The sequence below is a fragment of the Kitasatospora sp. NPDC059462 genome, from assembly GCF_042749955.1.
GTDB lineage: Bacteria > Actinomycetota > Actinomycetes > Streptomycetales > Streptomycetaceae > Kitasatospora.
In genome coordinates this window covers 1-57,671 of sequence record NZ_JBHYUU010000005.1, presented here as the reverse complement: position 1 = coordinate 57,671, position 57,671 = coordinate 1, and the positions used below count along the sequence as shown (strand labels likewise).

Here is a 57,671-nt window from a genome sequence, read left to right as displayed (position 1 = left end):
GGTCGAGGACGTCGGGGACCGGCCGACCGGTACCGACGCCGAGCTGGCCTGCGACGTGCACGACGTGCTGGGCCGGCTGTCACCGGAGCATCGGGCGATCCTGGTGCTCCGGGAGCTGGAGGGTCTGGACGAGCACACCGTCGGCGGGACCCTCGGGCTGGCCCGCGGAACGGTCAAATCCCGCCTGCACCGCGCGAGAAGAAGCTTCCGGGCGGCCTGGCTGGCGTGAGCCGGGGGCGGCGGCCGGTTCCGCCGCCCCCGGTCCTCACCCCTGCCGCCCCTCGAACAGGCTCACCGCCGCCCGGGCCACCAACTCCGGCCGCTCCTCGTGCAGGTAGTGTCCGCACCCCGGGACGCCCTCGGCCCGCAGCGCGGACGCGTTGCGCTCCCCTCCCGCGAGCACGCTCGGCGGCAGGACGACGTCCCGCTCCCCGGTGAGCAGACGGGTCGGGGTGCTGAGCCGCAGCCCGCGGTAGCGGCCGAGGGCCAGTCCGGCGACGTCCCGCACCGCGAAGGCCCTGTGCAGCGCCTCGCCCGCCCGTGCCGCGCCCGGTTCGGCGCTGGCCGCCACGAACTCCTCCAGTGCGCCGTCCTCCCAGGCCGCCTGGTCCACCACGCCCCGACGCAGCAGGTACCTGGTGAAGCCGGGCCGGCGGCGCAGCACCCAGCGGCCGAGCAGCGGCGACTCCAGGAAGGCGGTGTACCAGAAGCGCCAGGCCTGCGGCGCCAGCCTGCGGTGGAGCGGCCAGGGGTGAACGATGTTCAGGGCGAGGAACGCCCTGAACCGCTCGGGCGCGCGCGCACAGAGCATGAACCCGGCCCAGGCCCCCCACTCGTGGCCGATCAGCCGGACCGACGGCAGGCCGAGCGCGTCCATCAGCGCGAGCACGTCCGCCACCCGGGTGTCCGTGTCGTATCCGCCGGCCGGGGCCTGCGACCAGCCGAAGCCGCGCAGGTCGGGGCAGATCAGGCGGTACTCCCCGGCCAGCAGCGGGATCACCTTCCGCCAGGCGTACCAGTGCTGGGGGAAGCCGTGCAGCAGCAGCACGGGTTCGCCCTGTCCGGCCTCGGCGACGTGCAGCCGCACGCCGCCGATGTCGACGTACCGGTGTCGGACACCGGCCAGTGGGGGGAAGGGCCGGGGCTCCTCCGGGATGGTGGTGACGGTCCTCTGCACGGTTCCTGCCTGTCTGTCGGGGGGAGCCGGAAGCTCCCGGTCGTCCGGGCTGCCTGCCAGGAGGGCCGCACCGGGCCGGAGGTTCCGGCCGGCACGCGCGGAATCGGCACGGAACTCCTGCCGGGGCCGGCTCCTCCTGACCCCCTGACGGCTCGGGTGAGCCGGTTCCGACGGACCTGGGAGACGAACGTGCGAAGCAGGCGAGGATTGGCAGAGGCGGCGGGGCGCTGGAGCGCGACCCACCGGTGGACCGCCGTGCTGCTCTGGTTGGCCTTCGTGGTGGTGGCCACCGTGCTGGGCGGCGCGGTGGAGACGCAGAGCCCGACGGCCGCCCAGCTGACCAACGGTGAGTCACACCGGGCGGAGCAGATCCTGGGACGGGCCGGGCTCTCGCTGCCCGCCCACGAGGTGGTCCTCGTCCAGGACACCGGCGGCACGGTCGACTCGGACCGCTTCCGGGCCGCCGTCGGCGACACCGTCAAGGCACTGAACGACAGCGGCAGGACCGCCGACGTGGTCTCTCCGTTCGATTCGGCGGGGCAGGCCGCGATCTCGGCGGACCGCCACTCGGCCCTGGTGCAGTTCGACATGGCGGGCGACGCGCTCAAGGCCGAGGAGAACGTGCAACCGGTGCTCGACGCGGTCGCCCGGGTCGCCAAGGCCCACCAGGGCCTGCGCATCGAGCAGTTCGGCGAGGCCTCGTTCCGGCACGGCTACGACGCCAAGCTGCACACCGACTACTCCGACGCCGAGACCCTGTCCTTCCCGGTGACGCTCGGCATCCTGCTGATCGCCTTCGGCGCGGCCGTCGCCGCCGTGCTGCCCGTCCTGCTGGCCGCGACCGTGGTGACCGCGGCCGGCGGGCTGATGGCGCTGGCCAGCCATCTGGTGCCGATCGACCAGAACGGCAGCTCGGTGATGTCGCTGATCGGCATCGCGGTCGGCGTCGACTACTCGCTCTTCTACCTCAAGCGGGTGCGCGAGGAGCGGGCGGCCGGACGCGGCACCGAGGCCGCGGTGACCGCCGCCGCCGCCACCTCCGGACGCTCGGTCGTCGTCTCCGGCCTGACCGTGATCGTCTCGCTGGCCGGGCTGTACCTCTCCGGCAACGGCGTCTTCCTCGGCATGGCCACCGCGACCATCATCGTCGTCGCCGTCGCGGTGGCGGGTTCGGTGACCGTCCTGCCGGCCCTGCTGTCGCTGCTCGGCCACCGGATCGACAAGGGCCGCATCCCGCTGCGCCGGCGCGCCCGGGCCGCCCGCGGCCGTACCGGCGTGATCGACCTGGTGCTGCGCCGCCCCGCCCTGTCCCTGGCGCTCTGCACGGGCTTCCTGGGGGCGCTGCTCGTCCCGGCGTTCGCCCTGAACACCTCGGGCGCCGGCGTCGGCGACCTGCCGGCGGACAGCCTGCCGGCCCTGCAGACCTACCAGCGGATCCAGCAGGCCTTCCCCGGCGCGGGTTCCCCCGCGAAGATCGTCATCAAGGCCGACGGCCTCGGCGGTCCGGACGGGCAGGCCGCGCTGGACCGCCTTCGCGCCGCGGCCGACTCGACGCCGGGCCTGCGCGGGCCGGTGACCTTCCACGTGAACGCCGGCGGCACGGTCGGCGTGGCCACCGTCGCCCTGGACGGCGACGGCACCGACAGGACCTCGGTCGCGGCCCTGCGCACGCTGCGCGAAACGGTGCTCCCGCGCGCCTTCGCCGGGCTCGCGGGCGCCGAGACCGCGGTCGGCGGTACCACGGCCGTCTCGGAGGACGGCAACCGGAACCTCTCCGACAGCACTCCCTGGGTCGCGGGCTTCGTCCTGCTCTTCACCTTCGGCGTGATGCTCTTCTCGTTCCGCTCACTGGCCCTCGCCGCTCTCACCCTGGTGCTCAACCTGCTCTCGGTCGGGGCCGCGTTCGGCTTGATCGTGGTGGTCTTCCAGCACGGCTGGGGCGAGGGCCTGCTCGGATTCACGGCCACCGGGGGCATCGCCTCCTGGGTGCCGCTCTTCCTCTTCGTCTTCCTGTTCGGACTCTCGATGGACTACCACGTGTTCGTGGTGAGCCGGATCCGCGAGGGCCGGGACCGCGGACTGCCCACGGCCCGGGCCGTCGCCGAGGGCATCAAGGGCACGGCCGGCGTGGTCACCAGCGCCGCGATCGTGATGGTGGCCGTCGCGGCGGTGTTCGGAGCGCTCCCGCAACTGTCCATGAAGGAGTCCGGCGTCGGCATGTCGGCGGCCGTCCTGATCGACGCCACCCTGGTCCGGGCGGTGCTGCTGCCCGCCGCGCTGACGCTGCTGGGCGACCGCAGCTGGTACCTGCCGCGGCTGCTGCGGTGGCTCCCCGGCGGCGGGCACACCGAGGCCGCGCCGGAGCCCGGGCCCGTGCCGGAGCGCGACTCCGCCGAGGCACTCGCCTGAGGCGCCGGACACCCTCCGTGCGCAGTGGCGGGGGGGGCCGGCCCCCCCCCGGGGGGGGGCCGCCCCCCCCCGGCCCCCCCGCGGCGGGCTTCGCCCTTCCCCCCTCGCCCTGATTCCCCCGCTCCGATTCCCCCGCTCCGACCGCTCTGAGGACCGATTCACCCATGGCACTGCGTCACCCCGCCCTCGCCCGCCTCGCCCTCGGCGAGGGCCGGCTCACCCTCGGCCTGGAACTCCCGCTCGACAACGACTGGGGCCCCTCCCGGCAGGCCGCCGACCGTGCGGCCGGCCGCCCCCACGGCGTCCCGGACCTCGCCGGCCACGCGCGCCTCGCCCGGCTCGCCGACCGGCTCGGCTTCGCCGGCCTCTGGGTGCGCGACGTCCCGCTCTTCGACCCCGTCCGCTTCGGGGACGCCGGGACGGTCTTCGAGACCTTCACCCACCTCGGCCACCTCGCCGCCGTCACCGAGCGCGCCGTCCTCGGCACCGCGGCCGTCGTCCTGCCGCTGCGCGAACCACTGCTCGTCGCCAAGGCCGCCGCCACCGTCGACGCGCTCTCCGGCGGCCGGATGCTGCTCGGCCTCGCCAGCGGCGACCGTCCCGTCGAGTACCCGCTCTTCGGGCGGGACTTCGGGGCCCGCGGCGCCGCCTTCCGGGAGGGGCTGCAGACCCTGCGCGCCGCCTGGCGGCCGGGTCCGCTGGAGCTGCCCGGGGCCGGGCTCGGCGCGGACTTCCAGCTGGAGGTCCTGCCGAAGCCGGAGCAGCCGGCGGGCGTCCCGATCGCCGTCGCCGGCGGCGCCCAGCAGACGCCCGAGTGGATCGCCGAGCACGCCGACGCCTCGCTCAACTACCCCCGCGACCTGGGCGCGCTGCGTCTGCGGACCCGGCAGTGGCGCGAACTCGCGGGGGAGAAGCCCTACATCACCCCGATGGTGCTCAGCCTCCAGGAGGACCCGGACGCCCAGGCCCGTCCGATCCGGCTCGGCCTCAGCACCGGCCGCAACGCCCTGGTCGAGCACCTGGAGGCGATGGCGCTGCTGGGGGTCTCGCACGTCTCGTTCAACCTGCGGCCCAACGACCGGCCGGTGGAGGAGGTGCTGCACGAGCTCGCGGAGCACGTCCTGCCGCGCTTCTCCGCGTCCGGGGCGTCCGTCGCATCCGACGCGCCCGTCGCGTCCGACGCCTAGAGCCCTTGCATTAGCCAGCGCCTGCAATTATTGTTAAAGCAAGCAAGGGGCGCTCGCATCTATCGAGCGGGCCTTGCGCCCCGCACCCCCCGTTCGGAAAAGGCACCACCATGTCCCTCAAGGAACTCCTCCCCGGCAAGCTCGGCTTCGGCACCGCCCCGCTCGGCAACATGTACCGCGCGATCCCCGAGGCCGAGGCGCTCGCCACCGTCGAGGCCGCCTGGCAGCAGGGCGTCCGCTACTACGACACCGCCCCCTTCTACGGCGCCGGCCTCTCCGAGGAGCGCCTCGGCGAGGTCCTCTCCACCAAGCCGCGCGACGAGTACGTCCTGTCCACCAAGGTCGGCCGCGTCGTCCTTGACGAGCTGGAGCAGGGCAACCGCGAACTCGGCGAGAAGGGCGGCCTGTTCGAGCACGGCAACCCCAACCGGATGCTGCACGTCTGGACCGCGGAGGCCACCGAGCGCTCCATCGAGGACAGCCTCAAGCGCCTGGGCACCGACCGCCTGGACGTCGTCTGGGTGCACGACATCGCCCAGGACTTCCACGGCGACCAGTGGCTGGCCAAGTTCGAGGAGGCCCGCACCGGTGCCTTCCGCGTCCTGTCCCGCCTGCGCGACGAGGGCGTCATCAAGGCCTGGGGCCTCGGTGTCAACAAGGCCGAGCCGATCGAGCTCACCCTCGCCCTCGACGAGCCGCAGCCCGACGGCTTCCTGCTCGCCGGCCGTTACACCCTCCTCGACCACGAGCACGCCCTCCAGCGCCTGCTGCCGATGGCCCAGGAGCAGGGCGTCGGCATGGTCGTCGGCGGCCCCTACAGCTCCGGCATCCTCGCCGGTGGCGCCCACTTCGAGTACCAGGAAGCCCCCGCGCACATCATCGAGCGCGTCACCCGGCTCAAGGACCTGGCCGCGAAGCACGGCGTGAGCATCAAGGCCGCCGCCCTGCAGTTCTCCCTCGCCCACCCGGTCACCGCCGCGGTCGTCGCCGGTGCCACCAAGCCCAGCCGCATCGCCGAGGACCGGGCGGCGCTCGCCGAGACCGTCCCCGCCGCGTTCTGGCAGGAACTGCGCGCCGCCGGCCTCGTCAGCCCCGCCGCCCCGCTGCCCCACGGCGCCTGAGCCCCGCCTCCCTGCAAGCCCGGGTGCGCCCCTCGTGCACCCGGGCTGCCGGCTCCTGGCTCCGGCTCCTGGGCCCTCTGGTGCTCCGGTGTGACGCCGCTAACATGACAGTCCCTCACGTTCATGCCAGGAGGCCGTCATGCCCGACCGCTTCGACCTGCCGGCGGACTTCCGCTGGGGTGCCGCCACCGCCGCCTACCAGATCGAGGGCGCCGTCGACGAGGACGGCCGCGGGCCGTCCGTCTGGGACACCTTCGCCGCCCGCCCCGGCGCCGTCCGCGACGGCCACACCGGCGCCGTGGCCTGCGACCACTACCACCGCTGGCCCGAGGACATCGCCCTGATGCAGGGCCTCGGCCTCGACGGCTACCGCTTCTCGATCGCCTGGCCCCGCGTCCAGCCCACCGGCGCGGGCCCCGTCAACCCCGCCGGCCTCGCCTTCTACGACCGCCTGGTGGACGCGTTGTTGGAGGCGGGCATCACCCCGCTCCCCACCCTCTTCCACTGGGACCTCCCGCAGGCCCTCGAAGACCACGGCGGCTGGCTCAACCGCGACACCGCCCACCGCTTCGCCGACTACACCGCCCTCGCCGCCGACCGCCTCGGCGACCGCGTCCCCACCTGGATCACCCTCAACGAGCCCTTCGTCCACACCGTCTTCGGCTACGCCCTGGGCACCCACGCCCCCGGCCGCACCCTGATGTTCGAGGCCCTCCCCGCCGCCCACCACCAGCTCCTCGCCCACGGCCTGGCCGCCACCGCCCTCCACGACCGCGGCCTCGACGTCATGCTCTCCAACAACCTCACCCCGGTCGAACCGGCCTCCCCGAACCCCGCCGATCTCGCCGCCGCCGCGGCCTACGACACCCTCCACAACCGCCTGTTCACCGACCCCGTCCTCCTCGGCCGCTACCCCGACCTCTCCGCCCTCGGCGTCCCGGACGACATCTTCGGCACCGTCCACCCCGGCGACCTCGACCTCATCCACACCCCCGGCCTGGACGGCCTCGGCCTCAACTTCTACAACCCCACCCGCGTCGCCGCCCCCACCGCCCCCGGCCTGCCCTTCGACCTCGTCGACATCCCCGAAGCCCCCCACACCGCCTTCGGCTGGCCCGTCGTCCCCGCCGCCCTCACCACCCTCCTCCTCCACCTCCGCGACACCTACGGCAAAGCCCTCCCACCCCTCACCATCACCGAGAACGGCTGCTCCGTCACCGAATCCACCACCCCCGACCAGCCCCGCATCGACTTCATGTCCACCCACCTCGACGCCCTCGCCCACGCCACCACCGAGGGCATCGACGTCCGCGGCTACTACACCTGGTCCCTCCTCGACAACTTCGAATGGGCCGAGGGGCTGTTCAGCCAGCGCTTCGGTCTGGTCCATGTCGACTTCGCGACGCAGGTGCGCACACCGAAGGCCTCCTACACCTGGTACCGCGACCTGATCGCCGCTCACCGGGCGAAGTCAGCGGCTCGGTAGCGGGGCCGTGGCTGGTGGCTCTGCGTGCCGGGGCGTTTGTGTCGCAATGGCAATTCGCCGAAGAAGGTGTCGAGTTTCGTGGTGATGTCGGGTCGGGTGAGAGGCCCTGGAATCCGAACTCCGTCGCATTGTGAAGGAAGCCCACGCCGTAGAACGGCCAGCGCCGTGTCGGCGAGTTCGTGGAGGGCGCGGCCGGTCTGGTGGGCGGATTCGAGCAGGCGGCTGTAGGAGATGATCACGGAGCCGCCGCGGGGCAGGTTCGGCTTGGCGATCGCGTCCGTGACCTCGCTGAAGTGTCCCCGTTCCTGCTCGTGGCGCCAGCCCTCGGAGTTGGGTTTCAGGGAGCCGGCGGCGCTGGCGGGGTGGGTGTAGGTGCGCCAGGCGGCCTCCGACAGGTCGCTGAGCGCGCGGGCCAGGCCCAGGAGGTCGGGGTGCCGGCCTCGGCGGGGAGGGGGCCACCCGGGTGGCGGGGTCGCCTTCGCCGGTTCCCCAGGTGGCGATCAGCTCACGGCGGTCGGGGTCGATGCTGCAGCGGGTCATGCCGTCCTGTCTTCGGGCCTGTCGGCATATCGATGGGCCGCACGGCATTTTGACGCCCTGCCGGGTGCCGGTGCTCCCGGAAAGGTCCGGAAGGCCAACCGGCGCATCGCGGGTGCCTTGAGTCGTGGACAGCGCGGAAGGGCGTCGGCCACCTGGAGGACGACCCGGCCGCGTCGGGCACGGCATCCGACGGACCGCTGTCGACTGACTGCGGGCCGTTCACCTGGCTGTGTCCCCTGACGTCCGTTTCGTAGCGGCCGGGTCGTCGGCTCCTTCACCCGTCGGTGGGTTCGCCGCTCCCCTGGTGCAGGGCCACCGTCTGGGCGAGCACGGCCACGGCCTGCTGGTGTGCGCCGTTCAGGTAGAGCTTGGCGGCGGCGCTCTCCTCGCCGTAGTCGGCGGCGTCGCGGGCGTGGGCGAGAAGTTCACGGAAGCGCAGCAGGTCGAGGGTGGTGGCATCGGCGTCGATGCCGTACCCCGCCACACCTTGACCGGCCCAGGACTGCGAACCGCACGTGATGGTCCTGGTCTTCTCTCGCCTTCACCGGTCCCGGCAGGAGGATCCTGAATGCCCGGCCTCATGAGTCCAGGAACAGCTCCCCCACGTACTCGCCGGGCGCCGGGGGACGTACGCGAATTACCGCGCCTACCTCCACAAGGACCTGCTGCCCGTCTTCGGGCGGATCCGGCTGGTGGACCTGAAAGCCTGGCACATCGAGAAATGGCACCGACCAGCGCGCCGCCGGTCACCGGCCGCGGGCCGGTCGCCGTCTACCGGGCCGGTGCTGTCCCGCGCAGCGCGCTCGGCCAGGCCGTGCGCGGCAAGCGCGTGACCTACGACCCGGCCCGGCGGGCGATCACGGCGCGGCCGGCCTCGCCCGAGCGATTGTGCTGGACCCTGCTGCAGGCCGCCGGAGACCAAGGTGAACCTGAACTGGGTCAGCCTCAACACCCGGGCCATGGACGCTTTACGGCGACAGGCCGACCACCAGCACTCGCTGCTCCCGCCGGGCGCGCCGCTGGAGGGACTCGTCTTCGCCGGAGTGGACGACGCGCCGCTGCGGCCCCAGCACGTCCTGAAGGAGCTGCGGCGGCGCTCGGCCGAGATCGGGCTGCCGCGGCTCGGGGTGGTGAGCCGGCCCGGGGTGGGGGCGGTGCCGGGATTGCTCCCAACCCGTTTCCCCGGACCGCTCTCCGAACCCGGCGTGCGATTCTCACCGCACCGGGCTCTCCGCGGATCCTGCCGTCAGACGGGGTTCGCAGGTAGCCATGGGATCGGGATCTTGTGGCCCCGGTAGGTGTAGCGGGAGACCGTCACACCCTCGATCCGGAAGTACTCAACCCCGTCCGCCGCGATCTTCCACCGCCCGGAGGCGGCAAGGTATCGGCGGACCTGTCCCCAGTTCCAGCCGTGCCGCGCGCACGAACTCGACGACCCCCACACGGTCGGACTGCTGGCCGCGCTGCACGACGTGCTCGCGCCGGGAAGCGTCCTGCTGATCTCCCACCGCGCGCCCGACCCGGACAGGGCCAGCCGCGCCGCGGTCGCCGCCGCTCACACCGGGGCGGGCCTGCCGTGGCGCCCCCGCACCGTCCGGGCGGTCACCGCCCTGGCCGGCCCCTGGCTCCCGGCACCGGCACCCGACCTCGGCCTGCCGGGATTCACCCTGGCCCTCCTGACGAACGAACAGCACCCGTGACCCCGGCGCCCGCACCCACCGACCGCGGGCCGGTCCAGTACGTCGTCCCGTACGTCACCGGCCCCCTTCCCTGGTCACACCTGGGCTGGTGTGCTCTACGTCGCGGACGAGCGGTACTGCTTCAGCGGCGACAGCCTGTACTGGTCCCGCACCACCGGGGACGTCTAGGTGTTGGAGTCGGTGACCTGGTACTCGATCGAGGAGCTCGCCGCCTCGCTGCGGCGCGGCCCGGGCGTGCTGCGCTTCAAGTGGCTGCTGCCCGGCCACGGCGACCGGCGCCGGATGCCCGCCAAGGAGGCGGGCCGTCGGCTGCGCGCGCTCGCCGGGCGGTGCCGGACGCTGCGGCCCGGGCCCGTGGACTCCGGCGCGGTCCGTTGGTGACGGCGGACCGCGCCTACGGGTGGTACTGGAGGAACCAAGGGTCCAGGGCCCACACGGTCACGTTCAGGGTGATCGGGCCGTCGCCTCCGGCGCTGAGCACCGTGAAGTAGCCGACCCGCATCTGCGCCGTCCCGAAGCAGGCCATGGATCCGGCCCGCACGGTCACGCTCTGCCCCCCGGGGACGGTGTTGAGTTGCTCCACGCAGTCCTCACGGCTCGGTTCCTCCGACCCGGTCCAGGGGATGACCGTCTTGCCCGCGACCTTGTCCGGGTCGCACTTCTCGGCGCAGTGGATCGAGAGGTCTCCGACGTCCGCGCTCCGCGGTGGTATCGGGTCCAGCTCGTACCCGGAGTTCGTCGTCCTGCTCTTGGCCCCGGTGCCGAGGGTCAGCATCCCGCGCCACTGGACCGATGCGAACAGCGCTTCGGATGTCGGCGTCGGTGTCGGCGTCGGTTTCGGCGTCGGGAACGAGGGAGCCAGGGGCGCGGGAGAGGCGGGCGGCGCCGACGATCGGTCGTCCTGCCCCAGGTTCGCGTCCTGTTGCCGCCCTCGGACGAGCAGCAGGCCCGATCCGAGGCCCACCAGCACGGCGAGGACCAGCAGGCCGATCCAGAGGGCCCGTCGATCGGGCGGCGGCTGAGGAGGATGGAAGTTGGCGATACCGGCCTGGACGACGCCGCCGTGGACGGTGCTCTCGTGGATCCGGCTGGTGGCGTCCACGTCCCCGTCGTCGCTGCCCAATCCCACTCACCGCCCGCCGGTCCGTTGCCCGTTCGGTGGCAGCCTACCCCTAGTCGTCCGGACGGGAACCCGGGCCGGCTTTGGAGACCCGGCTCACCGGGTGCGCCGGTGCCTGCGCCGGGTGCGCGGGGGTGTGCGAATGCCGGGAGCGCCCACCCGGGTGTGCAAACGGTTCCGTCGGGGACGAGGATGGCGTGGCCGCAGATGCTGTCCGAACTCGGCGTCACCCTGCGTCAGGTTGCCCTCCAGGACGGCGGCGGCATCGAAGGATTCACCGACTTCAACGCCCTGGTCGGGTGCAGCTTCGCCGGACCGTCGAGGGCTGGCCATGGCTACCGCTATGCCGCGAGTGGCATGTCGTCGCTGCGGGAGAGGGCTCGGAGTTGGCCTGTTTGGCCTTGGTCGCGTGCTCGGGTGAGGGTGTTGGCGGCCCGGTCGGCGGAGTCCTTGAAGAGGTGGCCGTAGAGGTTGATGGTGGTGACCAGGGTGGCGTGGCGCAGGGTCTTGGACATCATGGCGATGGGGATGCCTTCGGCGGTCACGATGCTGGCGGCGGTGTGGCGCTGGTCGTGCAGGCCGATCCGGGGGAGTGCGAGTTCGGCGGTGCGTTTGCGGAGCTGGTCGAGGACCCACGAGGGCCGCAGGGGCGATCCGTCCGCGTGGGCGAAGATGAGGACCTCCAGCCGGCCGTTGGGTTGGGTGGTCATCTGGAGGGCGGTCATGGTTTTGGGGGAGAGGGCTGGTCCAGGCGCGGCCGGCCTCGGTCTTGGGCTGGTTGAAGTGGAGGTCGCCGTTGTCCACGGCGGACAGGGGCCAGCGGACGAAGAGCTTGCGGATGTCGTACCCGCTCAGGCGGAGTTCGCGGTCCTCGGCCACCATCTCCACGTAGAGGCGCGGCGATGTATGGCGCTGCGAGTCGGCGTAGTGGTGGATCCCGTCCACCTCGATGACGATGCGGGAGCGGTCGGGGGTCAGAAGTTGCCACTCACCGGGCGCGGTTGCCAATGTAGTTGGCTTCAATCGCTGCGGGATGTATGGCCTTTCGGTAGCGGCCGAGAGGTCATCCGGATGGTGCGGCCTGCGGCGGCTGGGGCCGAGAAACTGCGCAAATGACAGGGCGTTCTATGAATCCGCAGCCCATCGCCAGTGGTTTCAGCCGCGGGTCGGTTGTACGGGGACCCGAAGCGCGCCGCCTCCGGAGAGTTCGTGCAAGGTCATTGCCGGTTCGCGAGGCGGCAGGTTAGCTTCACTCCTGCACCACCCGTCCCGTACCAGCCCGGCCGGCTCTCCGTTCCCCGGCCGGGTCCCGCACCCGGATGATGTGGAGAGCACATGGCTCGAATAGGTTCCTTACTCCGGCTCGGCCTGGCCGCACCGGTCGTGCTGTCGCTGACCTCCTCGCTCGGGGCCCTCCCCGCGACCGCCTCGGCGGCTCCCCGGGCGCAGGCCGCCGAGCGGGCCGAGGACGCGAACACCCTGGCGTACGTGGTCAACACCAAGACCGACCGTCGCACGATCGCGGCGGTGCAGCGGGCCGTCACCGCGGCCGGCGGCAGCATCGTCGTCACCTACGACGGGATCGGCGTCATCGTCGTCCACTCGGCGAATCCCGACTTCGCCCGGCGCATGCGCGCGGTGCCCGGCGTGCAGTCGGCGGGGGCCACGCGGACCTCGCCGCTGAACCCGGCGGGGGCGGGCGACGCGGGCCCGGTGCGGCCACTGTCCGCAGACGAGGTCGCGAGCACAGGGAAGGCGTCCGGCAGTGGCGCCGAACCCCTCGAAGCCGAGCAGTGGGCGCTTCGGGCGATCGGCGCGGACCAGGCCGCGAAGATCGACCCGGGCAGCGGGAACGTCACGGTCGCCGTGATCGACACCGGCGTCGACGACACCCACCCGGACCTCGCCCCCAACTTCTCCCCTTCGCAGTCCGCGAGCTGTGCCGGCGGCAAGGCCGACACCACGTACGGCGCCTGGCGGCCGGTCGACCCGGACTACTTCCACGGCACCCACGTGGCGGGCACGATCGCCGCGGCCCGCAACGGCGTCGGCGTCGCGGGCGTGGCGCCCGGGGTGAAGGTCTCCGGGATCACGGTCTCCCAGCCCACTCCGCGCCAGCTGATCTACGCCGAGAGCGTCGTCTGCGCCTTCGTGTTCGCCGCCGACCACGGCGTGCAGATCACCAACAACAGCTACTACGTGGACCCTTGGCAGTACAACTGCCTGGACGACCCCGACCAGAAGGCCATCATCGACGCGGTCGGCCGCGCCCAGCTCTACGCGCAGCGCAAGGGCACCCTCAATGTCGCCGGGGCCGGCAACGCCAACCACGACCTGGCCTCCGACGGTTTCACCGACGGCGGCAGCCCCAACGACTCCACCCCGTCGAGCCGGACGGTCGACCCGCACACCTGCTGGGGCCTGCCCGCGCAACTGCCGGGCGTCGTCACGGTCAGCGCGACCGGCCCCACGAACACGCGGGCGTACTACTCCAACCACGGCCTCGGCGTGATCGACGTCGCGGCGCCGGGCGGCGACCAGTACGTCGCCTCGGACACGCCGTCCAAGAGCGGCGGCATCCTGTCGACGCTGCCGAACAACCAGTACGGCTACGAGCAGGGCACGTCCATGGCCACGCCCCACGTCGCCGGTGTGGCCGCGTTGCTGAAGTCCGCCCACCCGCACGCGACCCCGGAGCAGTTGCAGGCGATGCTCAAGGCCCAGGCGGACAACCCGGGTTGCCCGACGGCCCCGGCCGCCGGTACCGCCGGGGCCGGTGAGGCCACCGCGGACGCCGTCTGCGCGGGCGGCAAGCGGGTCAACGGGTTCTACGGCTTCGGCATCGTCAACGCCCTGCGCGCGGTCAACTGATCGTTTCAAAATGAGTTGAGCTGCACCCTTGCGCTCGGTGATCTTGGTCGGCAGGCCGTCCGGGTGCGTGTTGCTCTTGTGCCGGATGACCTGTGGGAGCGGGTGGCTCCGCTGCTGCCGCCCGCTCCCGAACGACGCCACCGCCACCCCGGGCGACTACGGGTCCCGGCCCGGGTGGCCCTGGCGGGTACCTCTACGTGCTGCGGACCGGTGTCGCATGGTGCGATGTCCCCGCGCAGGCCGTGGGCTGCTCCGGAATCACGGCCTGGCGCCGCCTGCGGGACTGGACCGAGGCCGGCACCTTCACCGTGCTCGAAGGCCATGGCCTCGGCAAGGCCCTGCTCGGCCCGGCCGCGCATGCCGCCCGCAAGGACGCCCCCGACTTCGGACGCCGGATCAAAGCCGCCGTCGAGCGGTCCTGACCTCACGTACTCGGCAGCCGCGGGCGCTTGCTGCCGAAGGCGCGAACGTGGTCGCGGTAGCGCGCGGTATCACCGGTCCGCTGACCGAGCTCGCCCCGCAGGTGCACCCGGTGTCCGTCGACCTCACCGCGGCGGACGGCCCCGCAGTCGCGGTCGAGGAGGCAGTGTCGCGGTTCGGCGGGCCGGACGTCCTGGTCAACGTCGGCGCGGTACGCCTTCGGCCGACCGGTCTCCTGTCGGTCACCGACGACGACTGGATCCAGGGACTGACGATCAACTTTCTCGCCGCAGTCCGAACCACCCGAGCGGCCCTGCCCCGTCTGATCGAGCGCGGTAACGCCTCAATCGTGACCGTGAGCTCGGTCAACGCGTTCCTGCCCGACCCGACGATCATCGACTACTGCGCGGCCAAGGCGGCGCTCTCCAACTTCTGCAAGGCCCTCTCCAAGGAGGTCGGTCCGCGCGGAGTGCGGGTGAACACAGTCAGCCCCGGTCCGGTGTCCACAGCGCTGTGGCTCGGTGACGACAGCGTCGCCGCGACGTTCGCGAAAGCGGCAGGCGGGGATCCGGAGGACATCGCTCCACCGCCGTCGCGCAGTCGGCGATCGGCTTCCTCAGCCTCCCCAGGAGGTCGCCGACCTGGTCGTGCTGCTGGCCGGCGACCGGGTGGGTAACGTCACCGGCAGCGACTTCTTCATCGATGGCGGCCTCGTACCGCGACCTGATCGCCGCTCACCGGGCTTGACGCGCACGGGGGTTGGGGTGTCCCGATCGGGCCCGGAGTCGGCGTCACGGGTGTGACGTCGGTCATACCGCTGCCGTCGGGTGGCGGACAGCCGGCGCGCGCAGTCGCAGAACCTGCAGGTCACGGGCGGAGCCGGTGGTCCGTGGACGAAACCGCGGCGGTCGAACGATCTGGCCATCCGGGGAGGATCGGGCCTAGCCTGCCCGCCATGTCCCAGAACACGAACACTCCCGGCTTCCCCGGGCAGCCGGTCGCTCCGGTCGGCGACTCCGCCAAGGTGCAGCGCCAGGTACAGCAGCAGGCGGGTGTCGGCCCGGTCTCCGGTGGCGGCGGCACCCTCTTCTCCGAACCGGTCCTGGTGGTGAACCAGAAGGCCAAGCTGATCGAGCTGACCAACGAGTACGCCGTCTTCGACCAGCAGGGCGCGACGCTGGGCTCGGTGGTCCAGGTCGGCCAGAGCGGTTTGCGCAAGGCGATACGACTGCTCACTTCCCTCGACCAGTATCTGACCCACAAGCTGGAGATCCGTGACGCGCACGGCGTCCCGGTGCTGCTGCTGACCCGCCCGGCGAAGTTCATCAAGTCGCGGGTGATCGTGCAGCTTCCGAACGGCCAGGAAGTCGGCCAGATCGTTCAGCAGAACGCCATCGGGAAGATCAACTTTGCGCTGGAGGCCGGTGGGCGGAAGGTCGGCGCCATCAAGGCCGAGAACTGGCGGGCCTGGAACTTCTCCATCGTTGACGAGACGGACACCGAGATCGCCCGGATCACCAAGACCTGGGAGGGCCTGGCGAAGACGATGTTCACCACGGCCGACAACTACGTGCTCCAGATCCACCGTCCGCTCGCCGACCCGCTGCTCGGCCTCGTCGTGGCGACCGCGCTGACCGTGGACACCGCGCTGAAGCAGGACGCCCGCGGCCTCGGATAGCCGCGACCGCACCCCGCTCGCTGTTCGTGCCCCACCCGGCCGGGGGTGGGGCACGAAACCGGCAAGTGTCCGGGGCGGGCTGGGGTGGAGAGCGGGGTCGTGGCGGCAGCCGGAATCCGTGGCGCCCGCCGGCGGGCCGCCGGCGGTGCGGCTCAGCCGTCCCGGAGGGTGGCCGCCGCTCCTGCCGCGAGGCGGACGGCGCGCTGTGCCACCTCCTCGTAGGGGTCGCCCGACTCGATCAGTTCGGTTGCGGCGTTCACCAGTCCCTGCAGCAGTCGGGCCGTGCGCACCGGGTCGGTGTCGCCGAGGGCGGCGAGCGCCTCGGTCAGTGGCCGCAGGATCTCGGCGTGTGCCTCGGCGGCCCCGCGCCGCAGGACCGCCGCGTCGCGGTCGTGGGCCAGGGCGCGGGCGATGCGGTGCTCGCCGTCGCGCACCAGCGCCAGCTGGGCCCGGACGTACGCGGCGACCTGATCGGTGGGGGCCGGTGGGGCGGCGGCCATCTCGGCGTGGATGCGCCTGGTCCAGCGCGGGGTGACCTCGCGCACGACCGCCTCCAGCAGCTCGGCGCGGTCGGCGAAGTACTTGTAGACGCTGTTGCGGGCCAGGCCGAGCCGGGCGGCCACCGCGGCGAAGGTCACTGCGGCGGCGTCACCCTCCTCCAGCAGCTCGCGCGCGGCGACCACCAGCGCGGCGCGCTGCTGCGCGCGGTGGTCGGCGACGGTGGCGGCACTGATCCTGGGCACGTACGCCAGTCTAGGGACGCCCGTCGCCGACGCTCCGACCAGGTCTGAGGTGCCTGGCCACCCCCACATGGGGACGCCGTGTCGCCATCTTCTATCTTGGGGACGCCTTGTCCCCAAGATTCCGAAAGGGCACCCCGTGCTCCTCGCCCTGCTCGAACTGAAAGCGGCCCGTGGCCGCTTCCTCCTGATGGGCAGCGTCGTCGTCCTGGTCGCCGCCCTCGTCGGCGTGGTCTCCGGCTTCACCACCGGACTCGGCGACGACACCGTCTCCGCACTGCGCCGCCTGCCCGCCACCCACCTCGCCTTCGCTCCCGACGTCGCCACCGACCAGTTCGCCCGCAGCCTCGTCGACGACACCACCCTCGACGGCTGGCGCGCCCGGCCCGGCGTCCGGGCCACCCCCCTGGGCGCCACCATCACCCGCGGCACCACCAGCCGCGGCACCGAGGTCGACTTCGCCGCCTTCGGCATCGAACCCGGCTCCTTCCTCGACCCCGCTCCCGGCCGCCTCGACCGGCCGGACACCGTCGTCATCTCCCGGCAGCTCGCCGACCAGGGAATGCGCCCGGGCGACACCCTCACCGTCGACCGCCTCGGCATCACCCTCACCGTCACCGCGACCACGGCCCGCTCCTCCTACGGACACGTCGCCGCCGTCTACCTGCCCATCGCCACCTGGCGGCGCATCCGGTTCACCACTCCCGGTGCACCCGCCGCCGAACTCCCTCACCAGTACACAGCCGTGGCCCTGCAAGCCGACCCCGGAACCGATCCCGCCGTCGCCGACGAGGCCCTGCACACCCGCACCCTGGCTGTCGAGGAGGCGTACTCCGCAGCGCCCGGCTACACCGGCGAACGCGTCACCATGACCTCCATCCAGGCCTTCCTCTACGTCATCGCCCCACTCGTCGTCGGCGCCTTCTTCGCCGTCTGGACCGTCCAGCGACAACCCGAGCTCGCCCTGCTGCGCGCCATGGGCGCCTCCCGGCGGCGCCTGCTCGCCCACACCCTCGGCCAAGCCGCCGTCGTCGTCACCGCCGGCGCCCTCGTCGGCGCCGCCCTGGCCGGCGCGGTCGGCCTGCTCGTCGGCGCCAAGGTGCCCTTCAGCCTGCCCGGCACCGCCCTCGCCGCCACCATGGCCACCGTCGTCCTCACCGCCCTGGCCGGTGCCGCCGTCAGCCTGCGCCGCGTCGCCACCGTCGACCCCATGACCATGCTCGGAGCCGGACGATGAGCCTCACCCTCCACGACATCACCGTCACCCTCGGCCGCGGTGACTCCCGCACCACCCCGCTGCGCGCCCTGAACGCCGAGTTCCCCGCCGGCCGCCTGACCGCCCTCGTCGGCCCCTCCGGCTCCGGCAAGTCCACCCTCCTCGCCGTCGCCGGCGCCCTCCTGCGGCCCGACAGCGGGCAGGTCCTGCTCGACGGGACCGACCTCGCGGCCCTCACCCCCTCCGCCCGCGCCCGGCTGCGCCGCGAGCGCATCGGCTACGTCTTCCAGAGCGGCAACCTGCTCGCCGGACTCACCGCACACGAGCAGCTCCTCGCCGCGGCCTCGATCGCGGGCCGCCGGACCCGCACCGTGCGTGAGCGCGCCCGCCGACTGCTCACCGACGTCGGCCTCGACCACCGCCTGCACCACCGCGTGGACACCCTCTCCGGCGGCGAGCGCCAGCGCATCGCCATCGCCCGTGCGCTGCTGCTGGAACCCGCCCTGCTGCTCGTCGACGAACCCACCGCCGCCGTCGACCGCACCCGCGCGGCCGCGCTGGCCGACCTCCTCGCCGACACCACCCACCGGCACGGGTGCGTCACCGTCGTCGCCACCCACGACCCGGTCGCGGAAGCGGTCGCCGACCGGGTCCTCGACCTGGCCGCCCTCCAGGCGAAGGCGCCGGCCGCGCCCTGATCGCGCGGTGGTCGGGCGTACGTGCCCCGCCGGAGCGGACGCCGATCCATGGGCCGGGTGAACGCCCGCTCATGGATCGACGGGCGGACCGGCGGGCCCGGCCGTCGGCGTTCCTCCGCACCGGCCCCCGCGCCCGCCACAGCGACGACGAGCCCGGCCGTCGACACCCCCCGGCGTCGTCGCGCGCAGCCCGGCGCGCATCCGGTACGACCGCCCGTTCGTCGGCGGGCCCGCCGTCACGCGCCCTGACCGGATCGTTCCGTATCCGGGCCCGATGGGGTCTTCGCCCGGGCACCCCGCGGCGGTGAGGATCGAGGCATGACCACCGCACTCCTCGTCATCGACGTCCAGGAATCCTTCCGCCGCCGCGAGAACTGGGCGGCCGTCTCCAACCCCGGGATCGTCGGGCAGGTCGCCCGGCTCGTCGAGCACGCCCGGGCCAGGGGCGACCTCGTCGTCTGGGTCCTGCACGCCGAACCCGGCACCGGTACGGTGTTCGACCCCGCCCTCGGCCATGTCCGCCTGATGGAGGGACTGGTGCCGGTGGACGGCGAACCCGTCGTCACCAAGACCTCGCACAACGCGTTCACGACCACCAACCTGCAGCAGCTGCTCACCCGGCAGGGGGTCCGTGACCTGGTGGTCAGCGGCATTCGCACCGAACAGTGCTGCGAGACCACCACCCGGGTCGCCGCCGACCTCGGCTACGAGGTCACGTTCGTGGTCGACGCGACCGCCACCCATCCGGTCGAGCACCGGGACGCGCCGGCCGGGCGCAGCCTCGACGAGATCCTTGCCGATCCGCGCACGCTCTCCACGGAGGTCATCGCCCGGACCGAGTACGCTCTGGCGGGCCGTTTCGCCACCGTCACCACCGTGAAGGAGCTGACCGGATCGTGACCCGCGTCGTCTTCCTGCTCGTCCCGCGGTTGCATCTGCTGGACCTCTCCGGGCCCGCCCAGGTGTTCTCGACGGCGGCCGACCACGGGCTCGGCTACACGGTCGGCTACGTGGCCGAGCAGGAGGACGTCGCCACGGCGCAGGGGCTCGCGCTGCGGGCTTCCGTGGATTGGCCGCGGCTCACGCCGGACGACCTGGTCGTGGTCCCCGGCTGGCGGGCGTCGACGCTGCGGGCTCATGGGGAGCTCGCCCCGGAGACGCTGGAGCGGCTGGCCGGCCACCACGCGGCCGGCGGTACGGTGGCCAGCGTCTGCGCGGGCGCGGACGCGCTCGGCCGGGCGGGCCTGCTGGACGGGCGCCGCTGCACCACGCACCACGACCTGCAGGACGAACTGGTTCGCCGCTACCCGAGGGCGGTCGTCGTGCGCGACGTGCTGTACGTGGTGGACGACCGGGTGGTGACCTCGGCCGGCATCGCGAGCGGCATCGACCTGGCCCTGCATCTGGTCGCCGTCCGGCACGGGCCGGCAGCGGCCGCGCGGATCGCGCGGGAGATGGTCGTCTACGCGCGGCGCAACGGCGACGAGCGGCAGGTCAGCGTCATGCTCCGGCACCGCGCCCACCTGGTGGACGCCGTCCACCGGGTGCAGGACCTGATCGACGCCGGCTTCACCGCCCGGCTCAGGCTCGCCGACCTCGCCGGCGCGTCGGGCGTCAGCGAGCGCACCCTCACCCGCCACTTCACCGCGGCCACCGGACTCACCCCGCTGCGCTACCAGCAGGAGCTGCGCGTCGAGCGGGCCGAGCACCTCATCGCGCACGGCGCGACCACGGAGGCCGCCGCCCGCGCGGCCGGCTTCCAGGACGCCCGGATGCTCCGCCGCCTCCGCGCCCGGGCCGGGGCCGTCCGCACCGGCGCGCTCCGCGACGCGGACGTGTCGGCCGGAACGTCAACTCCGTTGCCAGGCAGGCCACGTCAGGAGAGCGGACGCTGTCCGTCAAGGGCCGCCCGTGATGACAGCCCGTCCGACGGGCCGAGGGCTACCACCAACGCTTCGGCCTCGTCCACGTCGACTTCACCACCCAACGCCGCACCCCCAAGGCCTCCTACACCTGCTACCGCGACCTGATCGCCGCCCACCGGGCGAAGTCGGCGGCGCGGTAGCGGGCCGTGCCTGGTGGGCTCTACACGCCGGGGCGTGCGCGGGTGGGGTGAACTCGCGGCCGCCGAATCGGTAGATGCCGTACTCGCTCAGGCGGAGCCGGCAGTCCTCGGCCACCATGGCCGCGTAGAGGCGCGGCGATGCATGGCGCTGCGCGTCGGCGTAGTGGTGGATCCTGTCCACCCCGATGACGATCCGAGGACGGTCGGGGGCCAGGAGAGGTAAGTCCATCCGTTGTATAGCTAGAGATCGTCTTCAAAGATCAGATCCAGAGCAGGATCGAGGCGATGGTGACGGCGGCCTGGTAGGACTCACGGGTCTTGTCGTATCTGGTGGCGAGGCCGCGCCATTGCTTCATCCGGTTGGAGTCGCGGGACGTTCAGCTCGGAAGGGTGGGAGGCGGAGCCGGTCAGGGTTCGCAAACTCGCGGATCAGGAAGGTCGGCTGTTGCAGCAGCTCGTGCGGCAGCACGAACACGGTGTGCTGCGGGCGGGCGATGGCTGCTGGTCTCGGCCGGTGGGAACCGGATCTCGGTCAGTGCAGGGGTGCCGGCCCCGAGCACAGTGGTCCCCGTCACGCCCCTTCTTGTGTAAGTGACAGTAACTGAAGTACCTTACGAGGCATGCAAGATGATGCATGGTCACCACCACTTGTGCTTTTAACAGTTGATCTCGTGATCCTGACGCTGCGGGAGAACCGCCTGCACGTCCTTCTGGTGGAGCGAGGGGAAGATCCCTTCCGGGGCATGCACGCCCTGCCCGGGGGGTTCCTGAACCATGACGGTGAGGAAATCCTGGATGCGGCGCACCGCGAACTCAGCGAGGAAACGGCCCTGGCTGCCGGCTGGGTGCACCTTGAACAGCTGGCCGTGTACGGGAAATCGGGCCGCGACCCGCGGGGCCGGGTAGTCTCCGTGGCCCACCTGGCGATCGCGCCGGGGCTGCCCGACCCGGTTGCGGGAACAGATGCCACTGATGCCGCATGGGTTCCCGCCGACGCCGTCCTCTCCGGCAAGGTGGAGCTCGCCTTCGACCACCGCCGAATCATTTCGGACGGGATCGAACGCGCGCGCACCAAGATCGAGTTCTCTGCGCTGGCCACGGCATTCTGCGGGGAGAACTTCACCATCGCAGAGCTGCAGCAGGTGTACGAGGCCGTCTGGGGCACTGAACTCGATACCCGCAACTTCTACCGGAAGGTCCAGGCCGCGAAGGGATTCATCGTCCCCGTCGGCACGGATCGCAGGACCACGGGGGGACGGCCCGCGCGACTGTACCGGGCTGGTCCGATAGCCGTGCTGTTCCCACCACTGATCCGACCCGCGCCGTCCGTGACGGAAGAGAACACGAGAGGGGAAGAGGAGTAGATGTCGAAAGGCCCGGTGGTGATTCTCGCCGCCCTCAATCTCGAATACCAGGCCGTGCGCCAGAGGCTGACGGGTCCGCAGGTGCATCGCCATGAACGGGGTACCCGGTTCGAGGTGGGAACCGTGCGGGGCACGTCCTGCCGTGTCGCACTCGGCCTGACGAGCAAGGGGAACCATTCCGCCGCGGTGATCGCCGAACGCGCGATCCAGGAGTTCTCGCCGATGGCCGTGCTGTTCGTCGGGGTCGCCGGCGCCCTGTGGGACACCACCAGGCTGGGCGACGTGGTGATGGCGTCACATGTGTACGCCTACCACGGCGGGACCAGCGAGGACGACGGGCTCAAAGCCCGCCCCCGGGTGTGGGAGGCGCCGCACGGCATCAGCCAGCTCGCCTCGCACCTGGCCCGCTTGAACGACTGGGCGGACCCCGCGCCCGGTCACGAGGAGGGACCCCAGGTCCGCTTCGGAGCAATCGCCGCCGGCGAGATCGTCCAGAACTCCAGGATCTCGGCCGAGGCGAAGTGGATCCGACAGCACTACAACGACGCACTCGCCATCGAGATGGAAGCGGCCGGCGTGGCACAGGCCGGTCATCTCAACGGAGCACCGGTGGCCATCGTCCGGGGGATCAGCGACCGGGCGGACGGCACGAAGAACAGCGCGGACGACCGCGACTGGCAGCCGCGGGCTGCGGCGAATGCGGCGGCGTTCGGTACCCGGCTGGCGGTCGAACTCGTGGAGGAACAGGGGGAGGACCAGGAGGAACCCGCAACGCCCCGGGGCGACAGGGTCCGATCGACCGACCGGTTCGGCCGACACGTCAGCAACACGGCCCACAACAGCACCGTCGGGATCATGGCCGGCGCGGTCATGGGCAGCAGCGTGCACATGAATGCGGCTCCTCGGACATCCGGCCCGAGGGACCTGTGCGCAGAACTGAACGGCTTCCGCGAGCAGCTGGGGTGGCACCGCGCCGAGGGCGCCCTCGACGAGGACACGTACCGAGAGGCCCTGACCGATTTGGACTCCGCCCTCCGGTCGGCCGGAGGGAACACCCCCGAATCGTCGAAGCGCACGGTCATGACGCTCAGGAGACTGCGCGGACTGGTGGCGGAGTGCCCCGCACTGGTCGCGGCACTGGCCCCCGTGGTGGCCGCGGCCGGTGACCTGGCATGAACCAGAGCAACGGTGCCGCGTACAGCTCGGCCGCGTACGACTCCACCATCGGGATCCAGGCCGAGACCGTACACAACTCGACCGTGTACTTCGTCCACCCGGACGCCTCGCCGCAGGAGAAGTACAGGGTGGGTGTGCGGCTCCTGGAGGACGGCATCCCCAGTCGCGCCCGCGGGATGCTCGCGGATGCGCTCGCCCACGGGTACGACGGCGCGGAGGTCCGCTTCCACTGGGTGCTCGCCATGCTCAGCGCGCGCACCTACCATGACCTCAGCACCGAAGAGGTCCAGGGGCTGCACCACACGTCCGGGCTCGTACGGACCTACGCCGACGGCGAGTGGAAGGAAGCCCTGCGCGTCACTTTCGACCTGCTGGGGGTGCTCAGCACCGCCAGCGGCGAGACGGGACCCGTGCTGAAGCAGCTGCAGGACCTGCCGCTTCGCCAGCACAACGCGATCCTCCGACACCTCGACCTGATGCTCACCGGAGGACTCAAGGACGACCTGTGGGCGGAAACCCTCGAAAGGGCCAGGGTGGAGCGCTTCGGCAACGACCGGGCCCGGCGGGTCTGGGCCTACTTCGAACCCGCTCCCATCGGGGCGCGGGCGATGCCTCCCCGCCCGAGCACAGCTGCCGCCGCGAGGGCAGCCCTCCCGGTCCGGACCATCCTGTTCGTCGTCAGCAGTGTGCTTCTCTGGGCCCTGGCACTGACCGCAGAGCCGGCGCAGGCGAGCATCGAGCTCCTGGTGGCGCTCGGTGCTGGTTTGACCGCGTCCCGTTTCGGCCTCCGGTGGTGGGGCCGGGAAGCCCGGCCGAGTCTCGCGGCCGGCGCCCGCATCCCGCACCCGCGCGGTCCCGTCGCAGCCGAGGACGGGTTCACCAGCCGCGTCCGTCATGCGTTCGATCACTACTTCAGTGTTCGCACGCCCTACGGGTTCACCCCGGCCGCCTGGCTCACCCACACCGCTCAGGTCCGCAGCAGCCTCGCGGCCGAGATCGCGGACCTCTACCGGGAGAGCCGGATCGGTGTGGAGCGGGTCACCTGGCTGATCCGGCACCTCGCCGAGGACGCCCGGAACCGCCACAACAATGGCACCCTGTTCGATCAGTACCGTCAGGACCAGACTCCGGTCAGGACGAAGGCCCTGTCCGTGGTTGCCCTCGCCGCTCTCGGAGCCGCAGTTCTGGCCGTGTTCGGCACGGCACTCTCGGATGCGGCCGAACCGCAGCCGCTGTGGGCGTTCCTGGCCTTGCTCGGTACGGTCTGGTCCGGGTGCGCAGCCACGTTCCGGTGGCTGGAGGTCCGGCGTGAGGAACACCGGTTGGCCCGGGAGACCCGGAACTACCACGAGCAGCTGACCGCGCGACAGGTCGCCCACCAGCAGTGGCAGTCGTTCCTGGACACCATGCGCCCCAGCGAGCGTGAGATGGAGACCTGGCTCACCTGCGACAAGACCGTGTTCGTCGATGAAGTGCTTCGGCACCACCGGCTCACCTGGCGCGACCTGATCACCCATACCATCCTGGTGGCCCCGGCCACCTCCTACAAACGAGGCCGGATCAGGGGCGGACCCTGGCGGTATTCGCACTACGTCTTCCGTGTGTTCCTGTTCACCCAGAACGGCATCCGCGAGATCAGCTCCGAGTTCAACTTCTCCGACGCGACGCGCAAGAACGAGCAGCGGAGCAACTACCGGTTCGACGCGTTGTCCTCCGTCCAGGTGGCGGACAACGTCAACGTCGGCTACGACCTGGAGCTCGTCCTGACCAATGGACCAGCCAGGAAGATCCGCGTCAAGGACGCCGATGCCCATCAACTGGCGCCCGACGAGAACTCTCAGGAAATCTCCGAGATCAACCTCAGCTCGGCCGGCTCCACCCACACCTTCCGCCTCCTTGAGGGGATCGCGGCGGACGGGAAGGGCTGGATCGAGCGGCACGGTCCCAACAACCTGACGCCCTTCCAAATCGCCGGCTGAGCCCGCACTCGATCGAGCATTGGAATGCCAGTGACCTCCACGGACGATGTCACCGAGAGCACAATCCTGCTGGCCGAGTACGACCGCCTCAAGGAGGAACAGAAGACCCGCATAGGGTTCCGCGACAACCTGCTCTACTTCACGCTCGCCGCGGCCACTGCGGTCGTGGCGGTCACCGTCCAGAGCGGCGAGTACCGGCTGCTGCTCTCCGTTCCCGCGATCTGCCTGATCCTGGGCTGGACCTACCTGGTCAACGACGAGAAGATCTCGGCGATCGGCTGCTACGTCCGCGACCAGCTGGGACCACGCCTGGGGGAACTCGCCTCCGCCCACGCCACGGTGTTCGGCTGGGAGGTCTACTACCGCAACGTTGCGGGCCGCGCCATGCGTAAGCGGCTCCAGACTGCGGTCGACCTGTTCACCTATCTGGTCCTGCCTATGGTCTGCACGACCGCGTTCTGGAGCTCTCCCACCATTCAGCCCCTCCTCTTGCTCGCTTCTGTCGTGCAGACGCTCGCCCTGGCCGTCTTGGGCTGGCAACTCCTGCGCCGCGCGGAGCGGTAGCTCCAGCCCCACCGAACCGGCTCCACGCGCGTGTACGACGCCTCACCGCCGGAGCAGAACCCTCTCAGCGGTCTTGTCCGCCGCTGCGCGGTGCTGCGACTCCAAGAGGGTAGCGGTGTCGACGATGCCGCTCCGTAGGGTGACAGCCTGTTCGACGGGCTGAGGGCTACCACCAACGCTTCGTCCACGTCGACTTCACCACCCAACGCCGCACCCCCAAGGCCTCGTACGCCTGGTACCGCGACCTGATCGCCGCTCACCGGGCGCGGTACTCGGCGTGATCGGGCGGGGTTCGCCGTTGGTGGGAGGCGCGCAGCGGGCAGTTGTGGTCATTCCTCGGCGTCGGCCCCGTCGGCGGGGGCTTCGGGGGACCAGCGGAGCGTCACCTCGAAGTGGACGCCGGCGGAGCCGCCCGCGAGGATCACGCCGACGCTGCCGTCCAGTTTGACGCCGAACTTGACCTCGATCTCGTCAGGTCGGCGGGGCAGAGCGCGGAACGCCTCGATCACGTCGGACGCCGTGTTGACCACGGTGTGCAGCGAGTCCCGCACCGTGGTGCCCGCTCGCTCCAGGGTTCCCCGGCCGGCGGGTGCGACTCCGGTGCCGGTGCTCTCGCTCTCGACCACCAGCGTTCCGCCGGAGGCGAGGGTGAATTCGGTGCGTGTCGTCACTTGGCCTCCTGGCCCGGGGGTCGGGACGCGCAGGCGGAGCCCTGCGGCTGCTGCTGACGGGCGGCTACCCGGACCTGGTCCAACTCCGTGAGGATCGAGGGCAGTCGGGCCGGGGCGTTCAGGTAGTCGAGCACTGCACGGTTGAACGCGGCCGCCATGGTGCTGGGCATGCTGTCCGAGGCGTCGAAGCACAAGGTGGCGGGCGAGGTCAGCAACGCGTGGATCCTGCGGGCGATGCTGCCGGGCCTGTCGCGGGACACCGTCCGCTCGGCGATCGTGCGGTTGACGGAGAAGGCCGACTCCGGCTGCCGGCCCGGCCAGATCTGCTGGGCGTCCGGGCTCGCGAGGAAGGCCATGAACCTCTCCGCCGCGGGCGAGTCGCGGAACATCGCGACGAGGTCTCCGGACACCTCGTACGCCGGTGTCGGCGTCGGCCGGAACTCGGGGAACGGGACGAAGTCGTAGTCCGTCTCCGGGGCGGCCCCGGTCGCCGCCCCGGGGTCCGGGGTGACGGGGGCGCCGTGGGCGAGGTAGCAGCCGGGCGGCGCGGTGAAGAGCGGACGGGCCCCTTCGCCGTAGCGGGTCAGGAGCGCGGTCAGCGGGCCGCCGTGGAGCGCACCCTGAGCGGTGACGCTCTGGCCCCAGGTCTGCCAGGCCGTGGTGACCGGCGCCGACGTCCAGCCGAGCTCGCCGCCGACCCACTGCTCGTAGGTGTCGGCACCCGACTGGTGCAGCAGGATGTCCTCGATCCAGTCGGTGCCCGGCCACCCCGAGTTGGGCGGGTCGGCCACGGCCAGGCACCAGGGCGTCTCGCCCCGCTGGGCCAACGCCTGCCCAACGGTGACCAGTCCGGCCCAGCTGTCGGGTGGCCGGGGCGTGAGGCGCTGGGGATTGTACCAGATGAGACTCTTGACGGAGGCCTTGACCACGACGGCGTACGGGTGGTCGGTCCCGGCCTTCCCGAGGAGGTTCCACTGGGGGCTGTAGTCGGAGTTCAGCCGCTCGACGAGCTCGCGGCCGAGCGCCTCGTCCCGGAAGCCGTCCAACGGGACCAGGGCGTGCTGCTGCGCGTAGGAGCGCAGCGCCCCGGGGTTCGGCATGACGGCCAGGTCCGGTTCCTCGCCCTGCTGGACGCCGCTCCGCAGCACCTGGTCGAGTGCCCGGATGGGGGAGGCGTGCACGGTGATGTCGGGGTTCCGTTCCTGGAAGGCGTCGATCACTGCTTGGAAGGAGTCCTTCTCGGCGTCGGCGGTCCAGGGCGTCAGGATGGTCAGGCCGCGCCGGTCGGACGAGCCGCCGAGGCACGCGGCGGAAGCCGCCAGCAGGGCGAGGACCACGAGGAGCCGGAGGGCCGTCCGGCGGTTCCGCCGCATCATCGGCCTCCGAACCGGTACTCGTCGATGCGCCGGTTCAGGGCGCCGGCGGACGCCGCGGCGGCGGCCAGGGTCAGCAGCACGACGGCCGTCAGGCGCTCGGAGGAGGAAGCGTCCGCCCGGGCGGAGCGCTCCGTGAAGTCCGCCTCGGCCCGGCCCAGCCGGCGGCCTTCCTCCGGCGTCACCTCGGCCGCGGTGGTGGACGACGGCGTCAGGCCGGTCCCGCAGAACCTGGTGGTGGCGGTGGCCGTGCACGCTCGCGCGACGATCTCGAACAGGTCGTCGGCGGCCAGGTCGGCGGAGCGGGTCGCCTGCTCCTCCGCCAGGACGACCGCATCGACCCACGGGCCGTCCAGGGCCGAGCGCAGGCGTTCGTCCGCGGCATGGAGCGACAGACCGCACCACAGGGCCGTCGCGGTGAGGGCGAGCACGGCAGGCGCCAGCCAGGCGTTCAACCGACGCCGGAACCGGCGGCGCAGCACCACCTGTGTCCGCGCGAACAGCGCCAGCACCAGTGCGAACGGCACCAGGAACAGCAGATCCGTGGCGTCCGCCAGCCACACCGAGTCGAGTCGGGCGGCCAGTGCCGTCTTCCCGTCCTGCCGCAGAACGTCCAGCGTCTCCGAGGCCTCCCGGTACTGCAGTTCGGCGTACCACAGGGCCGGCAGGGCCTGGGTGAGCGAGCCGCTCCGCCGGTAGTCGGCGGCGGCCTGCTCGATCTGGGTGTTGTAGTTGACGACGAGCCCCTCGACGCGTTGCATGTCACTGGCGGCCGTCGGGCCCGCCACGTCGTACCGGGCCAGTTCCGCCAGGTTCTGGTTGATCGCGGCGATGTCGTTCCGGTAGCGGTCGCCGAGGCCGCCGAGGGCCACGGTCTCCTGCAGAAAGCCCTGTACCGCCGCGCGTTGGGCGTCCGCGAGCGCGCCGTACGCGGCCTCGGCCCGGAGGACCGCGGGGGCGGCCCGCCCGCCGACGGCGTCGCTCCCGGCGTGTGCCCGGCCGGACACCACCAGGCACAGCGCCCCGGTCAGCAGGCTGCCCGCCACCAGCGCCCCGCGGAGCCGGCGCAGGGTGCGTGCGGTCGTGGACGGCGTCGCCGGTGCGTCCGCCGCCGGTCCGGGGGCCGTCATCCGCCCACCGCCGGCGGGTCGTCGGTGAAGGCGTGATCGCAGGCGAGGTTCTCGCAGTACCGCGCGCCGGCCACCGCGATCCGGCCGCACTTCGGGCAGCGCGGCCCCGGGGCCGGCGGCTGCCCGGTCCCCGGATCGGCGTGTGACGCCGGTTCGCGCGAGAGACCGTACGAGCTGCTGGTGACCGTGCCCATCATGGCCTGAAGGACGTAGTCCGGATCCAGATCCGGCAGCAGGCCGACCACGCCGCGTACGGCGTCCTCGATCCGGACGACCTTGCCCAGGCGCCGGAGCGCGTCCTCGTTGCGCAGCTCGGTGGCCAGTGCCACGGCCCGGCCCCAGGCGTCGCAGGCCCCGAGGCGATCCCCCTGGCGGAACAGCGCCCCGCCCCGCCATCGGAGCGCGTACAGCTCCTTCTCCCGCTCGTGGCGGCCCCGGTCGGCCCCGATGACGGTCTCCGGGGCCGGCTGGTCGAGCCAGCGTGCGGTGACCACCTCCACCGAGCTGACCGGTGTGGCCAGTGCGGTGCCGATCGCACCGGTGACCACTTCGAGGGACGCCAGGGTCTCCGCGTCGGCGCCGACCCTCCGGCCGCCGGTCACGGTGAAGGTCGCGACGAACCGGCGCGCCTCGCTGCTCCAGGGGCCGGTCGGGTAGTCGGCCGCCGCCGTTCCGGCCAACGGCAGGCGGTGGCCCACCAGGTCGGCCAGTGCCGGGTAGGCCTGTTCGAGGACCGACACCGACACTCCCGGTGCGCAGCGCACCCGCAGGGCCAACTCGGACAGCGTGCGGCCCATGGCGGTGCGGATCAGCGCGCGGAAGTCGGGCGCCAGGTCGGCGAGGTCGGGCACCGCGTCCGCCGTGCCCCGGAGTTCCTCGGCGATCCGCCGCAGCTCGGCGGGCTCCCAGTCCGCGCCGATCCCGCGGGCGTCGCAGGTGAACACGGAGCGGCAGTCGGCGAGCACGGCGTCCATCGACCGGGCCGACCGGTCCTGGTGCTCGTTGCGTCCATCGGTGAGCAGGAGCACGTGGCGGATCAGTTCACGGTGCGGTTCGAGCAGTTCACGGGCCTTGTCGAGCCAAGCGCCGATCACCGTGCCCTGGGCGCCGGGGGCGATCCGGTTGACGGCCTGCTTCGCCTCCGCGCGGGTGCCGGCGTTCGCCGGGGCGAGGAAGGAATCCCGGGGGTAGACCATGGTGGCCCGATGGGTGCCGGCGACCACCGCGAAGAGGGTTCCCTCCCGCAGGGTCTCGATGGCGGCGCAACTCGCCTCCTTGGCCCGTTGGAGCTTGGTGCGGGGCTCGCTCATCGACCCCGACTGGTCGAGCAGGATGACCTCGGCGAACCGCGCGTCGCCCGGCGGGCCCACCCGCCGGTCGGCCGGGGTGTCCGCGGCCACGCTGAGGTACACGTGCACCTCGCGTTCGTCCAGGGAGCGGTATCTGTCGTAGTTGGCGTCGAGGGTGACTCTCGGCACTCGGCTCATATGCCATGTCCTCGTCGTCGGGGGGAGATGGATGATCCGTCAGGGCCGGTCGGTTCACCAGGTGGTGACCGGCCGCACGGTGTTGGCCAGATCGACGAGCACGGTGCGGCGGTCCTCGCCCGATGCCCACTGGGCGAACGCCCGGTACTCCCTCTCCAGCCCCGACCGGAGCTCGTGCTCGGTGGCTTCGTCGTCGGGCGCGGTCCGGCCCGGTTGTGAGGTGCGCCGGCGGTCGAGCCTGGCCTCCAGGATCAGTGCGGCGAGGCGGCGCCGCTCGGCCTCGTCCAACGGCAGTGCGGCCAGGACCCGTTCGGCTTCGGCGAGGTCCTCGTGGTCGGGCAGGCCCCTGGTGCCCGCGCCGAGCCGTCCGGTGCGGATCCGCAGTGCGGCGATCCGCGCGGCCCGGTGGTGCGGCGAGGTGTCGGGCACCTGCCCCAGTGCCGAGAGCGCACCGGCCCGGTCGCCGCGCCGGAGCCTCGTCCTGGCGTGGCCGAAGGCGGCGCTCTCGTGCCAGCTGTCGGTGCGCCACACCGCGAGGTAGGCCGCCGCCGCGGCGTCGAGTTCCGCGTCGGTCGTCGCTGGGTACTCGGCGCACAGTGCCAGCGCGAGCTTCGGTGCGAGCTCGCCCGGCAGCATCTGCCGGCAGGAGGCGAACATCTTCTCCGCGCCGCCGAACTGCCGCTCGGCCAGGGCCATCAGCCCCTCGTGCCAGTTGAGCCGCCACCCGGGCCGCAGCAGACCCCTCGCCCGGTCCAGCGCGGCGCGCGCCGCTTCGAGGTCGTCGAGGCGCAGATGGAGCCGGCAGCGCAGCAACTCGGCCTCGGGCGAGGAGGCGCGGAGGGAGGCCGGGACCGCGTCGGCGTAGGAGGCGAGCTGGGAGAGGGCGACCGCCGGATCGGCGCTGACCGACGCCCTGAGGAACCCGGCCGCGGCATCGCGGGCGTCGACCAGGGGCTCGGGCAAGCTGGCCGCCGCCACGACCGGCGTGGGCGGCGCCGTGGTGAACGGACGGCAGCTGCCCTCGACCGCCGCCCGCAGCGCCGCCGTGCTCGTCCACCGGTCGAGCGGCGGCACCGTCCCGAGCCCGGGGTCGAGCAGCGTGGTGGAGCGGGTGAAGAGCAGTGACGGCGCGGTGTACTGGGCGTTGTCGCGGCTGGACACCAACTCGCGCAGCACGCCGCTCAGTTGGCCCGCCATGTCGGACGCCGAGGCGAACCGCAGCAGCGGATCGTCATGGGTGGCGCGATCGATGAGCCGGCGCAGCGAGGCGAAGCGGGCATCGCCCGGGTCGTCGGTGTACCAGTGGAACAGCGACTCCAGGGTTCTGCCCACCGTGTGGAGGTCGGTGGCGACGGTGGGGCCGGTGAGCATCAGCTCCGGGGCCATGTAGCCCTCCGAGTACGCCCCGCTTCCCGGTCTGCCGGCCTCGCGCACCGCGCCGAGGTCGATCAGCTTGATCCGGGAGCCGTACACCATCAGGTTGCTCGGCTTCAGGTCGCAGAACAGGTACTGGCGGTCGTGCAGGTACTGCAACGCCCGGAGCGCGCTCAGGACGTGGCCGATGACCTGCTCGGTCTCCAGCCGGCCGAACAGTTCCGGGCGTTCCAGGGAGTAGCCGGGGACGTACTCCATCACCAGGTACCCGTGGTAGCCGTGCCGGGAGCCGGCCGACGGCTCGTCCGCCACGAAGTCGTAGATGTCGACGATGTCGTCGTGTCTGAGCTCGATCAGGAACCGTTTCTCCTCCGCGGCCTCCTGGACCCGCCTCGGGTCCTCCGCGTCGATCAGGCCCTTGAGCGCCACCGGACGGTGGTTCAGGCGCTCGTCGTAGGCGAGGTAGATCCAGCCGAAGCCGCCGTGCCCGATGCAGCCCTCGACCCGGTAGCGGTCCGACAGCAGATCGCCCCGGCCGAGTCGCGGTACGAAGGAGTAGGCCGTCCCGTCGTACGGGCAGCGCCCCTCCAGCAGGTTCGGCTGGCCGTCGACACCCGTGCCCACGGGGCGGCGGCAGGCGGGATCGGGGCAGAGCCTGCGCTCCTCCGGGATGCGTGGAGCGACGCTGACCGCCCGGTCCGGCTCCGGTCCGGCGATCGCCGACGGCGTGACGAGGCCCAGTCCCCACCAGGGGTCGTCGCCGAACGGGCGCGGCGGCCGGGCGGGCTCCGCGGGGCGTGTGGGCGGCACCGCACGGCGGTTCCCGCCCACCGGCAGCGACCGCTCCGGGTCCCGCTCCGGGGTCCGCGCCCCGGTCTGCGCCCGCCCGCCCTCGGGCCCGGCCGGCGCCCGCCCGTCCGCGGGCCCGGCCGGCGGTGGCGGAAGCAGGCAGCGCCGGCAGTAGCCGGTGCCGTCGCGTTCGCCACCGCATCCGGGGCGGTCGCACCGGTTCACGCCTGCCTCCCGTCGATCTCGCGCCGAACGGCCCGGTGGTACTCCTCGACCCGGAGCTCGGCGAGCGGCAGGTCGCATCCACCGCTGTAGAGCAGCCGCCGTGCCGCCTCGTACGACTCGCCCAGCTCCTCGATCAGTCCGCGTGCCGCGGCCTCCGAGCGGTAGGCGTCCAGCCGCCCCCGGGCCCGGTTGCGCCGGGCGAGCAGGGCCGTGCACTCGGCGCTCAGGCGCCGGGCCCGCGCCAGCGACCGGGTGGCCGTCTCCTCGCAGGTGTCGAGTTCCGCCGGCAGCCATCCCCGGAGGGCGGATCCGGCGGCGGCCGGGCCGGCGTCCCGCAGAACCCGCAGGCGGACCGCGAGCGCGGCCGCGGCGGCGACCTGCGGCGGCGGTGTGCCGAGGATCCGCGGTGCGAGGTGGTCACGGCGGACCCGGGCGTCGCGTTCGGCCGCCTCGACCTCCTCGGCCAGCCGGTCGAGCCGGTCGAGGCGGGTGCCGAACCGCTCCCCTCCGTCGTGTCGCCCGCTCGGCGCGGCGAGTGCGGGGCGCGCGCCGCGTACGGCCGGCGTGGCCGGCGAGGCGGGCGCGGCCGGCGCGGCGGGCCGCCCGAGGCTCGCCGCGACCGCACTGCGGACGTAGCGCGGAGGGTCGCCGTGGTAGGCGAGCAGCAGGCGCACGCCGATGCTCGGCGCCCGCGCGGCGATCGGTTCGAGCAGCCGGTAGTGGAGCTCGCCGGGGTCGGCCGCCAGGTCGACCGCGTTCACCACGACAACGATCGGCGATCCCAACTCCTCCAGCTGGTGGAAGAGCTCATCGGTGACGCGGTCGGTCAGCAGGCTCAGGCTCTCCGCGAGCTGCCGGGCGATCTGTTCCGTCGTCCGCCCGGTCGCGTCGACGGCGGCGTCCACCTCGCCGAGCGGGGGGACGGTGCCGGGCGGGGCGCCGCTGACGGTCCCGTCGGGGGCTGCCCGACGGTAGCCCGGCACCGTCAGGCCCACCAGGCGGGACGTCAGCGCGACCGCGCCGCCACCGCCGATCGCACAGACCCCGCCCGGCCCGCCGGACGCCAGCCAGGCGACCAGACGGCGGGTCAGGGCGAGCCGCACCGGGTCGTCCAGCACCTCCGGGACCTGCGGCGGCGGCCAGTGGCTCGGCAGCGCCTCCGAGGGCCGGCTCGCCAGGTGCCCGTCGAGCACCGCGCTCGCGTACTTGTACAGCGTCCGGACCGCGATCATCCAGCTGCTCTCGGCGAGCGGTGCCCGGACGACCGCGATCACCCCGAGGATCTCACCGTTCGCGGCGAGTGCCGCCGCACCGCTGAAGCCGCGGTCGACGCGCTGTTCCAGGACGGCGTCGAGCTGCACCCGCTCCCCGGTGAAGTCGTACGAGGCGATCCTCGCATTGACCAGCTGGCCGTTGTCGGTACCCGCCGGAAAGCCGAAGATGCGCACCATCTCGTCGTGCTGCCAGGTCCGCCGGATCCTCGCGCGCGGTGCGCCCGGCACGGCGGACGGCAGGGCGAGGACCGCCACGTCCCCGCGCTGGTCCGGCAGCGGGGGCTGCCAGCAGCTGTCGACAACGGTCGCCGGATAGGCGTCGTCGGGGCGTCCGGCGATGCGCACCCGGACCTCGCGCCCGGCTCCACGCCCGGCTTCGACGGCCTCCTCGACCACATGCGCGCACGTCAGCACGTACTGGCCGTCGAGCATCGTCCCGGCACCGTGCACGCGCCCCTGGGTGTCCTCGATGCGCGCCAGCCAAGGATCCTGCCACCCCATGGCGAAAAACGTTACGGCAGAACGGAACTGACGGGTAGTCATTCGGTTCGACCGGATCAGGCCGCGAACCGGGACGGGGGTTGCCGGGAGCTGCCACCGCAGCCCCGGCCCGTCCCCGTCGGACCTCCGGGGTGCCGACCCCGCCGGGGCCCGGGCGGCCACCGTCGGCCCGTGGAGCCCGCGCACTCCCGGCCTGGCCGTACGCGGCCCTCGGCCCGGACGTAGGATCACCGCGGCGGGGCGTGGCGGAGGTCGCCGCGTGGTTGTCGGGGAGGTGGCGGTGCAGGAGTCGGCGCACAGGGTCGGCGCGGCGTGGTCGGAGAGCGGGCTGAGGCTCATCGACGGGAAGTACCCCCTGGCGGTGGAGCGGTACGTGCTGCGGCAGGTCGCCCACCTCGTCCCCGGCGTGACCACGGTGAGCGGGCATCCGTGCAGCGCGCAGTAGCGGGTGTGCGGGACCAGCTCCAGGAGGACGCGGCGGCCAAGGCCGTCCGGAAGCTCGGCACCCGGCGCGGCACCGTCGCGCGCCGGCATGCCGCCAACCTGATCTCGGTCCACGGCCGTTGGTCCAACCCCAGCCGGGCCGCCCTGGACGCCCTCGGCTGCACCGGCCTGGACGGCCCGGTCGGCGCCTGGGCCTGTCACGAGGACAGCCGCTGGTCCTTCGTGGCCTGGCGCAAGCCGGACCTGTTCGAGGTGACGTACCGTGGACAGGCCGTCAACTGGCGGCACTTCCGGCTCTCGCCCGCCACCTCGCCCGCCGCGCTGGCCCGCGACCCGTCCTTCGACAGCCGCCGCCCGATCGCCCGGGGTCTGCTGTCCCAGACCACCGCCATCGGCCGGACCCTCCTCGACGCGCTCGACCTCCGCACCCCGTTCCCGCCGCCGGACGCCCTGGCCCCGGAGCCCCTGGCCCCGGAGGCCGCCTCCGTGTCCGGGGCCGGCTCTCCCTGACGCGGGCCGGGGACGTACCCGCGGACGGGACCGGCGCCACGCCCGGCCTACCCTGGGTGGTCATGGACTGGCTGGAGCGGGTGGCGAAGCTGAGACGGTGGACGAGCAAGGACGTGCGGGCGCCGCACAAGCCGTTGTTGCTGCTGTACGCGCTGGGCAGCTTCCAGCGCGATGCCGACGCCGAACTGCGCTACAGCGTGGTCGAGGGCGAGCTGAAGCGGCTGCTGGAGGAGTACGGGCCGTCCCATCCGACCACCCCGGCGTACCCGTTCCATCATCTGGTCAGTGACGGCGTGTGGGAGGTCAGGACGGACCAGGGGCCCGGTAGCCCCGGCAGCGGGGTACGGGTCCTCCGGGACAGCGGCGCGAGCGGCAGGCTCGCGCCCGAGTTGCGGGTGGCCCTGCGGAAGGAGCCGGCGCTGCTGGGCCGGCTGGTGCGGGTGCTGCTGGACTTCCACTTCCCGCCGTCGCTGCACACCGACCTGTGCGAGTCGGTCGGTCTCGACCTGGACCTGGCCGAGACCGATGGCCTGACCGGCGCCCAGGGCGGGAAGGAGCGGGCGGCGCGACGGCAACGGGACCGGAGGATGCGCGAACTCGTGCTGACCGCCTATGAGTTCCAGTGCGCCTTCTGTGGCTACGACGGGATGCTGGGCGCGAGCACGGTCGGCCTCGAAGCGGCGCATGTGCGCTGGTGGTCCCACGAAGGGCCGGACGAGGTCGACAACGGCCTGTGCCTCTGCTCCCTGCACCACAAGCTGTTCGACAAGGGCGTCCTCGGCCTGGGGGCCGGGCATCGCATACTCGTCTCGCAGCGCTTCGTCGGACGCAGCGAGGCCAGCCGCAGTCATGTGCTCGCCCTGGCCGGACGCCCGGTCATCGGCCCCCAGGCAGGGATCGCACCGGTCGCCGGTCGGCACCGGGAGTGGCATGCCGAACAGGTCTTCCGGGGTGCGCCCCGACAGCCGTGACCGACGGCCCGGTGGCGCTGTGCCGGTGACTGCGGGCAGGCCGGGGCAGGCTGCGCGGGCTACACGGTGCCGGCGATCCAGCCGACGGTCTCGGTGGTGTGGGGGCCGTCGGACAGAACGGTGCCGCGGCCGACGAGTTCGTTGATGCGGATCTTGAAGCCGGTGGTGGTCACGTCGGCGATGCGCAGCCCCGGGGTGTCCGGGCCGTTGAAGGTCTGGACGAAGGGGACCACGATCACCTCCGTGCCGTTGGGAAAGGGCGTGGGGAAGGTGACCTGGGTGAAGGTGGAGGTGTCTCCGCCGGTGACCGCCGAGCGGCTGGTGGAGTTCAGCTGCAACCTGCCCGTCTGGATCATGCTCATGGTCTCCGCCTTTCGTGGGGACGTCGCCCCGTCCGGGACTTGAGGAGCGCCGCCTGCAGGGGAGTTGCCCGGATTGATCCGCGTTTAGAGCGCAAGTCGCCGATATGGGCGAACTGTTCTTGTGCGACTTGTCAAGGGTGACGCGGCGGGCTAAGGGTGACGGCGTGAACGGCCCGGAGATGGTGATCGCGCGGACGGCACGGAATGGCCGGCGGTCGTCGGTCGCCGATGAACGCCATGGGATTTCCGGTTCTCCGGAAACCGCATCAGCACCGAGGCCCGGGCGGGTGGGCCGGTGATTCCGGATCTCCGGCTTCCGTCAATTCGTTCATCGCTCCCGGGCCGGCGGGTCCGGGAGGTCGAGGGTGGTGAGGGCGCCGCCGTCGGGGGCGTTGGCGAAGGTCAGGGTGGCGCCGAGGACCGCGGCGTGGCCGGCGGCGATGGTGAGGCCCAGGCCGTGGCCCCGGCCGCGTTCGGTGGCGCCGGTGCGGAAGCGCTGCGGCCCGTCGGCGAGGAGGTCGTCCGGGAAACCGGGGCCGTGGTCGCGCACGGTGATCCGGGCGCCGGTGACGGTGACCTCGACGGGCGGCGCGCCGTGCCGGTGGGCGTTGGCCACGAGGTTGGTGACGATGCGCTCCACCCGGCGCGGGTCGGTCGGGACGACGGCGGGGGCCTCCAGCCGCAGCCGGGTGTCGCCGCCGGCCTGCCCGGCGGCGTGGGTGACGAGGTCGCCGAGGGGGACCTCGTCGATCCGTGCCCGCTCGGCACCGGCGTCCAGGCGCGAGACCTCCAGGAGGTCCTCGACCAGGACCCGCAGCGCGAGCACCTGCGTGCGGACCAGGCCCGCGGCCTCGTCGTCCTCCGGGAGCAGTCCCGCCGCCGTGACCAGGCCCATCAGCGGGGTGCGCAGCTCGTGGGCGACGTCGGCGGTGAAGCGTTTCTCCGCGGCCAGCCGCGCCTGCAGCGCGGCCGCCATCGCGTCCACCGCCACCGACATCTCGGTGATCTCGTCGCGGGCCCGGCCCCGGCTGCCGATCCGGGCGTCGAGGTCCCCGTCCGCGATCCGCCGGGCGGTACGGGAACCGTGGCGCAGACGCCGGTTCATCCGCTCCGCCCCGAGAGCGGCGGCGGGCACGACGACCAGGAGCGCGGCGAGCGCCGCCTTGACCATGCTGCGGTCCAGCAGCTGGAGACTGCGCACCTCGGCGCTCATGTCGGTCCGCACCACGATCACCCGGTCACCGCCGACCGGGGCCGCCGCCCAGAGCCAGTACCAGTTCGGCTCCTTGACGTCGTACCAGAGCGCGTACGCGCCCGGCGTCCGCAGGTCGGCGACGGCCCGCGCCAACGGTGCCGGCAGCTCGGCCACGGTCTGCAGGTCCGCGAAGTCCGGACGGTCGCCCGTGAGCGAGAACTCCTTCTCCGCCGCGGCGACCTGCGCGGCCGCCAGCTCGCGCCCGGTCCGCTCGCCGCGCTGGTCCGTCGCCCGGTGGACGAGCACTCCGATCACGGCGGCGACCGCGCAGCAGGCCAGCGCGACCAGGGCCGCGACCTTCCAGCGCAGGGAACGCGGGTCGAACAGCCGGGTGGCCACCGGCTCAGCCCCGGACGAGCTTGTAGCCGAAGCCCCGGACGGTCTCGATCCGGTCCGCCCCGATCTTCTTGCGCAGCCGCACCACGCACAGGTCGACGACCCGGGTGTCGCCCTCCCAGCCGTAGTCCCAGACGTCGCGCAGCAGACGGCGGCGGTCCAGGACCGCGCCGGGGTTCTCGGCGAAGGCCAGCAACAGCCGCAGCTCGGTGGGCGTCAGCGGGACCGGCCGCCCGTCCAGGCGCACCTCCAGGCCGCGCAGGTCGACGGTCAGGTCGCCGAAGACGAGGAGGTCGGGGGAGGAGGGGGCCGCCGGGGGCTCCGGCGGCCGCGCCGGTCCGGCGGGCGCGGACGGTGCCTGCGCGGCCCGTTCGTCGTGCGCGGGCTCCGGGGCGGGAGCGCGGTGGACGGTCGCGCGGCGCAGCAGGGAGCGGATCCGGGCGACGAGGATGGGGATGTCCACCGGCTTGACCACGTAGTCGTCGGCGCCGGCCTCCAGCCCGGCCACGACGTCGAGGGCGTCGCCCCGGGCGGACATCATCAGGATCGGGGTCAGGCTCTCCTCGCGGACGCGCCGGCACAGGCCGATGCCGTCGAGGCTCGGGAGCATCACGTCCAGGATCAGCACGTCGTGCGCCCCGGCCCGGAACGCCTCCAGGCCGTCGAGGCCGTCCCCGGTGACGTCGACCTCGTAGCCGTAGCGTTCCAGGGCCAGTTGCACCGAGCGGCGGATGACCGCGTCGTCCTCGACGAGCAGCACGCCGACCGGGTCGGGCACACGAATGGCGGACAAGGGTTCTCCGATGTGTTCGCCCGGGGAGCCGCACTCCTCCGGGCCCGCGGGTGTTCGATCGTAGCCGTACGGGCGGCCGGGCGGCGGGGCGGCCGGGCGGCGGGGCGGCGGGGCGGCGGGGCGGCCGGGGGTGGCACCGGGGCCCGCCCCCGCGGACCGGTCAGAGCCGCAGGGACGCCGCGACCGGCAGGTGGTCGCTGCCGGTGGCGGGCAGAGTCCATGCCGCACGCGGCGTGACGCCGGCCACCAGGATCTGGTCGATCCGGACCACCGGGAACGCCGCGGGCCAGGTGAAGCCCAGGCCGTCACCGGCCTCCCGCTGCGCCGACCGCAGCGGCCCCGTGAGCCCGCGCAGCGCGGAGTCGTCAACCGAACCGTTGAAGTCCCCCAGGACCACGATCCGGGTGAGCCGCTCCGCCCGGAGGGCCTCGGCCAGCCGGGCCGCCGCCTCGTTGCGGCGGGCGGTGGCGAAGCCGCCGGCCAGGTGCACCCGGACGGAGGCGAGGTGCACCGCGTAGAGCGCGACCGGCCCCTTCGGCGTCCGCACGGTGGCGCGCACCGCCCTGGTCCAGGGCATGATCTCCACCGGCTCCACCTCCTCGACCGGGTACCTGCTCCACACCCCGACGCCGCCCCGCACCTCGGAGTAGGGGTAGGCGGCCGCCAGTTCGTGCCGGAAGGCGGCCTGCGCCCGGCTCGCCAGCTCCTCCACCGCCAGGACGTCGGCGCCCGAGGCCGCCAGGGCGCGGGCCGTGCTGCCCGGATCGGGGTTCTCCTCGTTCACGTTGTGGCTCACCACCGTGAAGTCCCCGCCGCCGGACCTCCTGTCGACGAGGGCGGGCCCGAACAGCACGGTCCACACCAGGGCGGGGACCAGCACGGCGACCGCGGCCAGGGCCGACCGGCGCACCGCCGCGCAGCACAGCAGCAGGACGACGCCCAGCCCCGACCACGGCAGCAGCGTCTGGCAGAGACTGCCGAGGTTGCCGACGGCGTTCGGCAGGTGGGCGCTCAGGGCCATGGGCGCGGCGCAGAGCAACGCGGCCGCGGCGATCAGCCGGCCGCGCGGCCTGCGCCGTCCCCGTCGCCCCCGCCGCCCCGCGCCGTCGCGCCCCGGCCCGTCGGCCGCCGTCGGCCCGCCCCCGGGCGAGGGCGCCGGCGGGGCCGGGTCCGTGTCCGTGCCTGTGCCCGTGCCCGTGTCGATGCCCGTGCCTGCGTCCGTGCCCGCGTTCACGCCCACTCCCGGCGGCCGCCGTCGAGCGCGGGCAGGACCGGCGGCAGCTTCTGCCGCAACGCGTCGACGAGCCGCCCGCTGTTCTCCAACGCCGCCCGCATGCCCTCGGTGGGCGTCGTCCCGGCGCGCTGGCCCAGCACCACGCCGAGGACCAGCCGACGTCCCGCCCCGGCCCCGCCGCCCTCCGGCACCTCCAGGGCCCACATCAGATTGCCGCCCGCCGGTGTACTCGAACCGGTCTTCAGCCCCACCACCCCGGGACGGTCGAGCAGCGCGTTGGTGTTGTGCAACGGCACCGCGCGGCCGGGGAGCGTGGTGCTGCGCAGGGCCACGGTGGCGCGCAGCGCCGGGTCCTTCATCGCCTCGCGGGCCAGCACCAGCTGGTCGGCGGCCGTGGACACGGTCGTGGGCTCGATCCCGCTGGCCCCGGTGTAGGCCGTCGCGGTCATCCCCAGCCGGGCCGCCTCCGCGTTCATCCGCTTCACGAACGCCTCTTCGCTGCCCGCGTCCCAACGGGCCAGCAGCCGGGCCACGTTGTTCGCGGACGGGAGGAGCATGACCTCCAGCAGCTTGCGCTGGGTGAGCCGTTGGCCCTCGACCACGGGAGCCGTCGACTCGCTCGTCGACGCCGACTCGGCCGCCGCCCGGGCGTCCACCGTGATCGTCGGGCCGTCCTCGCCGTCCCGGAGCGGGTGGTCCCGCAGGACGACGTACGCCGTCATCACCTTGGTGACGCTCGCGATCGGCACCGGCTGCTGCGGCCCGTTCACCCCCAGGACGCCGACCTTCGTCACGGCGACCGCCGACTGCCCCTCCTCCGGCCACGGCAGATCGAGATCGACGACGGGCGCAGGAGCCGGCAGCGTCGGCGGCCCCTCGACCCGGACGCCTCCTTTCCGGGCGCCGCCGGTCTCCGCCCCGTCCGGCAGGGTCGCCGCCACGCCACCACCGGCGCCCGCGACCAGCACGGCGGCCAGCAGCCACAGCACCCTGCGGCGGGGCGCCCGGCGACGGCCCGGCACGGCGCCGGAATCGTGGTCTTCATGTTTCGTCACGGCGGACACGGCAAGGACCTCCCGGAGCTGGGGAACACGGAGCCCCGGCGGCACGGACGGCCACCCGGGGGGTGTTCACAGACTCCGCGACGGCTGCTTCGAGCCGGTCGTCACCCGACTTCGGCCGGCACGCGATCGTGTATCAACCACGTACCGGTGGCCCGGGGACGGACGCGAGGACCGAAGCGTCCTCCACGCGAGCGAGGGGTGAGCCGCGGCAGGCGCGTGATCCCTTCTCCTGAGGGTGCAGGAGGAGCCGCTCCGGTGCTGTCCGGGACCGCCCGCCGCGCGGCAGGGCCGTCCACCGGACAGAGGGCGCGCCTGCCCGCCGTGGACGGGTCGCGCAAGGGCGTCCGCACCGTCCGGGCCGTCCGCACCGTCCGGATCATCCGCACCGTCCGGACCGGCTCGTCCCGGTCGACGCCCCAACGGCGGGGCAGGCCCCCTCCCGCCCGAAGCGGTGGCTACGGGCGGGAGTTCTTGCCGTTGGGCTGCGTCTTCTGGTTGTAGATCTCCTTGCCGGCCGCGTCGAAGGCGTGGACGTAGGGGCTCGGGGAGGGGTTCCCGGTGGAACCGGTGGACACGGCCGCCGTGTGGACGAACGCGCCGCCCGCCATGACGGCCGGGTACTGGGTCGGGTCGTCGCCGTAGCTGACGGTGACCTTGGCGACCTCGGGCGTGTAGTGCCCCGCGCCCAGCGAGAGGTACTGCCCGGCGTCGGCCGGCGTGCTGAAGGTGTTGAAGAACTTGATCAGGTGACCGGCACCCCACAGGCGGTCGTTGACGGAGGTGGCGGGGACGGACGTGCTGGTGCCCCGGTCGCCCTTCGTCTCGCACTGCACGTACTGGCCGGCGGAGTCGACGGCGACGACCACGCCGTCGGTGTTCGCCGAGGCGACCGGAGTGCGGACCGCGACCACCGCCTGGTACCGGGAGGCGTCGGCACCCAGGCACGAACCCAGGATCCGCGCGACGGTCCCGGCGTCGATCGGGGAGGTCGCCGTGCTGGTGACGGTGGAGGCGGCCGGGGGGCGCGGGGAGGCGGACCCGGGGGAGGGGTCCGTGGTGGCCGCTCCCTGGTGCGGGTCCGGTGAGCGTTGCGGCTCCGGCGAGTGCTGCGGTTCCGGCGAGTGCCCTGGTCCCGAGGAGTGCTGTGATCCGGGGGACCGCCCCGGCTCCGGTGAGTGCAGCGCGGACGGGAGGGCCAGGCACAGGGCTGTCGCGGCGCAGGCCGCCGTCACGCCGAGGGCGCGCCGGCGGTGGCGGCGCCGGTCGGCACGCCGGCGGATCTCCGCAGCGGGCAGGGCGGGCGCGGACATCTGCGTGCCGAGCAGCCGCAGCCGGTCGCCGAGGGTGTCGCGGACGGGGTCAGACACGGAGCTTTCCTTCCTCGCCGGTCGGGGCCCGCTCGGCGAGCACGGCCGCGAGCGCGGTCCGGCCGCGGGCGAGGCGGCTCTTGACGGCGCTGACGCTGGCGCCGGTCTCGGCGGCGACCTGCTCGACGGAGAGATCGCACATGTGGTGCAGGACCAGGGCACCTCGCTGTGCCTCGGGCAGGTCGCGGAGCGCGGTGACCAGCATCAGGTGCTCCTCGCTGGGGGGCTCGACGGTGGGTGGTTCCCGGCGGTGGTGGCGTCCGGCCAGGTGCAGGCCCCGGGCCAGCCGCCGCCAGCGGGAGAGGGCCAGCCGCCGGGCCGTGGTCCGGATCCATGCCTCGGGGGCGTCGTCCGGGTCGAGGGTGCGCCTCCGGTCCCACGCGCGGACGAAGGCCTCCTGGACCACGTCCTGCGCCTCGGACCAGTCGCCGGTCATCGCGTAGAGCTGCCCGGTCAGGCGGGAGAAGGACGCCGCGTAGAACGCGTCGAACTCCTGTGGCGTCATCAAGGGCCTCTCCTACGGGACTGTCCTTCGGTTCGCGGCACGGGCGGCCCGCGGGGAGGCCTTCCTCGGCCGCGGCGGTGGAGCCGTGCGTCCCGGGTGGAGCCTCCCGCCCTGTACGCACGAGAGCCGCCCCCAGGTCGCACTCACGGCCTATGACATGGATCACGTGTGCGGGGCGCGACCCGCCGGGCGCCGGGGGGCGTACAGGGGCGCCGGCGTCAACCGGACGCTCGCAGGAAGGGACACGGATTCATGCGCATCCGCCCGATCATGCTCACCGCCGCCACTCTCACCGCCGCGGCCATCGCGGCTGCAGGGGGAATGGCCACCGCCGCAACCGGCACCCCCACGTCCGCCCCGGCCCCCGCTGCCGCGCCTCACAGCGGGCCCGCTGCCGCGCCGGCGACCCCGGCCACCCCCGCCGCCGCGCCGGCCACCCCGGCCACCCCGGCCGCCGCCGCGCCGGCCACGCCGGTCGTCACCGGCGTGCCCACCACGCCGGGCGCCTTCACCGTCACCAGCACGGCGACCTCCCCGATCGACGCCGGGGACGTCGCGGGGATCCTGGGCTCCTGCCTGGGCGCCGACGCCTCCCGGTACCAGGCGGTGGTGGCGGTCCGCACGCCGGTCGCCTCGGCGAACACCGACGGCGTGGTCGTCGCCGTCGACTCCGCCGGCCAGTACGTGCAGTGCGAGACGAAGGGCGGCCAGGGCAGCAGCATGTCCTCCCCCGCGACGTTCATCAACGACCGCCTGTGGGGTGCCGGTCACCTGATCGAGTTCTTCGACAGCTTCAGCGAGAAGGTCGGCGCCGGGCAGTACCTCGCGCTGGGCGCGGGGCACTACACGCCCGAGGTCGCCAAGGTCACCGTCAGCTACGGCGACGACCCGACGCAGTACCCGGCCGTCATGGCAGGCGGCGCGTTCGTCCACACGGCGGCCATCTCCACCGACCCCAACGGGCACTCCTTCCCGCCGAGCCCCTACGTCCACGCCTTCGACGCGGCCGGCAAGGAGATCTACAACCAGAAGACGCAGCCCAACGTCAAGAAGGCCCCCCGCTAGCCACTGCTGCAGGTGCCCGGCGGTGGGGCGGGGGTCGATCATACGTCGCGCGCGCCGCAGCTCGCCGAAGCCGTTCCGCCATGAGCGGATTCATCGGCGGGGAGGCCGTCGGGCGCTCTCCGGGTTACTTCCGGTCATCGGATCGTCGGTCCGATCGCGCCGCTGACTGACGCGCCGTGGGCGCGGCCAGAGCCGCGAGACCGTCTGCCCCGGTCTCGCGGTGGCGACAGGGGCGGGGGGGCTCCACACCCCGAACAGGATCCCCCGCACACAGCCCCTGTCGCTCAGCGGCGGGCCACCGATCCCGCGACGCCGCTGCTGCCGATCCGGCAGCAGCGGCTCGATCCGGTCCCAGGACTCCTCCGACACCAGCCCCGGCGGTCCCGTCCCCGGGGCCTGCTCAACGAGCCGATGGACGAACAGACCCGGGTACCGCGTTGCCCTGCCGGCTCCTCCAGGTCCCTGACGGCAGTCACATGATCCGATCCTCGAACAGCTCCTCGGCCCTTCGGCGTCGGAATCGTCCGTCCGGCAGTAGCCTCGGGTCGGTAACGACGGTCGGGGAAGCGTGAATTGGAGGCGGCGTTGGCCGAAGGGGAGGCCGTGGCCCGGGGTGGTGACGGGGAGGAGGACGCTCCGCTGCACGAGCGCGAGGCCGAGATCCGGTCGGCCGGGCTGGCGGTGGGGGCGCTGACCCGGGGCGGAGGGCCGGGGGTCGGGGAACTGCTGGTGTACACCGGGGCGGCCGGGCTGGGCAAGACCGCGGTGCTGACCGAGGTGCGGCGGAAGGCCGGGCGGGCGGGGTGCACCGTGCTGTTCGCCCGGGGTGGGGAGCGGCAGCGGCACGAGCCGTTCCGGGTGGTGCGCCAGCTGCTGCAGCCGGTGCTGGCGGCCCTGTCCGAGGAGGAACGGGGGCAGGTGTTCGGGCCGTGGGAGGGTGTCGTCGGCCCGGCGGTGGGGCTGCTGCCGCCGGGCGGGCAGCTCGACCCGCAGGGAGTGCGGGACGGCCTGGACTTCGTCCTCACCCGCCTCGTGCAGGTGCGCCCGCCGGTGGCCGTGATCGTCGACGACCTGCACTGGGCGGATCCGGAGTCGCTCGGCTGGCTGGCGAGTTTCGCGGTCGCCGCACGGGAGTTGCCGGCCCTGCTGGTGCTGGCCTGCCGCGACGAGTTCACCGACGACGCCCTGACGCTCCAGCGCGGCCTGCTCGGCAGGGCCGACCGGCGCCACGAACTGCGCCCGCTCCAGCCGGCCTCGGTTGCGCGGCTGGTCCGCGCCGCCCTGGGCGCGGGGGCGGAGGACGCCTTCTGCCGCCACGTCTGGGCGGTCACCGCCGGCAACCCGTACGAGACCACCGCGCTGCTGCGCGAGGCGGCCGGTCAGCGGCTCGACCCGGTCGAGGAGAGTGTCGGCCAGCTCCGCGAACTCGCGGCCGAAGCCCGGGGGATGACGCTCCGGCACTGGCTCGACCGGATCGGCCCGACCGCCATGCGGTTCGCCTGGGCCGCGTCCATGCTGGGCACCGACATCCGCCCCGACCTCGCCGCCGTGATCTGCGCCCAGGGCCCGGAGACCGCCGCCGAGTCGGTCCGGGAGCTGCGCCGCAACGGGGTCCTGGCCGGCGCACCGGGCGGCCGGCTGGAGTTCGTCCACCCGCTGATCGCCACCTCGGTCTACCAGTCGATGCCCCCCGCCACCCGCACCGGGATGCACGGGGTCGCCGCCGTCGAGACCGAGAACGCCGGCCTCGGCCTGCTGGTGGCCTCCCGGCACCTGCTGGAGACCCTGCCCGAGGGCGACGGCGAGATCGTCGGCAAGCTGCGCCGGGCGGCCCGCGAGCACCTGGCCATTGGCGCGCCCGAGGCCGCCCAGCGCTGCCTGCGCCGCGCCATCAGCGAACCGCCCGCCGACGAGGACCGGGCCGAAGTGCTCTACGAGCTCGGCTGCTCGGCCCTGCTCACCGACCCGGCGACCACCGTCAACCAGCTGCGCCTGGCGCTCGCGGACCCGTACGGCCTGGGCCCGGAGCGCCGGGTCGACGCGGTCTTCCGGCTCGCCCAGGCCCTCGCCCACAGCAACCGGCTCGGCGAGGCAGCCGCGGTGTGCGCGGCGGAGGCCGCCGACACCCTGCCCGGACCGGGCCGTCTGCGCCTGGAGGTCGCCCACTTCATGTTCGCCGCGTTCCAGTCCGAGGACGCGGACGGTCCGGGCCGCTCCCGCAGGCTCGCGGAGTTCGACCGGATGCTCGCCACGGTCGGCATGGCGTTCCGGGACCTCGGAGCCGACGGCCCGGGATCCACCCCGACCGGCACCGGCGCAGCGAACCGGACCGGCACCGACGGCGGGCCGCTGCCGCGCGAAGCCCTCTTCGAACACAGCGGCCTCGCCCACGCGGTGGCCGTGCTGCGCTGCTGGGACCTCACGCTGCGCGGCGCCGACCGCGACGAGGCGATCGCCCTCGCCGACTCCGCGCTGCCGGACGGCCGCCTGCCGCACAGCCTCGGCTGGACCAACACCGTCTGGGGCTTCGAGCTGCCCGGGATCCTCGGCATCAGCTACCTCTACGCCGACCGCGTCGACCGCGCGGAGGAGCTGTTCACCGAGGCCGTCCGCGCCTACGAGGTCGCCGGGTGGAGCGGCGGTCACCTCGGCTTCGCCTACCTGCTGACCGGCATGCTCCGGTTCCGTTGCGGCGCCCTGGCCGACGCGGAGGACTACCTGCGCCGGGCGCTGCGGATCGCCGAACGGATCGGCCCGGGCGTCCCGTTGCACTGGGACGCGGTCGGGGCGCTGGCCGAGACCCTGGCCGCGCGCGGCCGGCTGCCCGAGGCCCTGGAGCTGGCGCGCGAGCACGCCTTCGGCCCGCCCTACCCGACGGTGATGGTGCTGCCCGACGCCCCCACCCTCTACGGCCGGCTCCTGCTGGCCCGGGGCGACGACCCCGGCGCGGCCGCGACGCTGACCGCCGCCGGCGCGGCCCTGGACGCCCGCGGGTGGCGCAACACGGTGTGGGCGCCGTGGCTCGGGCACCTGGCCCGCGCGATCGCCCCCGACCAGCCGGAGCGGGCCCGTGACCTCGCCGAGGAGGCCGTCCGCCGGGCCCGGGCGACCGGGACGGACTCGGCCATCGGCAGCACGCTGCGGCTCTGCGCGGCCGTGCACGACCGGCCGCGCGCGGCCGAGCTGCTCGGGCAGGCCGTGCGCCACCTGGAGCGCTCGCCCGCCCGCTACGAGCACGCGATCGCCCTGGTCGACCTGGGCGAGGCGCTCGGCGCCGTCACCCCGGCCGCCCGCTCCGCCCTGGCACGCGGACTGGAGCTGGCCGTCCGCTGCGGCGCCGACGGCCTGGCCGCCCGCGCCGGAGACCTGCTGCAGACCGGCGCGCCGGGCTGAACCGGCCCGGCCAACGGGGCCCGGCCCGGCATCAGGGCCCGGCCCGGCGCCACGGCCCGAGCCGTCCCGGTGACCCCCGGGTACCACACGGACGCGGCGAACCCGATCGTTACCCACGACTTCGCGCGCACCGCCCCCGGGCGGCCCCGGCGCCGCTAGCCTGTCGTCCACTGCGGACGGGAATGCGGCCGTCCGGGATCGCTGGGGGGCGGTTGTGGCCGAGCGGCTGATGGTGGACCTGCGGGCGGACGGCCGGGCGGCGGTGACCGAGTGGCCCACGGGGGAGGCGTTCCCGGCCCCGCCGTCGACCGGGGCGCCGCTGAGCTGGCCACTGGACCACGAGGTCCTGGACGAGCTGCGCTGGTACCTGGAGGACTACCTGAGGGCGCCCTTCGGGGTCTACCGCGACCGGGGTCCGGAGGTGGAGCGGCGGCTGCCGGCCTGGGGGGCGGCGGTGTTCGAGGCGCTGTTCGGGGCGGGGCCGGCCCGGGACGCGTATCTGAGGGCCCGGGCCCGGGGCGACCGGCTGGAGATCGTCCTCCGCTCGGACTCCGCGGAGCTCCTCGGCCTGCCCTGGGAGCTGATGGCGGACCCGGGCCGCCCCTCACCGCTGGCCCTGGACGGCGTGGCCCTCAGCCGCAGCCTGCCGAGCGCGGCCCTGGGGAGGGTCTTCACCGCCGGCGGCTCGCGGCTGCGGGTGCTGATGGTGATCGCCCGGCCGGACGGCACCGAGGACGTCGGCTTCCGGACGATCGCCCGCCCGCTGCTGCGGCGGCTGGAGGCGGTGCGCGGGCAGGTCGACCTCGTCGTGCTGCGCCCGCCGACGCTGGAACGGCTCGGCGAGGTGCTGGCCGGGGCGCGTGCGGAGGGCCGGCCGTTCCAGATCGTGCACTTCGACGGGCACGGGGTGTTCGGCGAGGAGCACCCCGACGGAACGGGCCCCCGGGGCATGCTGGTGTTCGAGGCGGCGGGTGGCGGCCCGGACCTCGTGTCGGCCGAGCGGGTCGCCCGGGTGCTGGCCGACGCCGAGGTGCCCCTGGTGGTCCTGAACGCCTGCCAGTCGGCCGCGATGGCCTCGCAGGTCGAGGCGGCGGTGGCCACCCGGCTGCTGCAGGAGGGCGCCGGGGCCGTGATCGCGATGGCGTACAGCGTCTACGCGGCGGCCGCCGCGGAGTTCATGACCGCCTTCTACGAGCGGCTCTTCGCCGGTGACCGGGTGGCGGAGGCGGTGGCCGCCGGCCGTCGCCGGCTGGCCGTCCACAACCGCCGGCCCTCGCCGAGGGGCCCGCTGCCGCTGGCCGACTGGATCGTGCCGGTGCTGTACACCAGGAGCGAGGTGGCCCTGCCCGGCCTGGGCGCCGGGCGGACGGAGCCGGCCCGGTGGCCGGAGCGGCCCGACCTGGCGTCCGTCGGGGAGTTCGTCGGCCGGGACGGCCTGCTGCTGCGGCTGGACGTCGGCGCCAGGACGTGCGGGGTGGTGGTCCTGCACGGCCCCGGTGGGGCGGGCAAGACCGAGCTGGCGAAGGCCTTCGGCCGCTGGTACGGCGACACCGGCGGTACGGACGGCGCGGAGGCGGTGGTCTGGCACTCCTTCGAACCCGGGGTGGCGTCCTTCCGGTTGGCGAGCGTCGTCGACCGGGTCGGCCGGCAGCTGCTGGGCCCCGGACGGTTCGACCAACTCGGCCCCGAGGAGCGGCAGGCGGCGGTCGAACGGGAACTGGCCACTCGGCGAACGCTGCTGATCTGGGACAACGTCGAGTCGGTCCACTCGATGCCGCACCCCGGCGACACCACCCCGCCCCTGGCGGAGGCGGAGCGCGCGGAGTTGCGGGCGTTCCTCGAACGGGTGGCACGCGGCGGGCGCAGCGCGGTGGTCCTGACCAGCCGCACGCCGGAGGACTGGCTGGGCCCGCAGCCGCTGCGGATCGCCGTCACGGGGCTGGACGCCGAGGAGTCCGCCGAGTACGCCGACCAGCTCCTCGCCGCGCTCCCCGGGGCGAGGCGACGGCGCGACAAGCCGGCGTTCGGTGAGCTGATGGACTGGCTGGACGGCCACCCGCTGAGCATGCGGCTCGTCCTTCCGCACCTCGACCGGCGGGACCCGGCGCCGGTGCTGGCCGCGCTCGTCGAGGGCGAGGCCCGGGTGCTCGGCGACGCGGACGAGGCCCGGGGGTCGTCGCTCGCCGCGAGCATCGCCTACTCGCTCGCCCACCTGCCGGACGCCGACCGCCGCGCCCTGTCGGCGATCACCCTGTTCCACGGGGCCGTCGACCTCTACGTGCTCAACATCTTCTCGGCGGACCTCGCTCTTCCCGGCCGCTTCCGGGGCCGCTCCCTGGAGGACTGGCGGCGGCTGTTGCGGCGGGCGGCGGGCATCGGGCTGCTCACCGAGTCGAGCGAGGCCGTGTACCAGATCCACCCGGCCCTGCCGGCCCACCTGACCGCCCAGTGGCGGAAGGAGGAGCCGGACTACGCCGCCCAGCACGAGACCGCGCTGCGCACGCTGATCAACACCCAGGCGACCTACTGCTCGTACGCCCGGGCGAAGTCGACGGGCGAGGAGGCGGGGTACGCGATGGCCGTCGTGCACGCCCAGCGCCGGACCGTGGGGACCCTGTTCGGCGAGGCGCTGCGACGCGGCCTGTGGGGCCAGGCGCTGGCGATCGTGCAGCCGTTGGACGACTACTGGGACGCGCGCGGCCTCTACGCGGAGGCGAGCGGGTGGGTCGACCGGGCCCGGCTGGTCCTGGAACGGGCCGACGGAACCCCGCCCCGGCTGGACTCCCCGGCCGGCCGGCTCTGGGGTTACCTGGTGTCCTCGGAGTCCTTCCGGCTGCTGCGCAGAGGGCGGACGGGCGACGCGGAGCGGATCGTCCGGGCGCTCCACCGCGCCGCCGAGGCGCTGCCGCCCGGCCCGGCCCGGCTCCGCGACCTCGCCCACTGCTACCAGAGCCTGGGCCGCATCGCGGTGGACCGGGCGCAGTGGACGGAGGCCGAACGGTGGTACCGCCGCTACCTCGAAGCCCTCGAAGGCACGGGGGACACCGGCAAGGTGGCGGCCGGCCTCTCCCAGCTCGGCGTGATCGCCCTCCAGCGCGGCCGGACGGCGGAGGCCGAGGCGTGGTTCCTCAAGGCCCTGGCGGGGTGCGAGGGGCTGGGCGACCGCTCCTCGGAGGCCCACTGCTGCGTGAACCTCGGCATCGTGGCCCAGGAGCAGGGGCGCTTCCAGGACGCCGACAGGTGGTACCGGCGGGCGGCCGTCCGCGGCGAGGAACTCGGCGACATTCCGCTGCTGCTGACCATCTGCCACCAGAACGCCACGATGGAGACCGACGTCGGGCGGCTGGAGGAGGCCGAGGACTGGTGCCGGCAGGCCCTGGTGCTCGCCGAGCGGCTGGGCCAGTTGCCCGACACGGCCCGCGTCCACCACCAGCTCGGCGTGCTCGCCGTGATGCGGGACCGGCTGGACGAGGCCGAGGCCTGGCACCGCAAGGCGCTGGAGATCCGGACGGCGATCGGCGATCCGCACGGAACGGCGGACAGCCGCCACCAGCTCGGCATCGTCGCCACCCAACGGGGGGACCTGGAGGAGGCCGTGGAGCAGTACACGCGGTCCAGGGAGGTCCGGGAGGAGATCGGCGACCTCGCGGGGCTGACGGTGACCTACCACCAGCTCGGGCTGACGGCCCACACCGGAGGCCGGCTGACCGAGGCCGAGGGGTGGTACCGCCGTGCGCTGGCCGTCTGCGAGCGGATCGGCGACCTGCCCGGGACGGCGCGCACCTGCACCATGTACGGCCAACTCGCCGAGCTCCAGGGGAAGACCGGGGAGGCGATGGAGTGGCTGGTGCGCGGAGTGACCTGCTTCGAGGAGTTCCCGCACCCCCTGACCCGGCCGACCGCCCACACCCTGAGGGCACTGACGCGCGACCACGGCATTCAGGCCCTGGAGACGGCCTGGCGGTCGGTCACCGGGCAGCGGCTGCCGAGTGCCGTGCGCGACTTCGTGCGGAACTGAACCCAGCCCGCCACCACCGGACCACTGAAGCGTGATCACCGGAGCCGGATCACCGAAACGCGAGGAGACCACCCATGACCGACCCGATCGAGGCGGGCGCCCGCGCCGCCGCACAGCGCCTCACCACCGCCCGCACGCCCTCGCTCACCGCCGACGTGGAGGCCGCCCTGCACGCCCGCGGGACGGCCGCCCGTCCCGGCCGCTACCTCGATCCGGTCGCCCTCGGCTCGCTCGTCGTCGCCGCGGCCACCCTGGCCTGGGCGGTCGTCAAGGACCTCCGCAAGCAGACCCCCGAGCCGAGCCCGGAGGTGGTCACCCGGATCGTCCGGATCCAACTGGAGGGGACGGAGGCGGCGCTGGCCTCGCTCACGCCGGAGGAGCGGCAGCGCGTCATCGGGATCGTCGTGGCGGAGACGCTCGACGCGGCGGCCACCGGCGACGCGGCCACCGGCGACGCGGCCACCGGCGGGACGCCCGACGCCGGGGCCGCCGACCCGGGTGCGTGAGGGAGGGCGGCCGGGCGGGGTCAGGCGTAGATCCGGGTGTAGAGGTCCTGGATCTGGGCGGCGGTGGGGACGGCGGGGTTGTTGGCGGGGGAGCCGGAGGCGAGGGCCTGGTCGGCCATCAGGGGGATGAGGCGGGTCCAGGCGTCCTGGGAGATGCCGTAGGTGCGGGGGGTGGGGACGTCGAGGTCGCGGCAGAGGGCGCGCAGGGCGCCGACGAGCTCGTCGGCGGCCGCGGCGTCGGGGTCGGCGTCGGTCGCGACGCCCAGCGCGCGGGCGCAGTCGGCGTACCGGGCGGGCGCGGCGTGCACGGAGAAGGCCGTCACGGCGGGGAACAGCATCGCGTTCGACAGGCCGTGGGCGACGTGGAAGTGGGCGCCGATCGGGCGGCTCATGCCGTGCACCAGGGCGACGCTGGAGTTGGAGAAGGCGATGCCGGCCTGGGTCGCGGCCAGCATCATCGCCTCGCGGGCCCCGATGTCCGAGCCGTCCGCGTAGGCGCGGCGCAGATGGCGGCCGATGGTGGTGATCGCGGTGAGGGCGAGGCCGTCGGAGAAGGGGTTGGCCCTGCGGCTCACATAGGCCTCGACGGCGTGGGTGAGGGCGTCGATGCCGGTGTCGGCGGTCAGCCGGGGCGGCATCGACATGGTCAGTTCCACGTCGATCACGGCGGCGAGCGGCAGGAACGCCGGGCCGGGGCAGAGCATCTTCTCGTCCGTGGCGCTGTCGGTGATGACGGTGAACCGGGTCGCCTCCGAGCCGCTGCCCGCGGTGGTGGGCACGGCGATCACCGGCAGCGCCGGCCCGTGGTTGACCCGCGGCGCCTTGTAGTCGCGCATCTGCCCGCCCTGCACGCCCAGCAGGGCGAGGGCCTTGGCGGTGTCCATCGGGCTGCCGCCGCCGAACCCGATCACCGAGTCCGCCTCGTGCTCGTACAGCACCTTCAGGCCCGGGGCGAGCGAGTCGGTGGTCGGGTCGGGCACGGTGTCGGCGAACAGCCGCGGGTGCAGCCCGGCGCCGAGCAGCGTCGCCGTCAGGCGCTGCGCCGCGCCGCTGCCGACCAGGAAGGCGTCCGTCACGAGCAGGGGGCGGCTCAGCCCCAGTTCCTGCAGGACGTCGCCCAGTTCGGCGGCGGCGCCGCGGCCGACGCGCATGATCCGCGGCAGGGAGAGGCCGGCAACCATGGAGCACCCCTCGGTGGTGGGAGAGCGGTGGCCGGGTCGCCCCGGCCGGGAAGGTTCGACTGTGCCGCCCGCGCGGGTGTGCGTTCAATCGCCAATCGTGCAGACGGCCTGTGCGCCCATGCAGATACGCTGACCCGGTGCCCTCCCGTTCCCGCCCGGTCGGCGACCGGCTCCGCGCGGACGACCTCCGCTACCTGCTCGCGGTCGCCCGGACCGGCCGGCTGGTGACCGCCGCCGACGCGCTCGGCGTGGACCACACCACCGTCTCGCGCCGCATCGCCGCGCTGGAGAAGGGCCTCGGTGTGCGGCTGATGGAACGCGGCACGGAGGGCTGGGCGCTGACGGACGCCGGGAAGGCCGTCTGCGAGAGCGCCCGCGCGATCGAGGACGCCCTCGTCCGCGCCGTCGACGCGGTGTCCGGCCGGGACGCGCCGTCACTGCACGGCACCGTCCGGGTCAGCGCGCCGGACGGCTTCGGCACCGTCTTCGCCACCCCGGCGCTGGCCCGGGTGCGCCGGGCCCACCCCCGGCTGCAGACGGAACTCATCACCGCGACGCGGCAGTTGCCGCTGCGCCCGGCCGGCTTCGACCTCGCCGTGACGATCGGCAGACCGCCGCGGAGCCGGCTGGTCACCGAACACCTCACCGACTACGCCCTGGGGCTGTACGCCGGGGAGGAGTACCTCGCGCGGTGCGGTGCGCCCGGCACGGTCGCCGAGCTGCGGGAGCACCCGCTGGTCTTCTACATCGAGTCGATGCTCCAGGTGGGCGACCTCGACATCGAGCGCCATCTGCCGGGCACCACGCCCGCGTTCTCCTCCACCAATGTGTTCGCCCAGGTGGAGGCGACCCGGCTGGGGGCCGGGGTCGGGGTGCTGCCCGCCTTCCTCGCCGACCGGGCGGGGCTGCGGCGGCTGCTGGCCGACGAGGTCGACATCCGGCTGCCGATCACGCTCGCCGTGCGCCGGGAGGCGGTGAGCCGCCCCGCCGTCCGGGCCGTGCGTGACGCGCTGCACCGGGAGGTCGCCGACCGCACCGCCGAACTGCTTCCCGGTCCGGCCCGCCGCGACGCTCCGGGGCACCAGGTCTGACCCGCGCCCGCGCCCGCGACCCGCGGCGGCAGCCGGCGGCCCGGCGGCCGGCGGAACGGGTCGGGCCCGGGGGCGCCCCGACCCGCGAACGGGTCGGGCGCCCTCGGGCCCGCTGGGGGACCGGGAGCCGGTCAGCCGGCTGCCGGGGTGGCCGCGTTGCCGCCGGAGCGACGGCGCAGGTAGACGAAGCCGAGGCCGGCGGCCAGGGCGGTGGCCCCGGTGGCGGAGGCGACCTGCGCGTTGATCATGGGAACGGGGGCGGCGGGCGACGCGCCTCCGCACTCGGCGTGACCGATGATCAGGTTGGCGCCGTTGAGGGCCGGGAGGAGGGTGAAGTGGACGGCGTTGACGGTCAGCACGCCGTCGGCGTCGGTGCTCTGCTCGTTGAGGACCACCTGGCCGATGCCGGGGATGCTGACGGTGGTGTTCTGGGGGGCGTTGGCCTGCAGGGTGACCGGGGGGAGCGGGAACGGCAGGGTGACGGTGCCGGCGGCGATCGTGCCGTTCCCGGTGGCGCCGCTGGGGGTGGCGTTGCAGGTGGAGTTGACGCCGGTCAGGGTCGCGCTGCCGAGCGCGCCGAAGTCGATGCCGAGGCTGTCGACGGTGGCGCTGGCGGAGGAGGTGCCCGTGGTCGGGTCGCCCGCGGTGGTGGCCGTCAGCGTGGAGTCGGTGGCGAAGGGCCCGGCGGTCAGGCCGATCAGGGTGGAGGTGCCGCCGGGCGGATAGGTGGAGGTGGGGGTCGGGGGGACGGCGGCCAGACTGCCGAAGGCGTCGGCGGAGACGACGTAGGCGTTGGCCTCGGGGGAGGTGAGCGCGGCGTAGGCCGGGCCGGCCACCGAGGTCAGGAGGCCTGCGGCGAGTGCGGTGCCGGCCAGGACGCGGGCGCGCATGCGTGTTCTCACGGGGGGGCCTTTCATGCGGTGAAGGGGGGGGCTGGCAGAAGGCACTACCAGCGTGCGCATGCGATGACCTGGTTGTGTGATTTTCCTACGCGCCGCGGGGAGGTGTTGCGGAATACCCCTCGTGCGGCCCATCGCCGGGGTGCTCGCGCGGGGCTGTCAGGAGGAGAACCCGCCGACGGTGGCGGACTGGTCGAAGCGGTCGATGGGATCGATCGGGTCGATCGGGTCGAAGGGCGCGGGCTGCGCGGTACGGGCGGTCTTGTGCCAGGAGTCCCGGCGGCACAGGATGCGCCAGAACGCGCGGACCGCGACGACGTAGGTGGCGGCCGCGTAGAGGGCCAGGGCCAGGCCGTAGCCGAGGGCGGCGCGGAGACTGAGGCCCGGTTCGCAGCGCCGCCGGTACAGCGGCCCCCAGATGGCGAACTCGCCCACCCCGATCAGCAGGTAGATCAGCAGCAGCGGGGCGCCGCCGTGCTGGAGGAAGTCGAGGGTGAAGCGGGGGTAGGTGACGGCGTTGTAGGAGAAGGCCAGGATCGGCACCAGGTAGGCGACCAGGCCGACCAGCTGGAGCCAGGGCTGCGCCATGAAGTACAGGACCTCCAGGAAGCCGAGGGTGGTGAACTCGCGCGAGCCCCAGATCGGGCGCATGTAGCGGGCGCACTGCATGGAGCCCTGGGCCCAGCGCACCCGCTGGGTGAGCAGTTGCCGCACGCTCCACAGGGCCTCCTGGTCGACCCAGGCGTCGGTGGTGTAGCCGTTGCGCCAGCCGGCCAGCATCAGCCGCAGGCCGAGTTCGAAGTCCTCCAGCAGGGCCTTCCCCCACGGCCGTTGGTCGTCGAGGCCGACCGAGTCCAGGGCCGACAACCGGGTCAGCTGGCCGTTGCCGCCGACGTTGACGGTGCCGGTGTGCCGCCGGGTGATCTGCATGGCCGAGATCGGTCCGCGGAACTCCAGGTCCTGGAGGCGGGCCAGCAGCCGGGCGCAGCGGTTCCTGAGCCTCCCGCGCCCGGGCAGCGGCCTGGCGACGTCCCGGTTGGACATCCGGACCTCGACCTGGACGCCGCCGATCCGCGGGTCGCCGAAGTAGGCGTCGCCGGCGCACACCGCGAAGGTGTTCGGGGAGGGGCGGCCGTCGGCGTCCAGCACGCAGACGATCACCCGGTCGGGATCGGTGTCGAGCCACAGGCCGGCGTTCAGCGCCCGGTACGCGGCGTTGAGGGCGTCGCCCTTGCCGGTCCGGGCCTCGGGCAGGCGCCGGGAGACGAGGTGGACGGGCCGGCCGGCCCGTTCCCTGGCCCGGACCAGATCGGCGGTGCCGTCGGTGGAGTGGTCGTCGACCACCCACACGGTGGCCTCGGGGAAGTACTCGCCGAGGTAGTCGAGGGTGGTGCCGATGACGGCCTCCTCGTCCCGGCAGGGAATGAAGAAGTGCCAGTCGAAGGCCTCCGGGTCGCCGGGCGGCCGCGAACGGGAGCGCAGGTAGTTGCGCACGATGACGGCGACGTAGGCCAGGAAGCTGACGCCCAGGACGAAGGAGAGCGAGATCGAGGTGTCGAGGAGGGTCACTGCTCGGGCTCCTCGCCGTCATGGGCGGGCCTGCGGGCGACGATGCGCAGGTAGAGCAGGAACGCGGCGAGGGCGGCGGCCATCATCAGGACCGATCCGAGCAGGACGTGCGCCCAGCCGAAGCCCTCCTCGCCGAGGTGGTGCTGCATCGCGACGATGAGCGTGAGACGGCCGAGGTTGGTGGCCACCAGCATGGCGGCGGCCACGGCGAACGCCAGCAGCATCCGCGCGGGCCGGCGGGTGCTGAAGAGCAGCAGCAAGCCGGTCAGCAGCGCGAACGGGGCGATCAGCAGGGCGCTGCTGCACCCGGCGGTCAGCGCGATCCCGCGGTGGAAGCCGGCGTCCGTGCCCGCGTAGAGGACCGGGGCGCTCGGCCCGGCCAGGAGCATCGTGCGCAGGCCCAGCAGGTGCTCGACCAGCCACGCCGCCGAGGTGATCTCCCGGTGGCGGTAGTAGTGCTCGCCGGCGACGAGCATGCCGCAGGTGCCGAGCAGCACGGGCCCGAAGACCCGGCCGAGCACCGTGGTGCGGGCCGCCGCGGTCGGGTGCCGGCGGGCCCGCCACGACGACGGCCCGGACAGCGAAGAGGTGTCAGTGAACACAGGGGCACTCCCGGGACGAAGGGCAGGAAGCGGGGCCGCCGCGCGGGAGCGTTCCCCTGCGGCGGCCCCGGCTCATGGATCGGTTCACCCTCGGTCGCGCCCCTGACGGTCCTGCGACCGGACGTCCGCGGCCAGCTGGGCGCGGCGGATCAGGGCGGCGCCCGTGACCAC

The 57,671-nt window shown here is 73.5% G+C and carries 46 protein-coding genes and 7 pseudogenes (1 of these 53 running past the window's edge); 31 read left to right on the top strand and 22 right to left on the bottom strand.

What is annotated here, in order from left to right; all coding sequences use genetic code 11:
• A protein-coding gene (locus ACFXAM_RS02760) for an RNA polymerase sigma factor (RefSeq protein ID WP_380287186.1) crosses the window boundary here: on the top strand, positions 1-229 show its final stretch. Its footprint begins 320 nt before the window's first position; only the last 229 of its 549 coding nucleotides appear in the window; its start codon lies off the left edge, out of view; it ends in the stop codon at positions 227-229.
• Positions 230-265: 36 nt separating this feature from the next.
• On the opposite strand, the gene ACFXAM_RS02755 is transcribed toward ACFXAM_RS02760, so the two are convergent.
• Positions 266-1,177, bottom strand: coding sequence for an alpha/beta fold hydrolase (locus tag ACFXAM_RS02755; RefSeq protein WP_380287185.1), 912 nt, complete (start codon positions 1,175-1,177; stop codon positions 266-268).
• 207 nt (positions 1,178-1,384) lie between these two features.
• On the opposite strand from ACFXAM_RS02755, the gene ACFXAM_RS02750 reads away from it, so the two are divergent.
• From ACFXAM_RS02750 to ACFXAM_RS02735, 4 genes are all read left to right on the top strand, one after another.
• Positions 1,385-3,586: an MMPL family transporter gene (locus ACFXAM_RS02750; RefSeq protein WP_380287184.1), complete on the top strand. Its 2,202-nt coding sequence runs from the start codon at positions 1,385-1,387 to the stop codon at positions 3,584-3,586.
• A 164-nt stretch (positions 3,587-3,750) separates the two neighbouring features.
• Entirely contained in the window at positions 3,751-4,773 is a 1,023-nt protein-coding gene (locus tag ACFXAM_RS02745; protein ID WP_380287183.1) for a TIGR03571 family LLM class oxidoreductase, read from the top strand.
• Positions 4,774-4,883: 110 nt separating this feature from the next.
• Positions 4,884-5,894 (top strand): aldo/keto reductase, encoded by a 1,011-nt coding sequence (locus ACFXAM_RS02740; protein WP_380287182.1) that lies wholly within the window; start codon positions 4,884-4,886, stop codon positions 5,892-5,894.
• Positions 5,895-6,033: 139 nt separating this feature from the next.
• Complete coding sequence (locus ACFXAM_RS02735) at positions 6,034-7,380, top strand: GH1 family beta-glucosidase (protein WP_380287181.1); 1,347 nt, start codon at positions 6,034-6,036, stop codon at positions 7,378-7,380.
• An 814-nt stretch (positions 7,381-8,194) separates the two neighbouring features.
• Here ACFXAM_RS02735 and ACFXAM_RS02730 read toward each other — a convergent pair.
• Positions 8,195-8,404: a hypothetical protein gene (locus ACFXAM_RS02730; protein ID WP_380287180.1), complete on the bottom strand. Its 210-nt coding sequence runs from the start codon at positions 8,402-8,404 to the stop codon at positions 8,195-8,197.
• 145 nt (positions 8,405-8,549) lie between these two features.
• Here ACFXAM_RS02730 and ACFXAM_RS02725 point away from each other — a divergent pair.
• The 3 genes and pseudogenes from ACFXAM_RS02725 to ACFXAM_RS02715 all read left to right on the top strand — a co-directional run.
• Positions 8,550-8,753, top strand: a pseudogene (locus tag ACFXAM_RS02725) (hypothetical protein); the annotation flags it as partial.
• A gap of 639 nt (positions 8,754-9,392) precedes the next feature.
• Positions 9,393-9,620 carry a hypothetical protein gene (locus ACFXAM_RS02720; RefSeq protein WP_380287179.1) on the top strand — a complete coding sequence of 76 codons (228 nt, stop codon included), beginning with the start codon at positions 9,393-9,395 and terminating at the stop codon, positions 9,618-9,620.
• Between the two features lie 63 nt (positions 9,621-9,683).
• A pseudogene (locus tag ACFXAM_RS02715) lies at positions 9,684-10,001 on the top strand (MBL fold metallo-hydrolase); the annotation flags it as partial.
• A 13-nt stretch (positions 10,002-10,014) separates the two neighbouring features.
• Here the strand turns inward: ACFXAM_RS02715 and ACFXAM_RS02710 are convergent.
• Both ACFXAM_RS02710 and ACFXAM_RS02705 read right to left on the bottom strand, forming a co-directional pair.
• Entirely contained in the window at positions 10,015-10,743 is a 729-nt protein-coding gene (locus ACFXAM_RS02710; protein ID WP_380287178.1) for a hypothetical protein, read from the bottom strand.
• 338 nt (positions 10,744-11,081) lie between these two features.
• Entirely contained in the window at positions 11,082-11,450 is a 369-nt protein-coding gene (locus ACFXAM_RS02705) for a tyrosine-type recombinase/integrase (RefSeq protein WP_380287177.1), read from the bottom strand.
• Positions 11,451-12,075: 625 nt separating this feature from the next.
• Between ACFXAM_RS02705 and ACFXAM_RS02700 the strand changes: the two genes are divergently transcribed.
• The 5 genes and pseudogenes from ACFXAM_RS02700 (at position 12,076) to ACFXAM_RS02680 (ending at position 15,709) form a co-directional block, all read left to right on the top strand.
• Positions 12,076-13,611, top strand: a complete 1,536-nt coding sequence (locus tag ACFXAM_RS02700) for a S8 family serine peptidase (RefSeq protein WP_380287176.1) — start codon at positions 12,076-12,078, stop codon at positions 13,609-13,611.
• Between the two features lie 63 nt (positions 13,612-13,674).
• Positions 13,675-13,925 (top strand): annotated as a pseudogene (locus tag ACFXAM_RS02695) (transposase); the annotation flags it as partial.
• Positions 13,914-14,033 (top strand): annotated as a pseudogene (locus tag ACFXAM_RS02690) (polyketide cyclase); the annotation flags it as partial. The pseudogenes ACFXAM_RS02695 and ACFXAM_RS02690, both read left to right, overlap by 12 nt.
• Positions 14,034-14,080: 47 nt before the next feature.
• Positions 14,081-14,707, top strand: a complete 627-nt coding sequence (locus tag ACFXAM_RS02685) for an SDR family NAD(P)-dependent oxidoreductase (protein ID WP_380287175.1) — start codon at positions 14,081-14,083, stop codon at positions 14,705-14,707.
• 213 nt (positions 14,708-14,920) lie between these two features.
• Positions 14,921-15,709, top strand: coding sequence for an LURP-one-related/scramblase family protein (locus ACFXAM_RS02680; protein ID WP_380287174.1), 789 nt, complete (start codon positions 14,921-14,923; stop codon positions 15,707-15,709).
• Positions 15,710-15,861: 152 nt separating this feature from the next.
• Here the strand turns inward: ACFXAM_RS02680 and ACFXAM_RS02675 are convergent, their stop codons facing one another.
• A complete protein-coding gene (locus ACFXAM_RS02675) occupies positions 15,862-16,452 on the bottom strand; it encodes a TetR/AcrR family transcriptional regulator (RefSeq protein WP_380287173.1) in 591 nt (196 codons plus the stop codon).
• Positions 16,453-16,588: 136 nt separating this feature from the next.
• On the opposite strand from ACFXAM_RS02675, the gene ACFXAM_RS02670 reads away from it, so the two are divergent.
• The 10 genes and pseudogenes from ACFXAM_RS02670 to ACFXAM_RS02625 all read left to right on the top strand — a co-directional run.
• Complete coding sequence (locus ACFXAM_RS02670) at positions 16,589-17,686, top strand: ABC transporter permease (protein ID WP_380287172.1); 1,098 nt, start codon at positions 16,589-16,591, stop codon at positions 17,684-17,686.
• Positions 17,683-18,363, top strand: coding sequence for an ABC transporter ATP-binding protein (locus ACFXAM_RS02665; RefSeq protein ID WP_380287171.1), 681 nt, complete (start codon positions 17,683-17,685; stop codon positions 18,361-18,363). Before ACFXAM_RS02670 ends, ACFXAM_RS02665 begins: the two co-directional genes overlap by 4 nt.
• A gap of 318 nt (positions 18,364-18,681) precedes the next feature.
• Positions 18,682-19,263: a cysteine hydrolase family protein gene (locus tag ACFXAM_RS02660; protein WP_380287170.1), complete on the top strand. Its 582-nt coding sequence runs from the start codon at positions 18,682-18,684 to the stop codon at positions 19,261-19,263.
• Positions 19,260-20,162, top strand: a pseudogene (locus ACFXAM_RS02655) (GlxA family transcriptional regulator); the annotation flags it as partial. The gene ACFXAM_RS02660 and the pseudogene ACFXAM_RS02655, both read left to right, overlap by 4 nt.
• A 134-nt stretch (positions 20,163-20,296) precedes the next feature.
• Positions 20,297-20,428 (top strand): annotated as a pseudogene (locus tag ACFXAM_RS02650) (family 1 glycosylhydrolase); the annotation flags it as partial.
• Positions 20,429-21,048: 620 nt separating this feature from the next.
• Positions 21,049-21,792 carry an NUDIX domain-containing protein gene (locus tag ACFXAM_RS02645; protein WP_380287169.1) on the top strand — a complete coding sequence of 248 codons (744 nt, stop codon included), beginning with the start codon at positions 21,049-21,051 and terminating at the stop codon, positions 21,790-21,792.
• A complete protein-coding gene (locus ACFXAM_RS02640; RefSeq protein ID WP_380287168.1) occupies positions 21,793-22,968 on the top strand; it encodes a purine phosphorylase in 1,176 nt (391 codons plus the stop codon).
• Positions 22,965-24,947: a hypothetical protein gene (locus ACFXAM_RS02635; protein ID WP_380287167.1), complete on the top strand. Its 1,983-nt coding sequence runs from the start codon at positions 22,965-22,967 to the stop codon at positions 24,945-24,947. Before ACFXAM_RS02640 ends, ACFXAM_RS02635 begins: the two co-directional genes overlap by 4 nt.
• Positions 24,948-24,971: 24 nt before the next feature.
• The gene (locus tag ACFXAM_RS02630) at positions 24,972-25,511 is read left to right on the top strand and encodes a hypothetical protein (protein WP_380287166.1); all 540 of its coding nucleotides are present in this window, start codon (positions 24,972-24,974) and stop codon (positions 25,509-25,511) included.
• Between the two features lie 158 nt (positions 25,512-25,669).
• A pseudogene (locus ACFXAM_RS02625) lies at positions 25,670-25,792 on the top strand (family 1 glycosylhydrolase); the annotation flags it as partial.
• A 48-nt stretch (positions 25,793-25,840) separates the two neighbouring features.
• On the opposite strand, the gene ACFXAM_RS02620 reads toward ACFXAM_RS02625, so the two are convergent.
• The 6 genes from ACFXAM_RS02620 to ACFXAM_RS02595 form a co-directional block, all read right to left on the bottom strand.
• Positions 25,841-26,182 carry a CU044_2847 family protein gene (locus ACFXAM_RS02620; RefSeq protein ID WP_380287165.1) on the bottom strand — a complete coding sequence of 114 codons (342 nt, stop codon included), beginning with the start codon at positions 26,180-26,182 and terminating at the stop codon, positions 25,841-25,843.
• Complete coding sequence (locus ACFXAM_RS02615) at positions 26,179-27,558, bottom strand: ABC transporter substrate-binding protein (protein WP_380287163.1); 1,380 nt, start codon at positions 27,556-27,558, stop codon at positions 26,179-26,181. The genes ACFXAM_RS02620 and ACFXAM_RS02615 overlap by 4 nt, the downstream gene beginning before the upstream one ends.
• Positions 27,555-28,685 carry a hypothetical protein gene (locus ACFXAM_RS02610; protein WP_380287161.1) on the bottom strand — a complete coding sequence of 377 codons (1,131 nt, stop codon included), beginning with the start codon at positions 28,683-28,685 and terminating at the stop codon, positions 27,555-27,557. The genes ACFXAM_RS02615 and ACFXAM_RS02610 overlap by 4 nt, the downstream gene beginning before the upstream one ends.
• The gene (locus tag ACFXAM_RS02605; RefSeq protein ID WP_380287159.1) at positions 28,682-30,172 is read right to left on the bottom strand and encodes a VWA domain-containing protein; all 1,491 of its coding nucleotides are present in this window, start codon (positions 30,170-30,172) and stop codon (positions 28,682-28,684) included. The genes ACFXAM_RS02610 and ACFXAM_RS02605 overlap by 4 nt, the downstream gene beginning before the upstream one ends.
• 54 nt (positions 30,173-30,226) lie before the next feature.
• Positions 30,227-32,356: a tetratricopeptide repeat protein gene (locus tag ACFXAM_RS02600; protein WP_380287158.1), complete on the bottom strand. Its 2,130-nt coding sequence runs from the start codon at positions 32,354-32,356 to the stop codon at positions 30,227-30,229.
• Between the two features lie 200 nt (positions 32,357-32,556).
• A complete protein-coding gene (locus ACFXAM_RS02595) occupies positions 32,557-34,335 on the bottom strand; it encodes a trypsin-like peptidase domain-containing protein (protein WP_380287156.1) in 1,779 nt (592 codons plus the stop codon).
• A gap of 259 nt (positions 34,336-34,594) precedes the next feature.
• Between ACFXAM_RS02595 and ACFXAM_RS02590 the strand changes: the two genes are divergently transcribed.
• The 3 genes from ACFXAM_RS02590 to ACFXAM_RS02580 all read left to right on the top strand — a co-directional run bounded on the left by ACFXAM_RS02590 (position 34,595) and on the right by ACFXAM_RS02580 (position 36,260).
• Positions 34,595-34,780, top strand: a complete 186-nt coding sequence (locus ACFXAM_RS02590; protein ID WP_380287155.1) for a hypothetical protein — start codon at positions 34,595-34,597, stop codon at positions 34,778-34,780.
• Positions 34,765-35,289 (top strand): hypothetical protein, encoded by a 525-nt coding sequence (locus tag ACFXAM_RS02585; protein WP_380287154.1) that lies wholly within the window; start codon positions 34,765-34,767, stop codon positions 35,287-35,289. Before ACFXAM_RS02590 ends, ACFXAM_RS02585 begins: the two co-directional genes overlap by 16 nt.
• Positions 35,290-35,351: 62 nt before the next feature.
• Positions 35,352-36,260, top strand: coding sequence for a phosphorothioated DNA-binding restriction endonuclease (locus ACFXAM_RS02580; protein WP_380287153.1), 909 nt, complete (start codon positions 35,352-35,354; stop codon positions 36,258-36,260).
• A gap of 59 nt (positions 36,261-36,319) precedes the next feature.
• On the opposite strand, the gene ACFXAM_RS02575 is transcribed toward ACFXAM_RS02580, so the two are convergent.
• From ACFXAM_RS02575 to ACFXAM_RS02545, 7 genes are all read right to left on the bottom strand, one after another.
• Positions 36,320-36,622: a hypothetical protein gene (locus ACFXAM_RS02575; RefSeq protein ID WP_380287152.1), complete on the bottom strand. Its 303-nt coding sequence runs from the start codon at positions 36,620-36,622 to the stop codon at positions 36,320-36,322.
• Positions 36,623-36,950: 328 nt separating this feature from the next.
• A complete protein-coding gene (locus tag ACFXAM_RS02570) occupies positions 36,951-38,216 on the bottom strand; it encodes a sensor histidine kinase (protein WP_380287151.1) in 1,266 nt (421 codons plus the stop codon).
• Between the two features lie 4 nt (positions 38,217-38,220).
• Complete coding sequence (locus tag ACFXAM_RS02565) at positions 38,221-39,006, bottom strand: response regulator transcription factor (RefSeq protein ID WP_380287150.1); 786 nt, start codon at positions 39,004-39,006, stop codon at positions 38,221-38,223.
• 160 nt (positions 39,007-39,166) lie between these two features.
• A complete protein-coding gene (locus ACFXAM_RS02560; RefSeq protein ID WP_380287218.1) occupies positions 39,167-40,063 on the bottom strand; it encodes an endonuclease/exonuclease/phosphatase family protein in 897 nt (298 codons plus the stop codon).
• Between the two features lie 173 nt (positions 40,064-40,236).
• A complete protein-coding gene (locus tag ACFXAM_RS02555) occupies positions 40,237-41,295 on the bottom strand; it encodes a D-alanyl-D-alanine carboxypeptidase family protein (protein ID WP_380287149.1) in 1,059 nt (352 codons plus the stop codon).
• 464 nt (positions 41,296-41,759) lie between these two features.
• Positions 41,760-42,671, bottom strand: coding sequence for a hypothetical protein (locus ACFXAM_RS02550; RefSeq protein ID WP_380287148.1), 912 nt, complete (start codon positions 42,669-42,671; stop codon positions 41,760-41,762).
• Positions 42,664-43,176: a SigE family RNA polymerase sigma factor gene (locus tag ACFXAM_RS02545; RefSeq protein WP_380287147.1), complete on the bottom strand. Its 513-nt coding sequence runs from the start codon at positions 43,174-43,176 to the stop codon at positions 42,664-42,666. Before ACFXAM_RS02545 ends, ACFXAM_RS02550 begins: the two co-directional genes overlap by 8 nt.
• Before the next feature lie 252 nt (positions 43,177-43,428).
• On the opposite strand from ACFXAM_RS02545, the gene ACFXAM_RS02540 reads away from it, so the two are divergent.
• The 4 genes from ACFXAM_RS02540 to ACFXAM_RS02525 all read left to right on the top strand — a co-directional run bounded on the left by ACFXAM_RS02540 (position 43,429) and on the right by ACFXAM_RS02525 (position 52,158).
• The gene (locus tag ACFXAM_RS02540; protein WP_380287146.1) at positions 43,429-44,241 is read left to right on the top strand and encodes a hypothetical protein; all 813 of its coding nucleotides are present in this window, start codon (positions 43,429-43,431) and stop codon (positions 44,239-44,241) included.
• A 585-nt stretch (positions 44,242-44,826) separates the two neighbouring features.
• Positions 44,827-47,634, top strand: a complete 2,808-nt coding sequence (locus ACFXAM_RS02535; RefSeq protein WP_380287145.1) for an ATP-binding protein — start codon at positions 44,827-44,829, stop codon at positions 47,632-47,634.
• A 214-nt stretch (positions 47,635-47,848) separates the two neighbouring features.
• On the top strand, positions 47,849-51,652 hold the full coding sequence (locus tag ACFXAM_RS02530; RefSeq protein WP_380287144.1) for a tetratricopeptide repeat protein: 3,804 nt from the start codon (positions 47,849-47,851) through the stop codon (positions 51,650-51,652).
• Between the two features lie 74 nt (positions 51,653-51,726).
• Positions 51,727-52,158: a hypothetical protein gene (locus ACFXAM_RS02525; RefSeq protein WP_380287143.1), complete on the top strand. Its 432-nt coding sequence runs from the start codon at positions 51,727-51,729 to the stop codon at positions 52,156-52,158.
• Positions 52,159-52,178: 20 nt separating this feature from the next.
• Here ACFXAM_RS02525 and ACFXAM_RS02520 read toward each other — a convergent pair whose 3' ends face one another.
• The gene (locus ACFXAM_RS02520) at positions 52,179-53,339 is read right to left on the bottom strand and encodes an iron-containing alcohol dehydrogenase (protein ID WP_380287142.1); all 1,161 of its coding nucleotides are present in this window, start codon (positions 53,337-53,339) and stop codon (positions 52,179-52,181) included.
• A 137-nt stretch (positions 53,340-53,476) separates the two neighbouring features.
• On the opposite strand from ACFXAM_RS02520, the gene ACFXAM_RS02515 reads away from it, so the two are divergent.
• A complete protein-coding gene (locus tag ACFXAM_RS02515) occupies positions 53,477-54,430 on the top strand; it encodes a LysR family transcriptional regulator (RefSeq protein ID WP_380287141.1) in 954 nt (317 codons plus the stop codon).
• 131 nt (positions 54,431-54,561) lie between these two features.
• Here ACFXAM_RS02515 and ACFXAM_RS02510 read toward each other — a convergent pair whose 3' ends face one another.
• The 3 genes from ACFXAM_RS02510 to ACFXAM_RS02500 all read right to left on the bottom strand — a co-directional run bounded on the left by ACFXAM_RS02510 (position 54,562) and on the right by ACFXAM_RS02500 (position 57,500).
• On the bottom strand, positions 54,562-55,320 hold the full coding sequence (locus tag ACFXAM_RS02510; protein WP_380287140.1) for a choice-of-anchor P family protein: 759 nt from the start codon (positions 55,318-55,320) through the stop codon (positions 54,562-54,564).
• A gap of 168 nt (positions 55,321-55,488) precedes the next feature.
• Entirely contained in the window at positions 55,489-56,898 is a 1,410-nt protein-coding gene (locus ACFXAM_RS02505) for a glycosyltransferase family 2 protein (RefSeq protein WP_380287139.1), read from the bottom strand.
• The gene (locus tag ACFXAM_RS02500; RefSeq protein WP_380287138.1) at positions 56,895-57,500 is read right to left on the bottom strand and encodes an archaeosortase/exosortase family protein; all 606 of its coding nucleotides are present in this window, start codon (positions 57,498-57,500) and stop codon (positions 56,895-56,897) included. The genes ACFXAM_RS02505 and ACFXAM_RS02500 overlap by 4 nt, the downstream gene beginning before the upstream one ends.
• Positions 57,501-57,671: the final 171 nt, after the last annotated feature.

Excerpts from the sequence above, each read along its gene's own strand:
- ACFXAM_RS02745 (WP_380287183.1), top strand. The coding sequence starts at position 3,751 with ATGGCACTGCGTCACCCCGCCCTCGCCCGCCTCGCCCTCGGCGAGGGC.
- ACFXAM_RS02740 (WP_380287182.1), top strand. The coding sequence starts at position 4,884 with ATGTCCCTCAAGGAACTCCTCCCCGGCAAGCTCGGCTTCGGCACCGCC.
- ACFXAM_RS02735 (WP_380287181.1), top strand. The coding sequence starts at position 6,034 with ATGCCCGACCGCTTCGACCTGCCGGCGGACTTCCGCTGGGGTGCCGCC.
- ACFXAM_RS02705 (WP_380287177.1), bottom strand. The coding sequence starts at position 11,450 with ATGACCACCCAACCCAACGGCCGGCTGGAGGTCCTCATCTTCGCCCAC.
- ACFXAM_RS02700 (WP_380287176.1), top strand. The coding sequence starts at position 12,076 with ATGGCTCGAATAGGTTCCTTACTCCGGCTCGGCCTGGCCGCACCGGTC.
- ACFXAM_RS02665 (WP_380287171.1), top strand. The coding sequence starts at position 17,683 with ATGAGCCTCACCCTCCACGACATCACCGTCACCCTCGGCCGCGGTGAC.
- ACFXAM_RS02660 (WP_380287170.1), top strand. The coding sequence starts at position 18,682 with ATGACCACCGCACTCCTCGTCATCGACGTCCAGGAATCCTTCCGCCGC.
- ACFXAM_RS02645 (WP_380287169.1), top strand. The coding sequence starts at position 21,049 with ATGCAAGATGATGCATGGTCACCACCACTTGTGCTTTTAACAGTTGAT.
- ACFXAM_RS02640 (WP_380287168.1), top strand. The coding sequence starts at position 21,793 with ATGTCGAAAGGCCCGGTGGTGATTCTCGCCGCCCTCAATCTCGAATAC.
- ACFXAM_RS02635 (WP_380287167.1), top strand. The coding sequence starts at position 22,965 with ATGAACCAGAGCAACGGTGCCGCGTACAGCTCGGCCGCGTACGACTCC.
- ACFXAM_RS02630 (WP_380287166.1), top strand. The coding sequence starts at position 24,972 with ATGCCAGTGACCTCCACGGACGATGTCACCGAGAGCACAATCCTGCTG.
- ACFXAM_RS02615 (WP_380287163.1), bottom strand. The coding sequence starts at position 27,558 with ATGATGCGGCGGAACCGCCGGACGGCCCTCCGGCTCCTCGTGGTCCTC.
- ACFXAM_RS02610 (WP_380287161.1), bottom strand. The coding sequence starts at position 28,685 with ATGACGGCCCCCGGACCGGCGGCGGACGCACCGGCGACGCCGTCCACG.
- ACFXAM_RS02605 (WP_380287159.1), bottom strand. The coding sequence starts at position 30,172 with ATGAGCCGAGTGCCGAGAGTCACCCTCGACGCCAACTACGACAGATAC.
- ACFXAM_RS02595 (WP_380287156.1), bottom strand. The coding sequence starts at position 34,335 with ATGGGGTGGCAGGATCCTTGGCTGGCGCGCATCGAGGACACCCAGGGG.
- ACFXAM_RS02580 (WP_380287153.1), top strand. The coding sequence starts at position 35,352 with ATGGACTGGCTGGAGCGGGTGGCGAAGCTGAGACGGTGGACGAGCAAG.
- ACFXAM_RS02575 (WP_380287152.1), bottom strand. The coding sequence starts at position 36,622 with ATGAGCATGATCCAGACGGGCAGGTTGCAGCTGAACTCCACCAGCCGC.
- ACFXAM_RS02545 (WP_380287147.1), bottom strand. The coding sequence starts at position 43,176 with ATGACGCCACAGGAGTTCGACGCGTTCTACGCGGCGTCCTTCTCCCGC.
- ACFXAM_RS02540 (WP_380287146.1), top strand. The coding sequence starts at position 43,429 with ATGCGCATCCGCCCGATCATGCTCACCGCCGCCACTCTCACCGCCGCG.
- ACFXAM_RS02525 (WP_380287143.1), top strand. The coding sequence starts at position 51,727 with ATGACCGACCCGATCGAGGCGGGCGCCCGCGCCGCCGCACAGCGCCTC.
- ACFXAM_RS02520 (WP_380287142.1), bottom strand. The coding sequence starts at position 53,339 with ATGGTTGCCGGCCTCTCCCTGCCGCGGATCATGCGCGTCGGCCGCGGC.
- ACFXAM_RS02510 (WP_380287140.1), bottom strand. The coding sequence starts at position 55,320 with ATGCGCGCCCGCGTCCTGGCCGGCACCGCACTCGCCGCAGGCCTCCTG.